Below are 57,671 nucleotides of genomic sequence, written 5' to 3' on the forward strand. Positions count from 1 at the left end.
CGAGAGGATGCGATGCTCACGCTTCTTTGGGAGCCGGTTTGGTGAGGTGCGCGGGCGGGAGGAACGGTCTGTGAGTGGCAGACCAGCGCGATAACGTGCCGCCCATTTCTGTGCGGTCGAGGGCGAGACTTGGAGCCGTTGGGCTGCGCGCCTGATTGGCCAGCCCTCGTCCACGATCAGGATGGCAAGACGGCGGCGCCCTTCGGGTGTAAGGGGTGCGTTAGCGTGAGACATGAAGACCTCCGGTGACTGGATGCGAGTGTGGTAACCCACATCCTGCCGGAGGTCTTCATCTCATCTCGACCGTTCGCAACGTCCCAAGGAACTACATCTAGCCCGCTAGAATGCGAGGCATGACCACTGAGAACCACACCCCGGCCGCTGTCCCCGCTCACCGCTATACGGCGGAGCTTGCGGGCCAGCTAGAGGCCGACTGGCAGCAGCGCTGGGAGACGCGCGGCACCTTCAATGCGGACAATCCCGTGGGTGATCTTGCTGGGCCGAAGGCCGAGCTGGAGCGGTTCTTCGTGCTCGACATGTTCCCCTACCCCTCGGGCAAGGGCCTGCACGTCGGCCACCCGCTCGGCTACATCGCCACCGACGTCGTCGCGCGCTACCAGCGCATGAAGGGCAAGAACGTCGCCTACACCATGGGCTACGACGCCTTCGGCCTGCCCGCCGAGCAGTACGCCGTCCAGACGGGCCAGCATCCACGCGTCACGACTGACGAAAACATCGCGAATATGCGCCGCCAACTCTCGCGCATTGGGCTCTCGCACGACCTGCGACGCTCCATCGCGACGACGGACGACGATTACGTGAAGTGGACGCAGTGGATCTTCCTGCAGATCTACTCCTCCTGGTATGACCCCGAGGCCACCCGACGCGATGGCGGCAAAGGCTCGGCGCGCCCGATTGCCGACCTCGTCGACGAGTTCACCACCGGCGTGCGCCCCACGCCCGACGGCCGCCCCTTTGCAGAGTATTCGGCCGCCGAGCGCGCCGAGCTAATCGACAGCCACCGGCTGGCCTACATCGACTACGCGCCGGTGAACTGGTGCCCCGGACTTGGCACCGTGCTCGCCAATGAAGAGGTCACGAGCGAGGGTCGTTCAGAGCGTGGCAACTTCCCGGTCTTTGCCTCCCGCCTGCGCCAGTGGATGATGCGCATCACCGACTACGCCGACCGCCTTGTCGATGACCTCGAGACGATCGACTGGCCCGACAAGATCCGCGCGATGCAGCGCAACTGGATTGGCCGCTCCGAGGGCGCGACCGTTACCTTCACCGTGCCCGGCGGCGATGGTCGCAGCGAAACCCCGCTGCAGGTCTACACGACGCGGCCCGATACGCTCTTTGGCGCGACGTTCATGGTGATCGCGCCCGAGCATCCGCTGCTTGGCAGCGGCGATGATTTGCTCGTTCCGGCCTCGTGGCCGAGCGGCACCCGCGAGGCGTGGACCGGGGGAGCGCAAACCCCGGCCGAGGCCGTCGCCCGCTACCGCGAGCAGGCCGCGCGCCGCTCGGAGGCCGAACGTCAGGACGAAGAGCGCGTCAAGACCGGGGTCTTTACCGGTATTTACGGCATCAACCCCGTCAACGGCGAGCAGGTCCCGATCTTCGTCGCGGACTACGTCCTCATGGGATACGGCACCGGAGCGATCATGGCGGTGCCCGCCCACGATGAGCGCGACCACGCCTTTGCCACCCGCTTCGAGCTGCCGATCATCCCGACGATCGACTCGCCCGATGGCGTCGAAGACGCCGCATACACCGGCGACGGCGTCATCATTAACTCCGCGAACGAGGACATCAGCCTCAACGGCATGACCAAGGAGGATGCGAAGGCCGCGATGACGGCCTGGCTCGCCGAGCAGGGCCTGGGCGAGGCCACGACGACCTACCGCCTGCGTGACTGGCTCTTTAGCCGGCAGCGCTACTGGGGCGAGCCGTTCCCCGTCGTCTACGACGAGGACGGCCAGGTGCATGCGCTGCCCGAGGAGATGCTGCCCGTCACGCTGCCCGAGATGGACGATTTCTCCCCGCGCACCTTCGATCCGGACGACGCCGCGAGCTCCCCGGAGCCGCCGCTGGGGCGGGCCACGCAATGGCTCGAGGTCGAGCTCGACCTCGGCGATGGGCTGAAGACCTACCGTCGCGATACCAACACCATGCCCAACTGGGCGGGCTCGTGCTGGTATGAGATGCGCTACCTGGACCCGAACAACGACGATGTGCTCATCGACCCGGCCAATGAGGCCTACTGGATGGGCCCGAAAACGCCGGGCGGCTCCGGCGGCGCGGACCTGTACGTCGGCGGCGTCGAACACGCCGTGCTGCACCTGCTCTACGCCCGGTTCTGGCACAAGGTGCTCTACGACCTGGGCCACGTCACGAGCTTCGAGCCCTTCCACCGCCTGTTCAACCAGGGCTATATCCAGGCCTATGCCTACGCCGATTCGCGCGGCCAGTACGTGCCGGCCGATGAGGTCGAGGGCGATGAGAGCGCGGGCTTTACCTGGCAGGGCGAGGCCGTCACGCGCGAATACGGCAAGATGGGCAAGTCGCTGAAGAACATCGTCACGCCCGATGAGATGTGCGAGACCTACGGCGCTGACACCTTCCGGCTCTACGAAATGTCGATGGGGCCGCTGGACCTGTCCCGTCCCTGGGAGACGCGCGCCGTCGTCGGTTCGCAGCGATTCTTGCAACGGCTGTGGCGAAACGTCGTCGACGAAAACACCGGCGAGGTCACGGTCAACGAGGAGCCGATGGGCGAGGAGACCGCGCGCCTGGTGGCGCGCACCATCGCCGACGTCACCGAGGAACTTGACAATCTGCGGATGAACACCGCGATCGCCAAGATGATCGTGCTGAACAATCACCTCACCGGGCTTGCGGCAGTGCCGCGCGCCGCGATCGAGCCGCTCATCCTCATGGTCTCCCCGCTCGCGCCGCACATCGCCGAGGAACTGTGGTCGCGCCTCGGGCACGCCGACTCGCTGGCCTTTGAGCCCTTCCCGCTCGCGGATGCGGACAAGCTCGTCGATGAGACGACGACGTGCGTCGTGCAGGTCGCGGGCAAGGTACGGGACCGGCTCGAGGTTCCCGTCGATATCGCCGACGATGACCTCGCTCAGCTCGCGATCGCCTCGGCCGGTGCGCAGCGCTACCTGGCTGGCCGCGAGCCGATGAAGGTCATCGTGCGCGCGCCCAAGCTCGTCAACATCGTGCCGCCGCGCGACTAGCGGCGGCGGGTGCCGAAGATCGAGCGAGTGATCTCACGCGTGAGCGTCCGGCCCGCGGTGCGCAGCATGTCCTCCATGACGCGCGAGCGCTTCGCGGCCGCACGCTCCTGCTCACGCCGCGCGGCCTCCGCGTCCTTTTCGGCCTGACGACGCATCCGCTCGTATTCCTTCTCGCGCGCCTTATCGGCGGCGGCTCGCGCCTTTTCGGCCTCCTTGGCGGCGGCCTCGGCGGCCTTGGCCTCCTCGCGTGCCCGCGCCTCGGCAGCCACGCGCGCTTCGAGGAGCTCGAAGGCGGATTCCGGGTCGACGGCGTCCTTGTAGCGAGCGAGTTTCGCCGACGCGGCTACGTGCGCTTCAGCAACGCCCGGGCTCGCCTCGCCCATGTTCGCAGCGGGCGCGAACAGGCGCGTCGGCGCGACGGGGGTGGGCCGGCCCTTGCGGTCCAGCACGGTGACGACGGCTTCGCCCGTGCCGAGCGAGGTCAGCACCTCGGCCAGGTCATAGGGGGAAGTCGGGAACGTGGAGACGGTTTCCTTCAGCTTCTTCGCGTCCTGCGGCGTGAAGGCTCGCAGCGCGTGCTGCACCCGGGCACCCAGCTGTGCCAGCACGTCGGCGGGCACGTCCTTGGGGGTCTGCGTGACGAAGAAAATGCCGACGCCCTTGGAACGCACGAGCCGCACTGTCTTGATGACCTCATCGAGGAAGGCCTTCGAGGCGCCGTTAAACAGCAGGTGCGCCTCGTCGAAGAAGAAGACGAGCTTCGGTTTTTCCCCGTCGCCAACCTCAGGCAGCGTCTGGAACAGGGAGGCCAGCAGCCACATGACGAAGGTCGAAAACAGCACGGGCTGATCGTGCACGCTCGGCAGCTCGAGCACGGAGATGACGCCGCCCTCGCCCGTCATGGCGAGCAGGTCGGCGGTATCAAAGGCCGGTTCGCCGAAGAACTCGTCACCGCCCTGCGCCTCGAGCGCGGCAAGTTTACGCAAGATGACGCCGGCCGTCGCGGACGAAATACCGCCGATAGCCTTCAGCGACTCCTTGCCCTCATCGCTTGCGAGATAGGCGACGACGGCGCGCAGGTCCTTGACGTCAATGAGTGCCAGCTGCTGGGAATCGGCCCAGTGGAAGATGAGCTGCAACGCGGATTCTTGCGTGTCGTTCAGCTCTAGGACGCGCGCGAGCAGTAGCGGACCAAAGTCGGTGATCGACGTGCGCACCGGGATCCCGACGCCCGCGCTGCCAAGGCGGTAGAGCTCGACGGGAAATGCGCGTCCGGCCCACTGCTGGCCGAGCGCCTGGGTGCGGGCGCTCAGCTTATCGGAGCCCTGGCCGGCTTCAAGCAGGCCCGTCAGATCGCCCTTGATATCCATGACAAAGCTCGGCACGCCCGCCGTTGATAGCCCCTCGACCATGAGCTGCAGCGTGCGCGTCTTGCCGGTGCCCGTCGCGCCCGCGACGAGGCCGTGGCGGTTCATCATGGCAAGCGGTAGCGAGATTCGGGCGCTTGGCACCGGCTGCCCGTCCTCCAGCAGGACGCCGAGCTGAAGCACTTCGCCGTCGAAGTGGTAGCCCTCGGTGATGGTCTGGACCTGGGGCGAATCACTCGGCGCCGCGGGCTCCGGGGCCGCGGGCTCTGGAGCGGCAGCGGCGGCGGCGAGGGCGGCTTCAGCGGCTGCGGCTCGCGCGGCGGCGGCTTTGGCTTCGGCTTCGGCGGCTTCGGCGGCGGCCGCGGCCGCCGCCGCCTTCAGGGCAGCGAGATCAGGCGTATCCGTCATAGGCCTATCCTATTCGTGGCAAGCTAGCGATATGACCTTTGCGCTGCTCACGGATTCCTCGTGTGCGCTGCCCGCCGCGAGCAGCGAGGCGGCCCGCGTTCCGATCATCGAGGTACCCCTCAGCGTCGAACACGCAGCGGGCCGCCCCACGACGTCCCAACCCAGCGCGGCCGCACTGCTCGACGCGCTAGATCGCGCCAGCCTATCCGGTACGCGTCCCGTCATCGCGCCAGTACTGTCCTCCAAGCTGTCAGGCACGGCCCAGGCGCTGCGCCAAATCGTCGTGGAGCACGGGGCCGACTGCCAGGTCATCGATACCCTCACGACGGGCGGCACGCTCGGCCTTGCCGTCCTTGCGGCCTCCCGCGCGACATCGCCGGCTGCCGCGGCCGCCATCGTCCGCGAGGTCGTTGCCAAATCCATGACGCAGCTGCTCGTTGGCGATCTGAAGCCGCTCGTCGCTGGCGGCCGACTCGCCTTGCCGAGCGCGATGATCGGCACCGCCCTCGGCATCGTTCCCATCATCGACGTGCGCGAGGGACAGCTCCGCCTTGCCGAGGCCGTGCGCGGCAAGAAGCGTGCCCGCAACCGCATGATCGCCCGCGCGCTCACTCACCTCGGGGCGCGGCCCGCGCGAGCGGTGCCCGCCGACGGCGTCGACTGCTTTTGCCACGTCCCAGGGGACGATCCGTTTCCTGATGAGGTCGCCGCTGCTCTCGCCGTCGCGGACGTTCCCGTCCGCGACCTGCGCGTTGCCCCGCTGCCGGAGGCCCTGACCGTCCACACCGGGCAAACCTACTGGGGTCTGTGCCTGACCCCCGCGCTGGCCGCGGATATCCACTAGCGCATCTTCGGGCCTCTTGTAGACGTTTCCCTCCGCCGGCGCCCGCCGCGAGAAGGCAGGCCGCCCTAGGTTGGCGGCATGTCAGATCTGCGCGCTGGGAGCGAACCCATAGAGCGCCGTCGAGTCCGGGTGTTGGCGGGCCCGCGCGTCGTCCTCGCGCTTGTGGCCCTCACCCTCATCAGTGCCGTCGCGGCGCTCGGCTTTCATCTGGCCACCGGTACAACGGCAACGGTCATTGCCACCCCGCCCGCAACGGCCTCGCCATCGGGCCCCGTCGTTGTCCCCGAAGAGCCCGCAGCGGGCGCAGATATCGTCATTTACCTCACGGGCGAGGTCGAGAAGCCGGGCGTGTACACGCTGCCGGCCACAGCCCGGCTCACCGACGCGATCGCGGCGGCCGGGGGACTGCGCGCGGGGGCCGATCCGGCGGCTCAGAACCTCGCGCGCCATCTGGAAGATGGCGAGCACATCCACGTTCCCAAACCGGGGGAGGCCCCGCCCGCCGCGGCAGGGGCCGCAACGCCAGCCGAGGGACTGATCAACGTCAACACCGCGACGAGCGAACAGCTCCAACAGATCTCCGGCATCGGGCCCGCCCTCGCCGAACGCATCATCAACCACCGCGAGACCAACGGGCCGTTCACTTCCGTCGACGCGCTTGATGACGTATCCGGGATTGGACCCGCGCTGTTATCGCGGCTGCGCGAAAAGGTCGAGGCGAAGTGAAATCTCGCCGCCCGGCTCTCGATCTACGCCTTGCTCCACTGGCCCTTGGCACATGGGCCGGGGCATGGCTCGTCCTTTCCGCGCCGCGCACGATCGCCCTCGCGGCCTTCCTTATGGCGAGCCTGCTTGCGGCGCTCAGCCACGCCCGCCGGCGCGGCCGCCACCGCGACAGCGAACGCAGCGTCCTTGCAGTCTTTATCGCCGTCGGGCTAGGGCTCGGCATCCTCACGAGCGGCGTGCATGTCGCGACCCGCGGGACCATCATCGCCGAGGCGGCCAAGCGCGGCACCGACAACCTCGTCGTCTCTATCGAGGCGATCGCCCGCACCGATCCGGTCGCGATCACCGGCCCGGAGTGGGCAGGGGACCGCCGCCGATTCATCGCCGACGCTACCCGCGTGTGCCTGAAAGGGCAGTGCCATGCCAGCCGTGAGGTCGTCACGATCCTCGGGCCAACAAGCGGTATCAGCGCGGGCAGTAGAATCACCGCGAGCGGGCGGCTGCGGGCGGCGCGCCCCGGTGAAGAGTCGGCCGCGCTCCTGTCCGCCAGCAAACTGGCCGAGAGTTCACCGCCACGCGGACTTGGGGCCCTCACCGCTCGGATCCGAACCGACTTCCGGGCCGTGGCCGACGAACTCTCGCCCCAGGGGGCGGGCCTCGTGCCGGGCATCTCGATCGGCGATCGCTCCCGCCTGCCAGCAAGTCTCGATGACGCTATGAAGGCCGCCTCCCTCACCCATTTGACGGCGGTCTCCGGTGCCCACGTCGCCGTCATCCTTGCGACCGTTCTCCTGCTGACCGCTGCGCTGCCACGGTGGGCGGGCATTGCCGCGGGTGCGGCCACCCTCATTGGGATGTTCTTGCTCGTTGGCCCGATGCCCTCGATCAAACGCGCCACCGTCATGGGCCTAGTCGTGCTGCTTGCGCGGCTGCGCGGCAGAGCACCGACGGGCCTGCCAGCCCTCAGCGTGGCGGTGATCGCCGTCGTTTCGATCTGGCCGCATTCTGCTCGCAGCTACGGCTTCGCCCTGTCCGTCACCGCGACCGCTGGCCTGATGCTCCTGACACCCATCATGACCCGCGTGTTAGCGCGGTTCTTCTCCCAACAACTGGCCCGTGCGCTCGCTGTGCCGCTAGCTGCACAACTGGCATGTACGCCGATCATTGCCCTTATGATTTCCGAGGTCCAAACCTATGGAATCTTCGCGAATCTCATCGCCACACCCGCGTTCATCCCAGCCCTGCTGACCGCGATGCCGGCGGCCCTGCTCGCTCCGGTTTTTCCCCGGGCCGCAAGCGTTCTGGCCCACGTATCGTCGGGTCTTACGTGGTGGCTAGCGCGAGTGGCTCAGTTCTTTGCCGAATTGCCCGTGGCTCGCTACGGCCTGCCGGAGGGGATTGGTGGCGTCGCGATCGCAATCGGTGGATGCCTCGTGGTTCTTGGTACGGTCATTGCCGCTGACCGGTGGCTATCCACCCGGCCACGAAAACGTCAGGCTTCCCGTCGCCGCATGCGGGCGGCACTGGCAATCGCTATGGCTGCCGTCATCTGCGGCGTTGTCACCTACCGCTGGGCGAGCGGTGGAGTCCGTGAGTGGGATATGTGGCAGTGCGATGTCGGACAAGGCTCGGCATTCCTCATCCGCGCGGGACCGACCTCGGCACTCCTCGTTGATGCCGGCAGTCCCGGCGCCGGTGTTGAACGCTGCTTATCTCAGGCCGGCATTTCAAATCTCCCCATCGTTTTCCTCTCTCACCCGCACTCCGATCACGTCGGTGGTTTGCACGATGTACTCGTCGGTGTGGACGTCGGGCAGATCATCATCGGTCCCAGCCGTCACCCGAGCGCAAACACAGAGCAGACGTCTCAACTCGCCGCATCGGCCGACATCGACATCACCGATGCCGTGCGGGAGGGAAGGTACCTCACCGGTTCAAGTGGGCAGGCCACGTGGCAAATCTGGGGCCCTACCCGCGCAGTCGCCGATAGTTGGGACCACGATGCTGGTGCTAATGATCTCTCGCTTGTGGTGTATGCCGAATCCGGGGGCATCCGCGCCCTCATCTTGGGCGACCTTGAACTGGAGGGGCAGGCCGAGCTTTATCGTCGGCTATCAGCGGTGTGTTCGGTCCCGCGCTGTCCCGAGATCGATGTGCTGGTGATGGCTCACCACGGCTCGGGGCGTCAGCTGCCAGAACTCGCACATCAGTTGGCGGCTCCTGTCGTGGTCATCTCGGTAGGAGCCGATAACGACTATGGCCACCCCACAGCGTCGGCGATCGAGCTGTATGAGGCGAGCGGCGGAACAATCTTCCGCACCGATCGCGACGGCGCATTGACCTTTCACGCCACGCCGGACGGTGTCGCTGTGACGCGCCGCGGCGGATCGTGAGAAAGTGAAGGCGTGCCTCCCCGTCAACGAAAAGCCCCCGCCGGACTCAGCTGGGACGTCGTGGAACTTGCGCCCATCGTCCTCATTAAAGGTCCCGAAGCGGTCCTCGCCGATCGCGCACGAACCCGATTGATGCGCCAAGCCCGCGACATCGACCCGGATACCGAAATCACCCATGTTGATGCGGCAGCCTATGCACCTGCGCAGCTCGGCGTGTTGACCTCACCGTCTCTCTTCGGCGAGCGGCGACTCATCATGGTGGACAACGCCAACCAAATGAACGATGCGTTTCTCACGGAAATGCTGGACTACCTCGAGCACGTCGAAGAGGACTGTTGGGTCATTGTTCACCACGGCGGGGGACAACGCGGTAAGAAGCTCCTCGATGCGCTAGCTACTGCGGGGCCCGTAGTTGCGTGTGAGGAAATCAAAACCGATGGCGATAAGGCCGCGTTTATTGCGCAGGACTTTCGGCGCGCTCGGCGACGTATCGATAGGGAGGCTGTGACCGCGCTCGTTGAGGCGGTCGGCTCGGATGTGGCTGAACTCGCAGCAGCCTCCGCGCAGCTCATTGCTGATACTTCCGGGACTGTCACGACAGATGTCGTCAAGCGCTACTACGGAAACCGGGTGGAAGCCTCTGGGTTCGCCGTTGCCGATGCGGCGCTCGCGGGCGATATTCCCAAAGCCCTGGCACTGTCACGACATGCGATCGATACCGGCACATCACCGGTGCCACTCGTTGCCGCGTTGGCGATGAAACTTCGCTCGTTGGCGAAGGTGGGCGGCATGCAGGCGCGGGGGCTGAACGCGCGCGATGTAGGGCTCGCGCCCTGGCAGATCGACCGCGCTCGCCGCGAGCTGCGCGGATGGCGTCCGGAAGGCTTGGGAGCCGCAATCATTGCGGTCGCGCAAGCCGATGAGGACGTCAAAGGCGGAGGCAAGGATCCGGTCTATGCGGTCGAGAAAGCCATTTTGGCCATTGGCGCGGCACGCGGCTAGATAAACGAAAACCGCCGATGACCTGAGCGGTCTCGGCGGTTTCGAATCAGCGTATGCTGGAGCGTCCTTACAGGGAGTTAACGGCGCGGGCGAGCTTGCCCTTGCGGTTGGCTGCCTGGTTCTTGTGGATGACGCCCTTGGAGTGAGCCTTGTCGAGCTTGCGGCTCGCGACAGTCAGCGCCTTCTCGGCGGCGTCCTTATCGCCCGCAGCAACTGCCTCACGGACACGACGGACGTAGGTCTTGAGCTCGCTCTTCACAGCCTTGTTGCGCTGACGAGCCTTCTCGTTCGTCTTGTTGCGCTTGATCTGAGACTTGATGTTAGCCACTTGTGGTGAACTCTTTCGTTGTTCGCTTGCGCGATCGGATTCGGTCAGTGAGGGATAGTGTCGGCGCCGGGACTGGGCCGTGGGGATGGCACGTGGTTGGCTCCGACAGGTGCGCCACACGACCATGCGGTACACCGAGGATCAACACTATCACCGAAACCCCCTGACGCCGCTAGTGAATCCGCGCGCTAATGCCCACCACCGGGTGTGAATCGCCGCACCCTGGCGCGTCGGTATAGTAAATCCGTTAATGAAACAAAGTGGGGACAGCAGTGGAAGAGTGGCGACTCAACCATCCCGAGTTCGGTGAGCTTGTCGTCCGTATCGCGCGGCCCGTCGAGCTTCACCCCTACGACCCGGAGTTCCCGCGTAAGCACGCCGACCCTCCTGACTGGGAAGAACACGACAGCCCCAAGAATCGACTCACTGCGTTACTCACCAAGCTGAAGGATCGCCGCACGGCAGGCAAAGAACGGTCGATGCTCTTCACCGTCAATGGCGAGGTTCGTGCGCGCCTAAAGAACATGGAACGAGCGAAAGTGCCCGTCAAGCTCGAGGCCGACGAAGAGGATGACGAGCCTGACATCCCGACGCGGACCGTGCCGATCGGCAATGAGCCCTTCATCGACATCGATGTCAACCTATTTGGGGAACCTCGCTCGATCTACTTTCGCGATCGCGGCAGCCACGAAGTCGCGCTGTTTGATGTCCCGAACAACTCGCCGGCAGAGCGTCGGTTCAAGGCAATGGAAGCCTCCCCCTGGAAACGCTTGGTTTTCCCGATCATGGCGGGCATGGGCAAGGTGGGGTGGGCGCTCATCGTCATTCTCGCCGCACCACTGATCGAACGGATAGTGACGTGGCTCCTCAGTTTCCTGCCCGAGATCAATATCCCGTGGCCACAGATCAATATCCCTTGGCCAGAAATCAATATCCCGTGGCCACAGATCAATATTCCTTGGCCCGAGATCTCGCTGCCATCACTTCCTGCATTGCCTGCCTGGTTGGAGTGGTTGATTGACCATCCCAAGCTGTGGATGCCGATCGTGATCGGCATCATTGCAGGAATTCTCGGCATGCGACGCGCTAAGAGATCCGCCAAGACACGCAAGTCCTGGCAAGAGCGGCAGGCTAGCCCTGATGAAGAGAAATCAACGCGTCAGTCACCGCATCAAAGACCGGCTTGTCGAGACGACCACCTTCGCGCCGAATAACATCGGGCGAGACCCACAACAGCCGGTCGAGACGCACCTCTGACGGGCGGCCGCGACGATCCCAGACGCCGCTGCCCACATCCATCCAGTAGCGGCCGTAGCGCGCTTCCTTATCTGCGTCCCGGTCGTGGTCCTTGCTTGTGAGCTGCGCGATGATCAGCTGATTGCTCTCTCGAGCGAGGACGAGGACCGGACGGTCCTTACCCTGGGTGGCGTCTTCTTCGTAGGGCACCCACGTCCAGACGACTTCGCCGGGATCGGCATCACCGTCGAGTTCAGGTGAGTACTCGAAGCGAGGCAAGCCGCGCGTCGTGTCGTACTCGCCGATGGTTGCGCTGGCACGTGGCGCCGGCTGGACCCGGCGCGGTGAGGCGCTCGTGCGGGATGACTTTAAGGCATCGGTCGCGAGTTGGGAGACAAGTCGCAAACCGCGTCGAAACAGGGAATTCACGTCTCCACTGTACAAAGGAGACGCGTTGTTAGCTCAAGAGCAAGGCAAATGCGCACACGATGAAGCCGAATAGGGCGAGGGGGAGCGCCGCTGCGGTCCCGATAAACGACCCAATGATGATTCGAAGGTCGTGCTTGAGGTACGGCGCATTGACAACCCCACCCGCGGCGCGAATAAGGCCGCGTTGGGCGGCTTCGATGCGCGGAAAGTACTTCGCTGTGCGAATTGTCGTTTCGCGATAGGCCTCACCGAGGGCTTGTGCCTCGTCGTGCAGCGCCGAGTTCACCGCACCCGATGATTGATACGGCGCGACTTCCTGATCATGGCTGACGACGTCATCATCGATGACGACGGCGACGCCGGTTGCCTGACGCTCGAGATCGTCCAAGTTGCGTCGCAGGATTTCCCGGTAGATGCCGAACGCCGCGATAAAGATCCATAGCACGATGGCAAGCGCGAGCGGCAAGAACCGGATCGGTGACGAGGAGGAGGCAATGACAGCCAGCGACATGAGGGCCAGCAGACCGGTTGCCCCTGCTGCAGCCATGAGGAGCAGCCCTCCCGGCTTGTGTGCAATGCGCAGCAGGGTTGGCAGCAGCTTCGTGACAGTCTGCGACGATGTCATGTCTTTACTCTGACACCGCCGGCGGCCCAAAGCACGCCTAAACGTGGCGCGTTCGTCCTTGGCGCAACTGGGTTAGATCCTTGCGGTCATGCGACAATGGCGCGGACGACGTTTTGGGAAATGAGGAATCTGTTCGTGCCCCTGAGCAATAACCCGGCCCTTGATGCCATTCGCCCCGCGGCCACCGACCCGTCGCTGCTGCGTAACTTCTGCATCATTGCGCATATCGACCACGGTAAGTCGACGCTTGCTGACCGCATGCTCCAACTCACGGGGGTAGTCGAGGAGCGACTCATGCGCGCCCAGTACCTCGATCGCATGGATATCGAACGCGAGCGCGGGATCACGATCAAATCTCAGGCCGTCAGGATGCCCTGGGTCGTGAGCGAGCAGCCCTACGCGCTCAACATGATTGACACGCCCGGCCACGTCGACTTCTCCTATGAGGTCTCACGCTCGCTTGCGGCCTGTGAGGGTGCGGTCCTGCTCGTGGATGCGGCCCAGGGGATTGAGGCGCAGACTCTCGCCAACCTCTATATGGCGCTCGAAAACGATCTGACGATCATCCCGGTCTTGAACAAGATCGATCTGCCCGCGGCCCAGCCCGAGAAGTATGCGGAGGAACTTGCCGGACTCATTGGTGGCGAGCCCGAGGACTGTCTGCGGGTCTCCGGTAAGACCGGCGCCGGCGTGACCGAATTGCTCGACCGAATCGTCGCCGAAATCCCCGCTCCGCAGGGTGATTCCGACGGACCCACCCGCGCCATGATCTTTGATTCGGTGTACGACACCTACCGCGGCGTCGTCACCTATGTGCGCGTCATCGACGGTCATATCGAGCCGCGCGACCGCATCGAGATGCTCTCGACGAAGGCCCGTCACGAGCTGCTGGAAATTGGGGTGATTTCTCCGGAGCCCACGCCGTCGAAGGGTCTTGGCGTCGGCGAGGTCGGCTACCTCATTACCGGTGTGAAGGATGTTCGCCAGTCGCGTGTCGGTGACACCGTCACGACGACCGCTCGCGAAGCAACCGAGCCACTCGCGGGCTACCGCGATCCACAGCCGATGGTCTTTTCAGGCCTGTATCCGATTGACGGTTCGGATTATCCGGCGCTGCGAGAGGCACTCGACAAACTCAAGCTGAATGACGCTGCCCTCGTCTACGAGCCGGAAACCTCCGCGGCCCTTGGTTTCGGTTACCGCTGCGGATTCCTTGGCCTGCTTCACCTCGAAATCGTGCGGGAGCGATTGGAGCGCGAGTTCAATCTCGACCTCATCTCAACTGCGCCCAACGTCGTCTACACCGTCGAGATGGAAGACCGCACCACGGTGACCGTGACGAACCCGTCGGAGTTTCCCGACGGGAAGGTCCACGCCGTGCACGAGCCCATGGTCAAGGCGACGATTTTGCTGCCAAGTGATTTCGTCGGGGCCGTCATGGAACTGTGCCAAAACCGCCGCGGCAACCTGCTTGGAATGGACTACCTCTCTCCGGAGCGTGTCGAGCTGCGCTACGAGCTCCCGCTCGCCGAGATCGTGTTCGACTTTTTCGATCAGCTCAAATCGCGTACGAAGGGCTATGCCTCCCTCGACTACGACATGACGGGCGACCAGGTCGCGAATCTCGTCAAGGTCGACATCCTGCTACATGGCGACACGGTCGACGCCTTTTCCGCCATTGTCCACCGCGACAAGGCCTACGAGTACGGCGTGGAGATGGCCGGCAAACTCAAGAACCTCATCCCGCGCCAGCAATTCGAGGTTCCCATTCAAGCCGCGATCGGCTCGCGCATCATTGCTCGCGAGACCATCCGCGCGCTCCGCAAGGACATGCTCGCCAAGTGCTACGGCGGCGATATCTCCCGCAAGCGCAAGCTGCTGGAAAAGCAGAAGGAAGGCAAGAAGCGGATGAAGGCCATCGGTCGCGTCGAGGTGCCGCAGGAGGCCTTTGTTGCGGCGCTATCCTCGGATGCGCCGACGGGCAAGAAATGACCGTCCTCGGACGAGTCGAGGCGGTGTGCTTAGCGCACCCTGTCTTGACGGTGGTGCCGGGACCGGTGGGTCTGAGCGCGATTGACAAGCGGCCGACCGCAAAGGCCGTGGTGGTCGACGACCTTGGCCTGCAGGGCGATATCCAATGCGCCCGCAAACACCACGGTGGCCGTGATAAAGCCATCTACGTTATGGACTCGGCCGAGTTCGCATACTGGGAACGTGAACTCGCAACAGACCTGCTCTATGGCCACTTTGGCGAGAACCTGCGCATCGCGTCACCCACGGGCTGGGGCATCGACGATGCAGAGATCGGTGAAAAGTGGCGCATCGGGGGTATCGAGGTTGAGGTGACGGGGCCGCGTAACCCGTGCGCGACGTTTTCGTTTCACATGGGTATTGAGCGCTGGAATCGCACCTTTCGTCAGCGGGGACGACCCGGGGTCTATCTCAAGGTCCACAAGCCCGGCACGATCACCGCGGGCGATAGCGTCGAACTCCTCGATCGACCCGGCCATGGAGTCTCAGTGACACAGTGGTTTTCACACCACGATCCCGCTGATGCGCGCGCGATCCTCGCGCTGCACGACGCCGGCGAGATGACCGTGGCGCCCTACACGTTGAAGTACCTCATCGCGGCCGTCATGCGGGAGGGATAGCAGGATGACGAACAGGTATCACGCCCGAACGACATCATTCGTCCGTCGCGGTGAGCGCATGACCCGATCCCAGGCCGCGGCGTGGGAGAGGTTCGCTGACGATCGTGTGATCGAGGTGGAACGAGCCGACGGTTTTACGACCGTCGCTCCAGATCAGACCTTGGATCTGGCAGCGATCTTTGGTGGCCCCGCACAGCGCACGATCATCGAAATCGGCACCGGAACGGGCGATCAGATCGTTCACGCGGCCGCGCTCAACCCCGACACCCACTTCGTCGGCTTTGAGGTTTGGCGGCCCGGAATCGCCCAGGCGCTTGTGAAGGCCAACCAGGCCGGCGTGAGCAATCTTCGCTTCATCCAGGCGGACGCCGAGCAGGGACTGACTCACCTTTTTGCCGCCAATAGCATCGATGAGGTCTGGACGTTCTTCCCGGACCCTTGGCAGAAGTCGCGCCACCACAAGCGTCGACTCGTCAAGGAGACTTTCGCGACCGACGTCGCCCAGGTGCTAGTCGATGGTGGTGCCTGGCGACTAGCGACCGATTGGCGCGCCTACGCTTCGCACATGATTCACGTCCTGTCGGCACACCCCGACTTCGAGCTCTATAACCAGGGTCGTTTTGCGGGACGAACGCTTACCAAGTTCGAAGCCCGCGCTGAAGCCGAAGGACGCTTCCCCTACGACCTGGTTGCCTACCGGAAGGCCCGATAGTGCCGGCTTTTCCCGACGGCGAGCCAGCACCCGAATCGGGCGCGCTGCCCGAATCAGCCCGCCACGGCGCCGCCGAGCGTCCATGGTCCGCCTACGTCCACGTGCCGTTTTGCTCGGTGCGCTGCGGCTACTGCGACTTCAACACCTATACGGCCAGAGAGCTTGGCCCCGGCGCGGACCGAGACCAATACGCCAATACGCTCGCCACCGAGATTGAGCTTGCGGGCGCCGTGCTCGCCGAGTTTCCAGAGCGAGAACTCGACACCGTGTTCTTTGGCGGCGGCACCCCGACCTTGCTGCCTGCCGCAGATCTCGCAGCCATGCTTGATGCGCTGAAACAGCGTTTCGGGCTGGTACCAGGCGCGGAAGTGACGACTGAAGCGAACCCGGATACCTTGAGCGACAGCTATGCTGCTGAGCTCGCAGCTGCCGGGTTCACTCGGGTCTCGATCGGCATGCAATCCGCCGACGAGCGCGTCCTTTCGGTGCTCGACAGAACCCACAATCCGGACAATGTCGCGACGGCCATTGCTGCCGCCAAAAACGCTGGCCTATCGTGCTCCCTCGATCTGATCTACGGCACCCCCGGCGAGTCACATGACTCGTGGCGGACGTCGCTGCAGGCGGCTATTGCTCTCGAGCCGGACCACATCTCGGCCTACGCCCTCGGGATCGAGGAGGGAACAAAGATGGGCGCCGACGTTCGGCGCGGTCTGCTGCCTGACGTCGACCCCGACGTACAGGCCGACCGGTACGAGATCGCCGACGAGCTCCTCACCTCTGCCGGATACCCGTGGTACGAAGTCTCAAACTTCGCACGCCCCGGCCACGAATGCCGACACAACATCCATTACTGGCGTAACTCCGATTGGTGGGGCTTCGGGCCGGGAGCGCACTCGCATATCGGCGGGGTGCGGTGGTGGAACGTGAAGCATCCTCGCGCTTACGCTCAGTTGCTCGCGACCGGCGTCTCGCCCGCACACGCCCGCGAGGTACTGTCCGATCGGGCGCGCCACGAGGAGCACGTCATGCTCGGTATCCGGTTGCGTGAGGGAATTGCCATCCCGATGGACGCACGAGCTGAGATCGATACCTTGGTGGGCGACGGACTTATTGATGCCACCGCGGCCGCCGACGGGCGCGCTGTTCTCACACTGCGGGGCCGGCTGCTAGCCGACCGGGTCACCTATGCGCTGCTCGGGATCTAGGGCAGGTGTGCCGATAGGAGGAATTGCAACGGCAGGTTCTCGCCTCCGTGCTTGAGGCGGAAACCATCCTCGCATTCCTCCATCGCATCGGGCCAGATCCGCCACGCCGCGGTCCACGATTCCTCGAATGCATCAAGCCTCAAACCGGCGTCCAATACCGCGGTGATGACCTCACCGATTGAGTGACTCCACTGGTGATTGCGCGCCGCAGTAAGCGGCGCCGAACCTTCCGCGCTCTCGACATAGCTCTGCTCACTCAGCCACGTGATCGGCGCGCGCTGTTCGAAGTACGGCAGCTCGATCACAAATCCCCGCGAAATATCGTCCCCGATCGTCATCGCCATCGGGTGGTCATCGCGCAAGAAGAGCCGCCCGCCGGGCTTCAGCAGGCTCGCCACGACGCGCGCCCACGACGCGATATCGGGAAGCCAGCACAGCACCCCGATCGTCGTATAGACGAGGTCGAACTCGCCGTCGAGCGCCTCGCGTGCGTCGTAGACATTGGCCTGGACGAACGAGACTCTGTCCTCGGAGCCCGCCTGGGTCGCGAAGGTGCGGGCACGACGAACGGACTCGCCCGAAAGGTCGAGCCCAACGACCTGTTCCGCACCAAGCCGAGCCAGGCTCACGGTATCCGTGCCGAGATGGCTTTGCAGATGGCAGACGCGAGCCCCGGATAGGTCTCCAAGGTAGGGGAGGTCCCGGCGGACCGTGGTGCTGATCGCCGCGGGGTCCGCGATGAGCTCGGACATCCCGTAGCCGGCTTCGGCGTGGAGCCGGGCGCGGTCGTCCCAATTGGCGGCGTTGTCTGCGAAATAATCCATAGCTGTTAGTCCTGTCCGTAGCGATCTGCGAGGACGAAGTCGATGAGCTCTTCCATCCGGCCGATAAGACTTGGCTCGAGATCGGCATAGGTGCGAACGCGCGCAAGGATGGCCCGCCAGCCGCGCGCGATGTCCGCCTGGTTGGCGTGGGGGAGCCCTAGTGCCTGCAGAGTACCGACCTTGATATCGATATGTCGCGGAATCTCCGGCCACGACGTCAGACCCACGCGTTCGGGTTTGATGGCTTGCCAGACATCCACGTAGGGGTGGCCAAGCACGAGGACATGGTCGCGTCCGGGCAGCTTGGCCAGTGCATCATTCACCAGGCGGGTCTCTTTAGATCCCGCCACGAAGTGGTCGACGAGCACGCCCACCCGCCGGCCGGGGCCAGGTGAGAAGTCTCGGAGCATCGCCGCGAGGTTATCCACACCTTCGAGGAGGTCCACGGCCACCCCGTCATAGGCGAGATCCTCGCCCCATACCTTCTGAATGAGATCGGCGTCGTGGCGTCCCTCCACCCAGATCCGGGAAGGCAGCGCGACTTGAGCGGCACGCGGGCCGGTAGCGCGTGAGCCGGAAGCCGTTCGGGTGGGGGCTGCGGGAGCCGCCGGAGCGCTCGGCGGTGTAACGATGACAGGGCTGCCATCGATGAGGAAGCCGGGACCTAGCGGAAAGGACCGGATCCGGCCGTGCCGATCCTCCAAGTCCACGAGGTGCACCCCGCCGGATTTTTCCACTCTGATCGCCGCGCCCACCCAGCCGGTTTCGGCGTCCTCAAGGACATCGCCCAAGCTCAGTTGGTGCTGCCGCGAGGCAGGGCGCCGACTGGCGTGCGGGTCCGAGTCGAAAATATTGGTCCCATAGCGATCCATCACGCCCCCAAGGCTAGAACAGTTCGCGGGTGACGAACGTGACCACACCCCACGGTAGGCAAACCGGACATCAGCGGTAGACTTGGCACTCGATACTCTCGAGTGACAGCGCGGAAGGAGGACAGCCGTGGCAAGTGATCGCAGACTCCAGGTGCTACAAGCAATCGTGCAAGACTACGTCAGCACGAAGGAGCCGGTGGGCTCTCGGGCTCTCGTGGAGCGTCATCAGCTAGGGGTTTCCCCAGCGACAATTCGAAATGACATGGCAGCGTTGGAAGATGCCGGCCTCATTACCCAACCGCACACCTCTGCCGGCAGAATCCCGACGGACCTCGGCTACCGTGCCTTCGTCGACCAGATCTCCGGTCTCAAACCGCTGTCCGCCGCCGAACGTCGCGCGATTGAAACCCTGCTGCGCGACGCCGTCGACCTCGAAGACATCATTGACCGCTCCGTGCGGCTCCTGGCGACCCTGACCCATCAGGTCGCGGTCGTCCAATACCCCTCGCTGCACCGCACCGCGCTGCGCCACCTCGAACTCGTCCAGTTGTCGCCGCGACTGTTGTTGCTCGTCATCATCACCGACTCCGGCCGTGTCGAACAGCGCACGATTGGCTGCACACTGGAGTTGAGTGACGAAGAACTCCATGCGCTGAAGACCGCCCTCAATGCGGCGGTCGTGGGCAAGCGCCTGCCCGAGCTCGATCAGCCGGTTAGCGAGCTGTCGGCCCTCGTGCCGCAAGAGATTGAGCCCCTGTTGGCAACCATCCACGAAGAGCTCAAGCAGATTCTGCAAAGTGAATCAGTTGACCGTGTCGCGATGGCCGGCACCGCGAACCTGGCCCGCACGCCCTCGGACTTCAGGCGCTCCATCGGGCCGGTGCTTGAGGCACTCGAGGAACAGGTGGTCCTCCTCAAACTGCTGACGGAGATGACCGAAGACGAGGCCGTGACCGTACGCATCGGCTCCGAGACCCACCACGATCAGCTGGCAGAGACCTCGCTCATTTCATCGACCTACTCCGCCCCCGCGGAGACTCTCGCGGCCCTTGGTATCTTGGGCCCAACACGGATGGATTACCCCGCCACGATGACGATCGTGCGCGCCGTAGCCCGCTACATATCCCGCATCCTTTCTGGAGAAGACGACTCGTGAGAAATTACTACGACATCCTCGGCGTTTCGCAGCAGGCGAGCACCGAAGAGATTAAGCGCGCCTACCGCAAGCTTGCGCGTAAGCTCCATCCCGACGTCGCAGGACCCGGCTCGGAGGATGAGTTTAAGGAAGTCCAGCGCGCCTACGATGTGCTCTCCAACGCGGAAAAGCGCCAAATGTATGACCTCGGCGGCGAAAGCGCGTTCAGCGGTGGGATGCCCGGCGGCGGGTTCGGCGGCTTCTCCGACTTTTTCGACACCTTCTTCTCGGCGGCAACCGGCGGCGGCAGCGCCCACGGCCCGGTGCCGCGAGGCCGCCGCGGCCAAGATGCCCTCGTTCGGCTCGACATCACGCTCGCCGATGCCGTGTTCGGCACCTCCAAGGACATCCAGGTCGATACCGCCGTCGTGTGTTCGACCTGCCAGGGCACGTGCTGCGCGCCGGGAACCTCCCCGGTAACCTGCTCAACCTGTGGTGGTCGCGGCAGTGTTCAGCGCGTTGCACGCTCCTTCCTCGGCCAGGTCATGACGACGGCGCCCTGCCCGGAATGCCGCGGCCATGGCACCATCATCGAAACCCCGTGCACCGAGTGTTCCGGCGACGGCCGCGTTCGCACCCGCACGACGATCACCGTCGACATCCCGGCCGGAGTCGATTCCGGCACGCGCATCCGTATGACGGGTCGCGGCGAGGTCGGCCCCGGGGGTGGCCCAGCGGGCGACCTGTACATCGAAACCCATGTCCGCGCCCACCCGGTCTTTGCGCGGCAGGGTGATGACCTGCACTGCACGCTGACCATCCCGATGACGGCCGCTGCGCTCGGAACCGTCATCACGCTTGAGACCCTCGACGGGGAACGCGACATTACGATCGCGCCCGGCACGCCTTCCGGCCACGTGGAGGTCCTGCGCGGCCTCGGTGTCACCCACCTCCGGTCCGCAGGTCGCGGCGACCTGCTGTGCCACCTCGATGTAGCCGTCCCGACGAACCTCACCGATCGCCAACAAGAACTCTTGGCCGAGCTCGCCGAGCTGCGGGGCGAAGAGCGCGTCGAGCCCAAGATTGCTCCCGCCTCCTCGGTCTTTAGCAGGCTCCGGGAAAAGATCGGGTTGTGACCGCACCCGTCTTTCTCGACGCCGACCTCATCGCTGCGAGCGTCGGGTCATCGCTCACACTGCGCGGCGCCGAAGCGCGCCACGCCGTCGCCGTCCGACGCCTACGTCCCGGCGAGATCGTTCACGTCGTCAACGGGCAGGGGCTTCGTGTCTGCGGGACGGTGACAAGCGCCGATAAGTCGGCCTCCGAACTCACGATCGATATCGCCGAGGTGCATGAGGAGCCTGCTCCCGAGCCGCGCCTCATCCTCGTCCAAGCCCTCGCAAAGTCGGGGCGTGACGAGGCCGCCGTCGAAATGGCCTGCGAGGTCGGCGTTGATGCCATCATCCCGTGGCAGGCCAACCGCTCGATTGTCCAGTGGCACGGCAAGAAAGCGATCGAACGGCAACAGCGCTGGCAGGCGATAGCCACCGGTGCCGCCAAGCAATCCCGGCGATCGTGGGTGCCGCGCGTGCACTCCATGGTCACGAGCTCAGCGCTCGCCGATCTCATCGCCGCCGGCGGCACGTGGATCGTCGGCCACGAAAGCGCCACGCAGCCGATCGCGCAGATCGCGCTGCCGCCAACCGGGCAGGTCGCCGTCATCATCGGGCCCGAGGGCGGGATCGACGATGCAGAGCTTGCAGCCTTGAGCGCCGCTGGCGCCGAGGCGGCGCTCATTGGTCCGCACGTGATGCGCTCGTCAACGGCCGGACCCATCGCGATCGCACACCTTGCGAGCCGCGCGGGTCGGTGGGCGCACCGCGTAGGATGAAGGCACACATGAGCGCCAACGACTTTCGAACTGACTCCATCGTCATTCCCCACGATCTGGACCCCGTCGCCCTGTTTGGTATGCGCGACGAAGTCCTTTCGAGCATCGAGAAGGGGTTCCCCCGCCTCACCCTCGGGGTGCGGGACCGCACCCTCACGCTCGCCGGCCCCGGCGGCGAGGTCACGACCGCGCTGCACCTGCTGGAAGAACTCATCCAGGTCGCGCGTACCGGCACCCCGCTGACCGCCGACGCCGTTGACCGCGCCATCACCATGGTGCGCACCCACGCCGCCCGGCCGAGCGAAGTCCTCACCGATGACATCGTCTCCACCCGCGGTAAGACGATCCGTCCCAAGACGCTCGGGCAGAAAACCTACGTCGACGCGATCGACTCCAACACGATCGTCTTCGGCATCGGCCCCGCCGGCACAGGCAAGACCTACCTCGCGATGGCCAAGGCCGTCGTCGCCCTGCAAACGCGCCAGGTCAACCGCATCGTCCTCACGCGGCCCGCGGTCGAGGCCGGCGAATCGCTCGGCTACCTGCCCGGCTCGCTCACGGACAAGATCGATCCGTACCTACGCCCCCTATACGACGCCCTGCATGACATGGTGGACCCCGAATCCATCCCGAGCCTCATGGCCGCCGGCACGATCGAGGTCGCGCCCCTGGCCTACATGCGCGGGCGCACGCTGAACGATGCCTTCATCATTCTCGACGAGGCTCAAAACACCTCGCCCCAGCAGATGAAGATGTTCTTAACGCGCCTGGGCTTTAACTCCACCGTCGTCGTCACCGGCGATACCTCGCAGGTTGACCTGCCACGCGGCACCGCTAGCGGCCTGCGCGTCGTGCAAGAAATCCTGACCGGCATCGACGACGTCGCCTTTTGTTATCTCACGTCCGCCGACGTCGTCCGCCACCGGCTCGTCACCGACATCATCGACGCCTACGAGCGGTGGGACGCGACACGGCCGGCAGCATCAAACCAGGGGAGGAAGCGCTCATGAGCGTTGACGTAGCAAACGAGACGGGCGCGGCAATCGAACTGACGGAATTCGCGGCAGTCACGCGTTTCGTCCTCGACGAGATGCACGTGCATCCGCAGGCGGAGGTCTTCATCCGCTTCGTCGAGGAAGACGAAATGGCCGAGCTGCACGAAAAGTGGCTCGATCTGCCCGGCCCGACGGACGTCATGAGCTTCCCGATGGACGAGCTGCGTCCCGGCAAGGACGCCGAGCACCTGTCCGAGGGTTGCCTCGGCGATATTGTCATCTGCCCTTCGGTTGCGGCGAAACAGGCGCGCGATGCCGGCCATTCCAGCGCCGAGGAAATGCTCCTGCTGACGATCCACGGCCTGCTGCACCTGCTCGGCTTCGATCACGCTGAGCCGGCCGACGAAAAGGTCATGTTCGACCTGCAGCGTAAACTGCTGCTGACCTTCCTCGCGGGCCGATGAACGGCGTTCCCGACCTCGCCCTGATCTTCCTCGCGCTCTTCGCCCTCATCATCGGCGCGGTCCTGACCGCCGGCGAAACCGCGCTCACGCGCGTCACCCGCGCCCACGCAGCCGAACTCGCAAGCGATGGCAAGCCGCGCGCCGCCGCCGTGCAACGCCTGATCGATGAGCGCCACAGCGCGATCCTTGGCACCGGCTTTGTGCGCGTCATGGCGGAGATGACGGCCGCCGTCGCCATCACGCTGGTGCTCGCTACGACGGTGACCACCTGGTGGCTTGCCTTCGGTGCCGCCGTCGGAATCTCCGCGCTGTTGCTTCTCGTCATCACGGGTGCCTCCCCGCGCCGCCTCGGCCGGCGCCACCCGGCGGATACGACGCACGCGCTCGCCCCGATCCTGCTCGCGCTCGCCACCCTCGGCCGCCCGATTTGGGTGCTGAGCTCCCGGTTCGCACCGGGCCGCACGACGCGCGAGCAAACGGCCGATACCGCCGAAGAAATGCGCGACATGGTCGACCTCGTCTCGGAGTCCGAGCACCTGGAAGACGACGAGCGCGAAATGCTCCACTCGGTCTTCGAGCTCGGGCGGACCATTACCCGCGAAGTCATGGTGCCCCGCACGGAAATGGTGACGATCGACGCCGATGCCACGCTCGAGTCGGCCATGCGGCTATTTGTCCGCTCTGGCTACTCCCGCATCCCCGTCATTGGCGACGACATCGAAGACATCCGCGGCATCCTCTACCTCAAGGACGCGCTGCGCCGCCGCGAAAACCCGCGCAACGACGAATCCCAGGGCGCCATCCCCGTCGAACACATCGCACGCAACGCCGAATTCGTACCCGAGACGCTGCTGGTCGATGAGCTGCTCGAACAGATGCAAACCCGCAGCTTCCACATGGCTATCGTCATCGACGAATACGGCCTCATTGCGGGCCTGGTCACCCTGGAGGACCTTCTGGAGGAACTCGTGGGCGACATGACCGACGAGCACGATCACGCCGAACCCGAGGTCGAGGAGCTCGCCGATGGCACCTGGCGCGTGCCGGCCCGGCTGCCCGTGGACGAGCTCGGCGAGATCTTTGATCTACCCGTCGACGATGACGACGTCGATACGGTCGGCGGCCTGCTGACCAAGGCGCTCGGCCGCGTGCCGATCGAGGGCGCAATCGCCCGGGTCCAAGGCCTGGAGCTTGTCGCGGAACGTGCCGGCGGCCGCCGCCGGCAGATCGAGACGGTGCTCGCACGTAGGATGAGTGAAGACGAAGAGAAGGACGAATGAACTTTCCAAGCGACGACGAACTCATGGCGGGCGAAGACGTCACCCCCGCCCACCTCATCGCCGAATACCCCGAGGACTTCCGAGCGGGATTCGCCTGCATGGTGGGCCGGCCCAACGTCGGCAAATCGACCCTGACAAACGCGATGGTCGGGCAGAAAATCGCCATCACCTCGCTGCGCCCGCAAACCACGCGCCACACCATCCGCGGCATCGTCCATCGCGACGACGCCCAGCTCGTGCTCGTCGATACCCCGGGCTTCCACCGCCCGCGCACGCTGCTCGGCAAGCGCCTGAACGACGTCGTCCGCGAAACCCTCACCCAGGTCGACGTGATCGTCGTCTGCCTGCCCGCGACCGATGAGATCGGGCCGGGTGACCGCTTCATCGTCTCCGAGGCGGCCGCCACGAAGACTCCGCTCGTCGCCGCCATCACGAAGACGGACCTCGCCGGCAAGGAACGCACCGCGCGGGCGCTGATCGAAGCCTCCCAGCTTGCCGATTTTGCCGACCTCGTCCCGGTCTCGGCCGTCGCCGGCCATCAGGTCGATACGCTCACCGACGTGCTCGTGTCCTACCTGCCGAAGAGCCCGCCGCTCTATCCCTCGGGCGATATCACCGACGAGCCCGAAAACGTCCTGATCGCCGAGTTCGTGCGCGAAGCGGCCCTTGAGGGCGTGCGCGAGGAACTGCCGCACTCGCTGGCGGTCCTCGTCGAGGAAACGCGGCGCCTACCAGCAAAAAACGGTGGCGATCTGCTGCACGTCTACGTCACCATGTATGTCGAGCGCGAGTCCCAAAAGGCGATCGTCATCGGCCGTGGCGGCTCGCGCCTGCGCGAAGTAGGTTCCCGGGCACGCAGCCAGATCGAGGCCCTGCTGGGGGAGAAGATCTACCTCGACGTGCACGTGAAAGTCGCAAAGGATTGGCAGCGTGACCCAAAGCTCCTCGGACGACTCGGCTTCTAGGCGGCTACCAGCCAACTGGGGGAGCGTCACGCTGTGGCTGGTAGCCGTCTTCGGTTTGACGCTGCTCGGCAACTTCTCCGGCCCGGGCTGGTCGCCGACGCCGCTATCCGCCTCAATCACCGTCCAAACCGCTGACACGACGATCGGTTCGTCCGCGCTCACGCCGCCGCCCGGAACGTACGAGGTCGAACGCGAGATCGTCGACGTGAGACTCGCGCCCGACGTCAGCGTCAAAGCCTCGATCTATCGCCCCAAGGGCGCGCCGGGAACGCGCCCAGGTCTCGTGTTCTTGCACGGTGCCGGCTCCGCCACGCACCTGCATTTCGAGCCGCATGCGCGCGCCCTGGCGTCAGCCGGAATCGTCGCGATGGTGCCGGATAAGCGGATGGACACCTACACCACCGCCGAGCGCGACTATTTCGCCATGGCGACGGACTACCACACCTCCACCGATTACCTGCGGGCCCTGCCCGAGGTCGACGACGCACAGGTGGGCGTCTACGGCGAGTCCGAAGGCGCCTATATCGCCTCCATCATCGCGGGCCGAAACCCGGAAACCGCGTTCCTCATTCTCGTCTCGGCCCCCGTCGTTCCGCCCCGGGAGCAGGCCGTCTACGCCACCGATAACTACCTGCGTAACACCCAGGTTCCGCAAGCGCTCTTAAACGTCATCCCGCGCGGGCTTGGCGCACAGTTTCCCGGCGGCATCCTCAACTACGCCGATTTCGACGTCCGGCCCTATCAGCGCCACATTACCGCCCCTGTCTTCATGGCCTACGGCACGGGCGACACCTCGATGCCGGTCATCCAAGGCGCCGAACAGGTGATCAGCGATATTGCGCGCGCCGGAAACTCGAAATACACGGTGCGCTATTACGACGGCGCGGACCACGGAATCAAAGTCAATACCCAGCTTGTGCCCGAGTTCCTGCGGGATCTAGCGCGCTGGATCGACGGCCTCCCAGAGACCGCCGCGGCGAGTCCTCGCATCGCCGGCGCCCAGCCGGTGCAACGATTCTTGGCCGAACCACCCCCGCAGCCGCGATGGTATGCCAGCGGCGACATGATGCTCTACGGCGTCCTGCTCGGTCCCGCGCTCGCGCTGGCCGGGCCACTGTTCGGCGGGGCTGCCTACCTGCTACCTCGACGCCGCAGCGGGGAGGAGGCAATCTCCCGTGCCGGTACCGCGACGCTGCTGCGCCTCTCGTGCGCCGCAGCGCTTGCCGCCGCGGGCGCGTGGGTGCTGTATGCCGCCTACATCGCCAACGTCGCTAACCTCGCGCTGAACTACCGAACGAACGCCCTCGCCGTGGACGGCGGCTGGGTGATCACCCGGCTCGCGGCGATCTTCGCCGTCCTCGTCCTGGTCCTCGCCGGGCGTGCCCTGGGCCAAACCCACCGGGCGCCTGTCGCCCTGCCGCTATGGCTGTCGATCACCCTGCTGGGCCTGCTCGGTGGCGCCCTAGCGATGCTCATCTCCGGCGCCTACTGGGGAATCTTCGCAGGCCTCATGCCGATTTAAGGTCACCAGGTGGGACGATTGACGCCAACGTGAGCCTGCGGGCTAAGATCCCCGTATGTGGCTAGCGATCCTGCTCCTTCGTAGCCGCGCTGAAAGCCTGTCATAGGGTCGGCCTTCCAGCGCGGCGACAAGTGCTGCTTCCGACCCACCCCACGGCACGGAGAGCTTAGGACAGATGAAAACCGCCGGACGCACCACCTATCAGGCCCCCTCCGCGATGCCCGTCGCGAAGTATCGGCCCTTCCTCGATGTCAATCCCGTCGACCTGCCGGATCGCACGTGGCCCACGCGCCGAATCACTCGCGCCCCACGCTGGCTGTCCACCGACCTGCGCGACGGTAACCAGGCCCTCATCGAACCGATGGACCCCGCCCGCAAACGAGCCATGTTCGACCTCCTAATCGCGATGGGCTACAAGGAGATCGAGATCGGCTTTCCGGCGGCATCCCAAACGGACTTCGATTTCGTTCGCCAGCTGATCGAGGATGAGGCGATCCCGGGTGACGTCGTCGTCTCGGCGCTCACGCAGTCGCGCGAGGACCTCATCCACCGCACCATCGACGCGCTCGTCGGGGCGCCACGCGCGAACGTCCACCTGTACAACGCCACGGCCCCCGTCTTCCGCGACGTCGTCTTCCGCGCCGACCGTGACGCTACCAAGGAACTGGCCGTCTCGGGCACGCGCGAGGTCCTCGCGTACGCGGAGAAGATCTTCGACGACGACACGGTCTTCGGCTACCAGTACTCCCCGGAGATCTTCGTCGATACGGAACTCGATTTCGCGCTCGAGGTGTGCGAAGCCGTCATGGACGTCTGGCAGCCGAGCGCCGAGCGCGAGATCATCCTCAACCTGCCCGCGACGGTCGAGCGCTGCACCCCGAATGTCTACGCCGATCAGATCGAGTACATGAGCCGGAACCTGTCGCGGCGGCAGTACATCGCTCTGTCGGTCCACCCGCACAATGATCGCGGCACGGCAGTCGCGTCGGCCGAACTTGCCGTCATGGCGGGCGCCGATCGAGTCGAGGGCTGCCTGTTCGGGCAGGGGGAGCGGACCGGAAACGTCGATCTGCTCACTCTGGGCATGAACCTCATGACGCAAGGCGTTGACCCGGAGATCGATTTTTCTGACGTCGATCACGTCCGCCGCGTCGTAGAACAGTGCACTCGGATGGACGTCCATCCGCGCCACCCCTACGGCGGCGACCTTGTCTACACCGCATTTTCCGGTTCGCATCAGGACGCGATTGCCAAGGGCATGGTCCGCAGAGAAGCCGATATTGCCGCCGCCGGCGGCGATGAGAACGCCGTGGCCTGGAACGTGCCGTACTTGCCGGTCGATCCGCACGACCTTGGCCGCAACTACGAGGCGATCGTCCGCGTTAACTCGCAGTCCGGCAAGGGCGGGGTCGCATACCTCATGAGCTCGACGCGCCACCTCGAACTGCCGCGCCGCCTGCAGATCGAGCTCAGCCAGATCGTTCAGCGCCACTCCGAAGTCGGTGGCGGCGAGATCACCGCGGAATCGCTGTGGCAGATCTTCGCCGACGAGTACCTGCCCGCCAGCACGGCCGAGGGCCTGAAGCCATGGGGTCGGTTCTCCCTGCGCGGCACGACGGTGACGACCGCGGACGACGGCGAGCACGCCACGCTGACGGTCAACCTCACCGATCACGGCGAGGATCGGGTCCTGGCCGCGACCGGTAACGGTCCGATCGACGCCTTTGTGAAGGCGCTCGGCCAGCTCGAGATCGACATTCACGTGCTGGACTTCGCTGAGCATGCCCTCTCGACGGGCGGCGACGCGACGGCGGCCGCCTACATCGAGGCCGAAGTCAATGGTCAGGTGCTGTGGGGAGTGGGGATCGATCCGTCGATCACGACTGCCTCCTTTAAGGCCATTATCTCGGCTGTCAACCGGGCAGTGCGAGACGCGTCCTGAGACAATGGCGAGGTGAAGACCTATCGTGACGAAGCCATCGTGCTGCGCACCCACAAGCTGGGTGAAGCCGATCGCATCCTCACGCTCCTGACCCGGCATCACGGCCAGAGCCGGGCCGTAGCCAAAGGCGTCCGCCGGACCTCTTCTCGCTTCGGCGGGCGCCTTGAGCCGTTCAACCACATCGATGTGCAGCTCTACCGTGGGCGCAACCTCGATACGGTGACGCAGGTTGAGTCGATCCATCCATATTCTGATGCGCTTGCCCGGGACTTCGACAAGTACACCCGGGCGGCCGTCATGGCTGAAACTGCCCTGAAACTCACCGATGACGACGTGGACGCGGGCCCCCAGCAGTTCCTCCTCCTGCTTGGTGCGCTTCACGCATTAGCGACCGGCAGGATCAGCGGGCAGCTGGTGATGGATTCCTACCTCCTGCGCGCTTTTGCCGTTGCTGGCTGGGCGCCGTCGTTCTTTGATTGCGCGGTCTGTGGCGCCTCGGGACCGCATCGCTCCTTTCACGTCGGCGCCGGTGGCGCTGTGTGCGATACCTGTCGACCGCCCGGTTCTGCCTCTCCGGATCCCAAAGCGATGGAGCTTCTAGGCTCGCTGCTGTCCGGCGATTGGCAGGAAGCAGAAGATAGCTCAGCGCGGGTTCGGGGCGAAGCCTCGGGTCTCGTGGCAGCGTTCGTCCAGTGGAATATGGAGCGACGGCTGCGTTCACTGTCCCTGATTCGCCACTTTCCGGAAGGTTCCTAAATGGCTCCTGTTGCTCCTCCGCCGCACCCCAGTGGCGCTCAGCCACCGAGGGTTCCTACCGAACTCGTCCCGAAGCATGTGGCGATTGTGATGGATGGAAACGGCCGGTGGGCAAATGCCCGAGGCCTGACACGTACCGAAGGGCACAAGGCAGGTGAAGCCGCACTACTCGATGTTGTGGCGGGAGCTATCGAGATCGGCATTACCCACATCTCCGCCTATGCGTTCTCAACTGAGAACTGGAAGCGCTCACCGGCCGAGGTTCGGTTCCTCATGGGTTTTAACCGCGACGTCCTGCGCCGCCGGCGCGATACGATGAATTCCTGGGGGGTCCGGGTTCGTTGGGCGGGGCGGCGGCCTCGGTTATGGAAATCGGTTATCGATGAGCTGATTACGGCCGAGGAACTGACCGAGAACAACGACGTATGTACCCTCACGATGTGCGTGAACTACGGTGGCAAATCAGAGATTACCGATGCCGTCCGAGCCATTGCGGCTGATGTGGCTGCTGGTCGAATCCAGCCAAAGGGAATTTCCGAGAAGACCATCGAAAAGTACCTCTACGTGCCGGAGCTTCCCCCGGTTGACATGTTCATGCGAACCGGGGGAGAGCAGCGGACGTCGAACTTTTTGACCTGGCAATCGCAGTATGCCGAGATGGTCTTTCTGGACGAACCATGGCCGGAGGTGGACCGCCGGTCACTGTGGCGAGCAGTAGAGATCTATGCCCGCCGGGATCGCCGCTACGGTGCAGCAATTGACGCCATTTCCACCTAGAACGGTGGCGGATCTTCGTCATCTGGAGGGCTATATCGTCGGCGGAATGGGCGCCGCGGAGATTCCACAGAACGGGCTGAACCGATCTGCCACACGCGGGTTCCATCGGAATACACCGTGACAAGTCTGGCGAGTTTGCGGGTCTTCAAGCTGTGACAACGGTGGCAGAGCAGCATGAGATTGCGCACCGAGGTGGGTCCGCCGTCTTGCCACTCGATGACGTGGTCCATTTCGAATCGACCCGTCGGACGGCCGCAGCGCGGGCCCTGGCAAAAGCGGTCCCGCCGCTTGACTGCGGTTTCAATTGCGGCCGGCGGGCGGTACCGCTCGCGGCCGATATCAAGTGGTTGACCGGTGAGGGTGTCGGTCACGATACGCTGCCACGTTCCGCCGGCGGAGAGCAGGATTGCCAACGCGGGCGGGATAGCGCCGTAGCCTTCGAGCCACGCGCTTTCGATGCGACCGCAGGGCGAGGCGGACGCCTCAGCGTCCTCGCGCTCGATGGGAGCCGGTGCGGGATACTGCGGGACGCTCGCCCCTGGTCCATACACCACGTCGTTGATCGTCACAGGCCCAAGGATGACGTGCTCAAGATCGTCCAGGACCTTAATCTCGCCTTCGTCCATGCTCACGTCGTCGCCCAGGACGCCATCGGCTGAATTCGGGTGCGGATCCCAATCGGGATTGGCACGTGCGAGCACCTCGAAGGGGATCGTGACAGAGATCTTCATCGGCGGGATGACAAAGGGCTCACCGCAGGTGGTCTCGGTCGCGAATCCTTCCGACATGACCTTGACCATGATCTCTGCGAGGAGATCAGCGCGCAGCTGGGGATACGTCCGGCAGTCTCCGTTGCGGATCGCGCTGTGCGCGAGCTCGTTCAGGACGGAGTCCAATGCGAGTGCCTGTTCGGCAGGCATATTGATCCAGAACTTCGCCATCCCGTTAGCTGTTTTCACCGGCCGGGAGACGCAGCGCTTCTCCGAAGCCCGAACGTGAGCCTTGTCCTCTTCGTCGGGCGCAATCTCGATCAGGAGGTCGGATACTTCCTTCGCAGCGGCGTTGGGAGAAAGCGTCGCCAAGCGGGGCGCGAGGGCGGCGTCGACCGCAAGGCAGACCTGGGCAGCAGAGTTACTGAGTTTCGAGGTGACGGCTCGGATAACTGACAGGGAGACCAAACCCTGATCGAACTGGTCGGAGCATAGCGGCAGAGTCTGCAAGATGGAGCCCACGTCGCGCAACTGGCGGACCTTGTATGTCGACATGCCCGTTTCCGCTGCGATGACCTCGGGCGTGGCATCGACGACGCCAAAGCGATCCTTGTGAACGAAGGTGGGCTTTTCGAAGACTTGAAAGATGTGCCGCACGATCTGGGCATCGGCCCGATTCGAAACCTTGATGCACTCGTTGAGACACTGCAGGTTCGTGGGAGTGCTCGTGTGGACATAGGGAAAACTCGTCGCCAATTCGATGGCGGGGGACAGGGCAGAAAACGCTACTCGGTAAGCGCTCGCACAAGCGGCTCCGAGTTGCTCATCGAGCACCGCGACCGCTTGCGGGGCGGAATGTCCCGACTGCGGCTCTGATTCGGTGTTGTCTGCCATAACGTCATCACATCATCGACCACTGACACGCTTGTTCGAATGCGGCGGATTCTCGGGTGCCGTTCGCTCTCAGCGAACTAAAGTCGCGTGATTGCGGGCAAAAGCAGCGCTACAGCTCGACTGAGTTCTTACGGGAGCGCAGGAGCCGGGAGACGATCATGGCCAGGGCAAAGATTACGAGCAGCGCCGCTAGCGTCCACCACGATCCGGCCACGGCATTGATGGCGGCGACCCACACCGCGAGGAGGCCGAGGCCGTAGAGCAGTGCCCACATGAGGCAGCCGGGCAGCATAGCGAGCGTGTAACGGCGCCATCGCATGCGCACGAGTCCGGCCGCAGCGTTGACGGCGGTTTGGAAGCCCACGGTGAGAAACGAGACGGGGATAATGACTAGTCCCCAGCGCTCCAGTGCGCGCTTGCCACGTTCTGGTCCGGGCCCCGTAAACCATGCGGCGATCTTGGCGATGAGAGGACGTTCGCTGTGGGAGCGCATGGCGCCTGCGGCAACCGCGCGCGCCAACCAATAGGTGCCTTGGGCGCGACAAAAGACGACGACGAAGAGGAATGCGACGACGAGCCAGATTGGCCCATCCTTTATCAGCTCAGGCACGGAGACGATCGACCTTATTCAGCTGCGCAGTTCGCGCACAGGCCAAACAGCTCAAGGGTGTGATCGACCTCGACGAAACCATGCTCCCGAGCGATCTTCTTCGCCCAGTCCTCAACCTCCAGCCCGGCAAGCTCCTCCGTCGTGCCGCAATTGCGGCAGACGAGATGGTGGTGGTGCCCGGTCCGCTTACACATGCGGTAAACGTTCTCGTCTTCGATCCGCAGCACGTCGACGATGCCCGAATCCGCGAGTGACTGCAGGGTGCGATAGACCGTTGCGAGGCCGACCGCGTCGCCGCGCTCTTTGAGGTCGTCATGCAACTGTTGTGCTGAGCGGAAGTCGTCGAGGCTCTCCATGAGCGACGTCACGGCAATCCGCTGCCGGGTCATGCGTTGCATGTCTCCTGTCCTCCGAATTCCGAGTCCGCGTCATCTTCGTGCTTGTGGTGCGGTTCCACCCGATGAAACAGGGGCCGCACCATCGAGACTACCCCGTAAATCGCGATCGCGAGTACGACGATTGTGGAACCTGCGCTGTAGGGCTTGACGTAGGTGATCGTCAAGCCAGCAACGGCGACGGCGGCACCGATAGCCATCGCGACATGCATGGTGCCCGCGAACGAACGGCACACCAGCTGGGCGATGGCGACCGGAACAATCATGATGGCTGAGACCAATAAAACGCCGACGACCCGCATCGCCACGGAGACGGTCAGGGCCGCGACGATGGCAATCAGGATATTAAGGAAGCGCACGGGCAGGCCGGTCGCGCGCGCGAAGTCCTCGTCGTAGGACAGCGAAAAGAGTGCCGGGCGAAGGCCCAGTCCCACGGCGATGATGAGAGCGGCGAGGATGACGGTCCAGGTGAGGTCGGCGCTCGTGACCGTCGCGATGGAGCCAAAGAGGTAGGCCGTGAGGTTCGCGGAGGTGCCGCCCGCCATGGAGATGAGCAGGACGCCGCCGGCGATACCGCCATAAAACAGGAGTGCGAGGGCGACGTCGCCGGAGGTGCGGCCGCGCGATCGGACGACCTCGATCATGACCGAGCCGACGATGGAGGCGGCGACCGCGCCGGGGATCGCCCACTGGTCCTGATTGGCGGCGCCAGCCCAGGCGGCAGCGAGCCAGCCGAGGGCGACGCCGGTCAGCGCGACGTGCCCGATGCCGTCGCCTAGCAGCGCGAGGCGACGTTGCACGAGGTAGGTGCCGATGATGGGGGCGGAAATCCCGACGAGGAGCGCGGCAAGGAGGCCACGCACCATGAGGGGCGAGGAGAGCATGTCAGACAGGATGGCGATCATGGTCTAGCCCCAGGAAAGATCGGGAGCGAGCGCCGGGGGAGCGTCATCGCCGTGCGGGTGGTGCTGGTGGACGTGGTCGGGATGGGCGTGATGGCCATGCGGCTCGGGCGGAGCGCCGTCATGCGCGATGGATCCCTGGGCGAGCACGATCGAGCGGTCAAGGAAGCCCTCAAAGGGCCCGAGCTCATGCAGAACGACGATGATCGTCGTGCCCTCATCGTGGAGCTCGTGTAGCGCGTTGAGCAGCAGCTCTTGAGAGTGGCGGTCGATTCCGGCCAGGGGCTCGTCGAGCACGATCAACTCGGGGCGGCGAACGAGGGCGCGGGCAATGAGGGTGCGCTGGATCTGGCCGCCGGAAAACACGCGGATCGGATCGTTAGCGCGTTCGGCGAGATTGACCTTTTCCAGGGCCTCCATAGCGGTGGCTTTCGCGCCGCGGCGCGGGCGCAATCGCCAGTTGCCGATCAGTCCCGACATGACGACTTCCAGCGCCGTCGTTGGGGTTTCACCAATGGCGGCAGCGCGCTGCGGGACGTAGCCGATACGGTCGAAGGGAATCTTGGCGGGCTGCGAAATGGGCTCGCCAAAGAGGTAGATCTCGCCGCGTGTCACGGGCGCGAGGCCGAGGGCGGCTTTCATGAGGGTCGACTTTCCGGACCCGTTAGCGCCAAGGACCGCCACGACCTCCCCACGCGTCACCGTGGCGGTGACGTCGTGCAGGATCGTGGCGGGACCGTAGGCGACGCTCAGGTCGTCGAAAAAAAGTACTGGGGCAGGATCACGCATTAGTTACACTCTAGGGCAGAGCGCAGCGCCTCCAGATTTTCCTTCATGACGGCGACGTAGTCCTTGGAGTCATCGGCTTGGTTCTCAAGGGGGTCAAGGACGGCGGTTTTCGCGCCGGTTTCCTTCGCGAACGTCTCGGCTGCCTTCGGATTGATGAGGCTCTCGGTAAAGACCGTGGTGACGTGCTTCTCAGCCATGAGCTTCTTGATGGCCGCGAGGGTTGCGGGGGACGGCTCCGATTCCGGGTCGATCCCGGAGAGGCCGACCTGCTGAATGTGCGCGTCCGAAACGAGGTAGCCATAGGCCTCGTGCGCGACGACGATCGTGTCCTTCTCGCACGTCTTTAGGCCCTGGGAGATGGAGTCTTTCAGCTCGCGCAGGCTCTCGGCGACGGTTTTCGCGTTTGCTTCGTAGTCGGCGGCGTTGTCCGGGTCAATCGCGCTCAACGTCGCGGCAATTTTCGGTGCGACGTCGGCCATGCGAGCAGGGTCGAGCCAGAAGTGCGGGTCGAGGTTGCCATGGGCGTGGTCGTGGTCGTCACCGTGGTCATGGTCACCGTGGTCGTGGTCGGCCGCGACAAGGTTGGCATCCTTGGCGGCGTCATAGGCGTAGTCCGGCTTGACCTCGGTAATCGCCTTGTCGACCGAGGGCTGGAAACCGGAAAGGTAAATGACAGCGTCGGCCTTGCCGATGGTAGAGACCTGCGCGGGAGCGAGTTCGAGGTCGTGGGGCTCTGCCCCCTTCGGGGTCAGCGAGGAGACGTCAATGTGATCCTTGCCGATCTGCTCCGTCAGGTACTGCAGCGGGTAGAAGGATGCGAGGACCTGCGGCTTGCCATCGGCTTTCGGGGTATCGCTCGAGCCACCGGACGAGCAGGCCGCCAGCGCTAGGGCAGCAAGGGAGAACATGGCAACTAACTTTCGCATGATAATGATTCTCATCGTGGATGGGGTGAGAGTCAAGTCCGGCTCCCATGTCCTTGCTCACCTGCGCGGGGTGGTTGCCGGTTTCGGGGAGAATGTCGGTACCCTAAAGCTGAAGTGCACCAGCCAGGTGTGCAGCCCCTAACTCAGGAGAACAACGTGGCTAAGGCTCCATCCCGTCTCGATTCCGTCATCAACCTCGCCAAGCGACGCGGTTTTGTCTACCCGTGCGGTGAGATCTATGGCGGTACCCGCTCTGCGTGGGATTACGGACCGCTCGGCGTCGAGCTGAAGGAAAATCTCAAGCGCCAATGGTGGAACGCCATCGTTCGCTCCCGCGAAGACGTCGTCGGGATTGATTCCTCGATCATTTTGCCGACGGCGGTGTGGCAGGCCTCCGGGCACGTCGAGGCCTTCACCGATCCGCTCGTAGAATCGCTCTACACCCACAAGCGCTACCGCGCAGACCACCTGCTCGAAGAGTACGAAGAGAAGCACGGCCACGCCCCGGAAAATGGGCTCGCCGACATTAACGACCCGGTGACGGGCCAGCCCGGCAAGTGGACCGAGCCGCGCGCGTTCTCGGGCCTCATGAAGACCTACCTGGGCGCCGTCGACGATGAGACCGGACTGCACTATCTGCGTCCCGAAACCGCCCAGGGGATCTTCATCAACTTCGCCAACGTTGCCGCGTCGGCGCGGATGAAGGTGCCGTTCGGTATCGCCAACATCGGTAAGTCGTTCAGGAACGAGATCACCCCCGGTAACTTCATCTTCCGCACGCGTGAGTTCGAGCAGATGGAGATGGAATTCTTCGTCAAGCCCGGCACCGACGAAGAGTGGCACGAATACTGGATTGAGCAGCGCATCAACTGGTACACCGACCTCGGCATCAAGCGCGAGAATCTGCGGCTATATGAGCACCCCAAGGAGAAGCTCTCCCACTACTCCAAGCGCACCGTCGATATCGAATACACCTTCGGTTTTGCCGGGAGCAAATGGGGCGAGCTGGAGGGCATCGCCAACCGGACCGACTACGACCTGAAGACGCATCAGGAGGCATCGGGCCAGAACCTCAGCTACTTCGAGCAGGCCACCGGCGAGCGCTTCATTCCCTACGTCATCGAGCCCGCGGCGGGCCTGACCCGCTCGCTCATGGCCTTCCTCGTGGAGGCCTACGAGGAGGACGAGGCTCCCAACACCAAGGGCGGCGTCGACAAGCGCACCGTGCTGCGCCTGGATCATCGCCTGGCGCCGGTCAAGGTGGCCGTGCTGCCGCTGTCTCGCAAGCCGGAGCTCGCGCCGCTGTCGAAGCAGATCGCAGCGGATCTTCGCAGCGCGTGGAACATCGAGTTCGACGATGCGGGGGCCGTGGGCCGACGCTACCGCCGCCAGGACGAGATCGGTACGCCATATTGCGTGACGATCGACTTCGACTCGCTCGAGGATAATGCCGTGACCGTACGCGATCGCGACTCGATGGCACAGGAGCGCGTCGGCGTCGATCACCTGAAGGGTTACCTCGCGGCCAAGCTCGTCGGCTGCTAATGCATCAACACCATGCAGGCGGGGGCGAGCTGCCCGCAACGGCACGCCGACGCGCGCAGCTCGTCCTCGCCGCGATCGTGCTTCCGCTCCTCATCGCGACCCTCGTCGCGACGTGGATGCTGTGGCCGACCGATCGCTCGGCGATTGGCTCGCGCCCACTCATCGATGCGAACGCGGAGCCGATCTCTGCCGTCGTGACCGATATTTCGGGCGCTCGTGACGAGGCGATTCCCGCCGCCGGAATTCGCCTCACGAGCGGCGATAACGAGGGCGCCACCACGGCAATGCAGGTCCCGCCCGAAATCCTCGAACACGGGCTGGGCGAGGGGGACAAGGTCTCCGTCGTCTTCCTCGCGGACGCGATGGAATCGGGCTCGCCGTACGTCTTTTTGGATTATCAACGCCAGCTGCCGATGGGGCTGCTGTTTGCGGGCTACCTCCTCGTCGTCGCGCTCGTCGCGCGCATCAAGGGGCTCGCCGCCGTCGTGGGATTGCTGGCCTCCCTCGGCGTCATCGTCTTCTTCGCGATTCCCGCCATCATGGCGGGTGCGAACCCCGTCGCTGTCGCGCTGACGGCGGGCTCGCTCATGATGTTTTGCGCGGTCTACCTCGCGCACGGCGTCTCGATTCGCACGACAACGGCGCTCCTTGGCACCTTCGGCGGGCTGGCCATCACGCTGGCCGTCGGGCTGTGGGCGCTGCGCGCCGCGCACGTGACGGGTGCGCAGGGCGACACCGGCCAGCTCATCTCGACGATGTTTCCCGACCTGCGGCTGGGCGATCTCATCCTGTGTGGGCTCGTCATCGCGTGCCTGGGTGCGCTCAACGACGTGACGATCACGCAGGCATCGGCGGTGTGGGAGCTGCACGCCGCGAATCCGAAACTCACCAAGCGCGAACTGTGGCGCGGCGGAATGCGGATCGGGGAGGACCACATCGCCTCGACGGTCTACACGCTGGCATTCGCCTACGTCGGAACCGCGCTGCCGCTTCTCATCCTGGCCGCGCTCATCGACCGGACCTTTCTCGCGACGCTCGGGGCGGGTGAGATCGCCGAGGAGATCGTGCGGACGCTCGTGTCCTCGATCGGTCTGATCCTTGCGATCCCGATGACGACCGCGATCGCCGTCGCCCTCGTCCATCGGGCGCCGACGCGCGGCAAGGTGCAGCAGGAGGCCGCCCAATGAGCTACCCCGCGCTGAAGCTCGGGCCGGTCACGGCGCTCACCCCGGTGGTGCTGGCGCCGATGGCGGGCGTGACGACCCCGCCATTTCGTCGGCTATGCCGCGAAGCGGGGCTTGCCGGTTACCCCGGTGAGCTCCCGAGCGGGGACCTCATCGCGCCAGCCGGCCTGTACGTCACCGAGATGGTGACCTCTCGCGCGCTGGTTGAGCGCCACCCGGCGACGATGCTGATGGTCGAGCCGGATCCGCTCGAGGCGGTGCGCAGCGTACAACTCTACGGCGTCGATCCCGCGACGATCGCCGAAGCCATTCGCATCCTCATCGCCGAGGACCTTGCCGACCACATCGACCTCAACTTTGGCTGCCCAGTACCCAAGGTGACGCGCCGCGGGGGCGGGGCGGCGCTGCCGTGGAAGATCGGCCTGTTCGAAGAGATCGTGCGCCGGGCCGTCGCGATGAGCGAACGCGAATCCCGCCCCGGCCGCAGCGTGCCGATCACCGTCAAGATGCGCATGGGCATCGACGACAATCACCTCACGTTCCTACAGGCCGCCAACGCCGCGCGCGACGCCGGGATCGCTGCGGTCGGACTGCATGCCCGCACCGCAGCCCAGCACTATTCGGGCACGGCGCGCTGGCCCGAGATCGCGCGCCTCAAGGACACAATGGGGGACTACCCGGTGCTTGGTAACGGCGACATCTGGTCCGCCGATGACGCGCTCGCCATGATGGAGACGACGGGGTGTGACGGCGTGGTCATCGGTCGCGGCTGCCAGGGGCGACCCTGGCTCTTTACCGACATCGTCGCCGCATTCAACGGCTCCGAGCTGCGGGTGCGCCCCGGAATGAAGGCCGTCACCGACGTCGTGTACCGCCACGCCGAGCTCATGACCGAGCATTTCGGCGACGAGTTTAAGGCCGCCCGCGAGATGCGTAAGCACATGGGCTGGTACTTCAAGGGCTATCCCGTCGGCGGCACGCTGCGCCATGAGCTCGCGATGATCGACTCGCTCGCGGATTTGCGCGCGAAGCTTGACCAGCTCGATGCGAGCGAGCCATACCCCGGGGCGGCCGTCGAGGGCCCGCGGGGGCGGGCCGGGCATCAGCGCCGGCCCCACCTACCCGACGGGTGGCTCGACAGCCAGGAGTTATCCGAGGCGCACCAAAGGGCGCTACACGAGGCCGAACTCGGGATCTCGGGCGGCTAGGCGCGCGAAGCCCATACCGTCACATCGGCCGGGACCTCGCCGGATTCGGTGAGATCGTCCGTCGCGAGCTCGATCTGCCAGCCCGCTGGCAGCGGCGCCGCCTTGCCGATCGCCGTAAAGACGAGGTACTCGGCCCCCGTCTGAGTGCGGGCAACGCCGGCGACGACGTGCTCGGGAACGTCGGGGAGGAAGACGAAATCCGCTTCGCCGAGCTGCCAGGCCTTTCGCAGGTGGAGCAGCGCCCGATACAGATACAGCGTCGAGGTCGGATCCGACAGCTGCGTATCGACGGCGTAGATGTCCCAGTCCTCCGGCTGCGGCAGCCATGTCTCGCCGCTGGGCGAGAAGCCGTAGCCGGGCTCGTGTGCGCGCCACGGTAGCGGTACGCGGCAGCCGTCGCGGCCCGCCTCTAAGCCGTTGGTGCGGAAGAATGCGGGGTCTTCGCGCACCTTATCGGGCAGCGACGTGTGCTCGGGCAGGCCGAGCTCTTCGCCCTGGTATAGGTAGGCCGAGCCTGGAAGGGCGAGCATGAGCGCCGTGGCCGCGCGGGCGCGACGCAGGCCGAGTTCGCGATCGGGCTGCGGGTCGGTGGCGAAGATTCCGTTGGGGCCCTTGCCGGTTTCACGCAGCCCGAGTCGGGAGGCGTGGCGCACGACGTCGTGGTTGGACAGCACCCAGGTCGTTGGGGCGCCAACGGCGGCGAAGGTCGCCATGACCTGCTCGGCGACGGCGCGCAGTTCGCGGGCGTCCCACGGGGCCACGAGGTAGTCGAAGTTGAACGCCTGGTGCATCTCGCCGTCGCGCACGTAGCGGGCGAGGCGTTCGGGCGGATCGACCCACGCCTCGGCAACGAGCATCCGATCCCCGTCGTATTCGGCCAGGACCTTATTCCACCGCCGATAAATCTCGTGGACGCCATCTTGATCGAACATGGGCGGACGCTCGCCGTCATCGCCCTGCACCATCTGGACGTGGCCGGCGTAATCCGGCAGCGCGGGATCCTTCACGAGCCCGTGCGCCACGTCGATCCGGAAACCGTCGACGCCTCGCTCGAGCCAAAATCGCAGGATCCTATCGAAGAGGTCCGCGACCTCGGGGTTGTCCCAGTTAAGGTCCGGCTGCGAGGAATCAAACAGGTGGAGGTAGTACTGCTCATCGTCGGCGTAGGAGCTGCCGGGCGCATCTGCGCGATCCTTGACTCGCGTCCAGGCTGAACCGCCGAAGATCGAGAGCCAGTTGTTGGGCTCGTCGCGAAAGTAGTAGCGCTCACGCTCGGGGGAGCCGGGGCCGGCGGCAAGCGCCGCCTGGAACCATTCGTGGTCCTCCGAGGTGTGGTTCGGCACGAGGTCGATGATGACTTTCAAGCCGCGCTCGTGTGCGGCCTGGATCATCTCGTCGGCATCGGCCAAGGTGCCAAAGCGCGGATCGACGTCGAAATAGTCGGCGACATCGTAGCCCGCGTCGTGCTGCGGACTGCGATAAAAAGGTGAGAGCCAGATGGCATCAATCCCTAGGTCGCGCAGGTAATCCAGGTTCTTCGTCACGCCGGCCAAGGTCCCGATCGGGCCCTTCGACGAGGCAAAGGAGCGCGGATAGATCTGATAAATGACAGCCGAATGCCACCAGGGGTAGGTAGCTGCAGGCTCAGACATGTGTCTCCTAACTAGGGGGTGAGGACACCGGTCGATGCACGCACGACCAGTTCGGGTGCGAACACCAGTGACGCCGCCGATGTCGTGCGGCCATCGATCATCTGGATCAGAGTTCCGGCAGCCGCCCGCGCGATGCGGCCAACGGGCTGGCGGATCGTGGTCAGCGGGGGATCGGTGTAGGCGATGAGCGGTGTGTCGTCGTAGCCGACGATAGAAATATCGTCCGGAACTCGCAAACCGAGTTGACGTATCTGGCGCACGGCACCCATCGCCATCATGTCGGAGGCGCAGATGATCGCGGTGCAGCCGGCGCGCAGCAGCTCGGCGGCGGCGGCCTGGCCGCCTTCCATCGTGTAGAGCGAGGACGAAATGTGCGGCTCGGTGTTCAGTCCCGCACGCTGGTGGGCGGCGGTGAAACCCGCGACCTTCTTTTGCGTGGGAATGAACCGTTGTGGGCCGACGGCGAGCCCGATGCTGGTGTGACCGAGCGTGACGAGATGATCGAATGCGCGCGCGGTCGCGTCCTCATCGTCGCAGGAAAACGACGGCGCGCTGACCTCGGGATTCGGGCCATTGATCGTGACAAATGGGGTATCGGCGAGGTTGGTGTAGCGCTCGGGGTCTGCAGCCGAATCGGCGTGCAAACCCGAGACGAAGATAATTCCCGCGACGTGCCGGTCAAGGAGCGTGCGCACGTACTCGTCCTCGGTGATTCCCCCGGGCGACTGGGTACACAGCAGCGGCATGTACCCCTCGGTGGACAGGACTTGTTCGATCTCTTGGGCGTAGAGCGGGAACACCGGATTCGATAGCTCGGGGACAATGAGGCCAATGAGGCCGCTCGACTGTGGGGCCGACTCGGTGGGACGCTCGTAGCCGAGGACGTCAAGCGCCGCAAGAACCGCGCGCCGCTTGTCTTTGGCGACGCCGGGTCGGTCGTTGACGACACGTGAAACTGTTGCCGTGGAAACCTTGGCGTGCCGAGCGACATCGCTCAGCCGAATGCGTGATGACATGCCACGTGCCTTTCCCCCGTTATTGAAACGTGACTGTAAGCATAGCTGAAAACGGATGTAAACGCTTGCAAGAGTTGCAGGACGAGCGTACGCTCAAGGTGACAACACGTTGATACTCTGAATGGGAGACATCAAATGCGACGGAGCATTGCGGGCGTTTCAGCCCTCGCGCTTACCCTCACTCTGGCCGCCTGCGGTGGCGGATCCGGAACCACCGAAACCGCAACGCCAACCGGCGATGCGACGACGACCGAAGCTGGCGGCGACAAGGGCGGCGAAGGCCAGACCCTGACCGTGTGGGTCGACGAGACTCGCATCAAGCCGGTGGAAGCTGCGGCAGCCAAGTTCAAGGAAGACACGGGCGTCGAGGTTCAGATCGTCCAGAAGAACTTCGATGACATTCGCGCCGAGTTCAACAGCCAGGTCCCCTCGGGCAAGGGCCCGGACATCACCGTTGGCGCTCACGACTGGCTCGGCGAAATGGTCAAGAACGGCGTCGTGTCCCCGATCGAGATCGGCGACAAGTCTGGTGAATTCCAGGACGTGGCCATTGAGGCCTTCACCTCCGATGGCCAGGTCTACGCCGTGCCTTACGCCGTGGAGAATATCGGCCTGATCCGCAACACCGAGCTTGCCTCGGAAGCCCCCGCGACCTTCGACGACATGGTCAAGATGGGCAAGGACGCCGGCACGCAGTACCCCTTCCTCATCCAGGTGGATGAAAAGGGCGATCCCTACACGATGGCTCCCTTCCAGCACTCCTTCGGGGCCTACGTCTTCAAGCAGAATGACGACGGCTCCTACACCAGCGAGCTCGGCCTTGCCGGCGAGCCCGGCCACAACTTCGCCAACTGGCTGAAGGACAACGGCAAGAACGGCACCGGCCTGCTCTCGACCTCCATCACCTACGACATTGCGACCGAGCAGTTCGCTCAGGGCAAGGCGCCGTTCATCATCGGTGGCCCCTGGATGCTGGAGAAGTTCGCGGATCTGAAGCTCGCGATTGACCCGATCCCGACGACTGGCTCCGAGGTTGCCGCACCGTTCGTGGGTGTCCAGGGCTTCTACATCAGCGCCAAGACCCCCAACGCGATCCTCGCGAACAACTTCCTGCTGAACTACATCGGCTCCAAGGACATCCAGGTTGAGATGTACAAGGCCGGCGGACGCGTTCCCGCGCTGCAGGTTGCTGCCGACGAAGTGAAGTCCGATGCGATCGTGGCGGGCTACGCCAAGGTCGCGGAAAACGGCATCCCGATGCCCTCGGTTCCCGAAATGGGCGCCGTGTGGAACTTCTGGGGCGTGACTGAAGCCCAGATCATCAACGGCGACGTTGAACCCGTCGCCGGCTGGGACAAGATGGTCGGCGACATCGAAGCCGCCATCAAGAAGTAACGTCATCTGCGGGGCGCGGCACTTAGGCCGCGCCCCGCGGTCGTATGCGTAAGGGGTATCGATGTCGGATCACCAGTCGGCTGCCGATACGAAGGTAGCGAAAAACCGCGCGAAGGCTGCGCGCGAATCTCACGCGACGAGCATCCAGCCTGGCTTCATCGCCAAGCTCGTCGTCATGGCGATTATCAACGCCCTTGGCGTCTACATCCTGCTTTCCGCTTGGCAGGGTGGACACACGATGATCACGGGCATCATGCTAGCGATCCTCATCGTCGTCAACATCATTTATTTCTCCAAGCGCATGCTCCCCATGAAGTATCTGGCGCCGGGCTTGGTCTTCTTGCTCGTCTACCAGATCTTCGTGGTGCTCTACACCGGATATGTGGCCTTCACGAACTACGGTGATGGCCATAACTCGGACAAGTCCGATGCCATCAGCGCGATCCTGGCCCAGAACCAGCGCCGGGTTGAAAGCAGTGCCGCGATGCCGCTGACTGTCATCGACAAGGACGGCGAGCTCGGTTTCGCAGTCGTGCAAGATGGCGCCGTCAAGGTCGGAACCTCGGAGGAACCGCTGGCTGACGCGCCTGACGCGAAGGTCGATGGCACCAAGGTCACCGAGGTTCCCGGCTGGCAGGTGTTAAACTTCGGTGACATCGCCAAGCGGCAAACCGAAATCACCCAACTTCGGGTACCCGTCTCCGATGACCCGAACCAGGGTTCCGTCGGAACTTCGGACGGTATGACGGGCTATGCCTATACGCCCCAGATGACCTACGACGAAGCGAGCGATACCCTCACCGACCTCGCATCGGGCAAGGTCTACAAGCCCAATAACACGGGCAACTTCCAAGCCGAGGACGGCACAACAATCTCAACCGGTTGGCGCGTGCCCGTTGGCTTTGACAACTTCAAGGAAGCCTTCGGAGACTCGCGCTATGCGGGCCCCTTCGTCAAGGTGCTCCTGTGGACCTTCGCCTTCGCGTTGCTGTCGGTTGCAACGACCTTCTTCCTCGGCCTGTTCTTCGCCATCGTGATGAACGATGAGCGCATGAAGGGTCGCAAGATCTATCGCACCCTCATGCTGCTGCCATACGCATTCCCCGCGTTCTTGACGGCACTGCTGTTTAAGGGCATGTTGAACCGCGACTTTGGCTTCATTAACCAGGTCCTGCTCGGGGGAGTCGGGGTCGAGTGGCTCAACGATCCATGGCTCGCAAAATTCGCGATTATCTTCGTGAACCTGTGGATGGGCTTCCCCTACATGTTCCTCATCTGTACCGGTGCGCTTCAGGCAATTCCGGACGACGTGATTGAGGCAGCGAAAATCGATGGGGCCTCGCCCTTTAGGATCTTCCGTTCGGTCACGATGCCGCTGCTGCTCGTGGCGGTGGCGCCGCTGCTGATCTCCTCATTCGCATTCAACTTCAACAACTTCAACCTCATCTACATGCTGACGGGCGGTGGGCCACGCTTTACCGACACGTCGGCCCCGATTGGCGCAACCGACATCCTCATCACCATGGTCTATTCCGTGGCCGGTCTGGATGGCGGCGCAGCGAAGAACTACGGCCTGGCCTCGGCCCTGTCGATCGTCATCTTCCTGATCGTCGCAACGATCTCGCTCATCAGCTTTAAGAAGACCAAGACCCTGGAGGAGATCAACTAACATGGCTACCTCAGATGTCACCACGGTCCAGACGCAGACCGGTGAAAAGGTCACGGTCGAAAACAAGATCTCGCGTAAGCGGTGGTTTCGAGAGATCGGCTGGCGCCACATCGTTGGCGTCCTGGCCGTGATCTATTCGGCCTTCCCCATCATCTATATTCTGTCCGCCTCGCTGAACCCGACGGGCACGATGACCGGGTCGAACAAGCTCTTCAACGAGATCACGTTCGAGAACTTCGCCAAGCTCAACGACACCTACTTCTGGCAGTGGGTGCTCAACTCGCTGCTCATTGGTGGCGTGACGGCTATCGGAACGGTGCTTATGGGAGCTGCGGCAGCCTACGCGTTCTCGCGCTTCCGCTTCACCGGCCGCCGGATGGGCCTCATGAGTCTGCTCGTCATCCAGATGTTCCCGCAGTTGCTCGCCTTCGTGGCGATCTTCCTGCTGCTGCTGGCGCTGGGGGATGCGGTTCCGGTGCTGGGGCTGAACAGCCGGCTTGCACTGATCTGCGTCTACCTCGGTGGCGCGCTCGGTGTGAACACGTTCCTGATGTACGGCTTCTTCAACACGATCCCGGCGTCTTTGGATGAGGCGGCGAAGATCGATGGGGCCTCCCATGCGCAGATCTTCTGGACGATCATCTTGCGCCTGGTAGCGCCGATCCTCGCGGTCGTCGGCCTGCTGAGCTTCATCTCAACCTTCTCCGACTTCATTTTGGCGCGCATCTTGCTGCAGTCAGAAAAGAACTGGACGGTCGCGGTGGGGATGTACCAGTGGGTCTCGGACCGCCTCGATGCGAACTGGGGCCTGTTTGCCGCGGGAGCGCTGATCGCCGCGATTCCGATCCTGCTGCTGTTCTTGTTCCTGCAGAAGTACATCGTTTCCGGTCTGACGGCCGGAAGCGTGAAGGGCTAGCCCTCTTCCGACATCGCGAAGGGCGGAAGCTCAATCATCGCCGCCGCGTCCGACGGGACCACCAGCCTCCCGTCGGACAGGCGGCGAATATCGGTTGAGGCATGCTGGAGTTTGACTGACTCGGGCAGCAGTACCGGTTCGGCGGCCGTATTCAAGACGATGAGCATGCAACGATTGAGCAGCTCAAGGGTGCCTGATGCGCGATGGGCACCGTCGACCCACGCCACTGTTCCAGTGCCGAGCTGGTAGTCATCACGCAGGCGCAGGCTGCGGCGGTAATGCTCGAACATCGACGTCGGGTCATTGGCCTGGGCCAGTTGCGCTTCGCGGACCTGGGCGGCGCGCGCGGCCGGATCGTGGTCGAGCGACCAGTCACGCAGTCCCACTTCCTCGCCCTGCAGCAGGTAGCAGGCGCCGGGTAGCGCCATCACCATGAGGGCGGCCGCGCGGACGCGGGCGACGGGCATCCGGTCGGCTTGCCACGAGTCGCCGGCCGGGCCGGTGCGGTAAAGCGCGTAGGTGGTAGTCCAGGCGGGGGAGGCGCCCAACGCGTCGCGGGTATCGAAGGTCTTGGTGACGGCGTTGCGGATCTCGTCGGCGTTCCACGGCACATCGGTCAGCGAGTCATCGCGCAGGTGGCCGAGCCAATCCTCGGCGAGGTGGCCCGTGAGATCATCGCGTTCGCGCATGGCACCGGCGAGCAGGCCCTCGTGGCGGTGCTCGGCGATCAGGGCGTGAAACGGCCCCGTCGAGGTCACCTGCTTTGCCGCCAGCGCCGAACGTAGATCAATTCCGTCGACGTGCGCGTTGAGCCAGGTTTCCGCGTCAGCAAGAAGGCCGTCTTGGCCGCGCGAGGGCGCGAGCGAGGCAATGACCCGCAAACCGGCGGCCTGATGGGCCGAAACGATCTGGGCGGCGACCTCCGGTGAGATGGCATCCGGGCCCGACGGCACGACAACACCGTCGACGCCAAGGCGCACCGCGTCTGCGATGCACTCGGTTGCTAGCTCCGGCTGGGCGCCCGCAGTAAAGGAGTACTCGTAGAGTACGACGGATCGCCACCAGGCCTGTTCGCCGCGGCCTGCTCGGTGCACAAGTGTCATCGTCTGCAGGTCGGGGCGCAGCGTCGTGGTGTGCGGATCAAGGGTCATGCGCCCATTGTTCCCCATTGAGCCGGATTCGTGCAGGTTGACCGGTTATCCACAGTGCGTGAACCCGCTCGCATAACACTGAGTAGGCTTAGGGTGTGAGTGTTTTCCCCGAAGGTATCTCGGCTGATCGAGCCTATAACGCTGCCTCACAGGAACGCTACGAGGCCGAACCACCGAAGTCCTCGGCGCGCACGGCCTTCGAGCGGGACCGGGCGCGCGTCTTGCACAGCGCCGGGCTGCGGCGCCTGGGAGCCAAGACTCAAGTCTTTGGGCCCAGCCAGGACGATTTTGTGCGGACTCGGCTGACGCACTCCCTGGAGGTCGCTCAAATCGGGCGCGAACTCGGCAAAATCCTGGGGTGCAACCCGGACGTCGTGGAAACGGCGTGCCTCGTGCACGACATCGGCCATCCGCCCTTTGGCCATAACGGCGAACGCGCGCTGAACGAGGTCGCGGCCGAGATTGGAGGCTTTGAGGGCAATGCGCAAACGCTCCGGCTGCTGACGCGCCTGGAGGCCAAGACGATGAGTGCGACGCGTAGCGTCGGACTGAACCTGACGCGCGCATCGCTCGACGCGACGTGCAAGTACCCCTGGGCGGAAGGCGCCGCACCGCCGCGCCCCGATGGCACGCGCAGCTCCAAGTACGGCGTCTATCACGACGATGCCGACATCTTCGGCTGGATGCGTACGGGAGCGCCCTACGGCGAGCGCTGCATCGAGGCCCAGGTGATGGACCTCGCGGACGATGTCGCCTACAGCGTGCACGACGTCGAGGACGCGATCGCCTCCGGCCGGCTTGCCCCGCACGTGCTTGCTGATGATGCCCTCATCTCGCAGGTTATCGACGCCACCGTCGCCTGGTACGGCTCGGAGGTGCGGGCCGATGATCTCTATGACGCGCTTGGCCGGCTCCGTCGCGAACCGTACTGGGTCGCCGATTTTACCGGGTCCCGCGCGGATCTCGCGGCGTTGAAGAATATGACGAGCCAGCTCATCGGGCGCTTCTGCTCAGCCGTGGAGAACGCCACCCGCAACGCCCACGGCCCGGGCAGGCTCGTGCGATACGACGCGCGTCTCGTCATTCCCGCTGATACGTTGGCCGAGATCACCGTGATGAAGGGGATTGCGGTGCATTTCGTCATGGCGCCGCGCGAGGCCGAACCGCTGTATTTGTCGCAGCGAACGATTCTATTTGACCTGGCCGATACGCTGATGACAAGCGGTGGGGAAGGCCTGGAGCCAGCCTTTGCTGGCGACTGGGCGGCCGCGCGCACCGAGGCCGAGCGCCTGCGCGTTGTCGTCGATCAGCTGGCCTCCCTCACCGATACATCGGCACACCAGTGGCATGCGCGGCTGTGCGGAATGTTCTCAGAACTGAATTAGGACGAAACGTGGCTGGGTTGATCAAACGAGAGGACATCGATCAGGTACGCGAGCGCACCCGCATCGATGACCTCGTCTCTCAACACGTCACGCTACGTCCTGCAGGCGTCGGCTCGCTGAAGGGACTGTGCCCGTTCCACGACGAAAAGACGCCATCCTTCCACGTCCGCCCGACGGTGGGCAGATGGCACTGCTTTGGCTGCGGGGAGGGCGGAGATGTCATCAACTTCGTGCAGCGCATCAATGGCGTGAGCTTCGTCGAGGCCGTCGAGCATTTGGCCGACCGCCTCGGCATGACGCTCCGCTACGAGGAAGGCTCCGCGCCCGCAAAGGACCAGGCGGCGCCTGGTTTGCGGCGGCGGTTGCTTGCAGCCCACGAGGTCGCCGAAGAGTACTATCGCAGCCAACTGCTCTCACCCGAGGCCCGGATTGCCCGCGAGTTCCTCTCAAAGCGAGGTTTTGACCAGGCAGCCGCCGTACGCTTCGGCATTGGCTATGCGCCCAAAGGCTGGGATAACCTCTTGTCCCACCTGCGCGGCCGCGGCTTTACCGAAAAAGAGCTGGCCGCCTCCGGCCTCGTCTCCCAGGGAAATCGGGGCCATTACGACCGCTTCCGCGGCCGCGTCATGTGGCCGATCCGAGACGTCATCGGCTCGACGATTGGGTTCGGCGCGCGTCACCTATACGAGGACGATAAGGGGCCGAAGTACCTCAATACCCCCGAGACGATGATCTATAAGAAGTCTCAGGTGCTCTACGGTCTCGACCTCGCCAAACGCGAGATCGCCAAGGACCGCCAAATCGTAATCGTCGAGGGTTACACCGACGTCATGGCCTGCCACCTCGCGGGCGTCGGCACCGCCGTCGCGACGTGTGGCACCGCCTTTGGCTCGGACCACGTGCGAATCGTGCGCCGATTGCTCGGCGATGCCAAGGACGCAGCCTCGGGGCTGCGCCTAGCCTCCGGACAGGTGCGCGGTGGGGAAGTGATCTTCACCTTCGATGGTGATGCGGCCGGACGCAAGGCAGCACTGAAGGCATTCAACGAGGACCAGTCGTTTGGAGCGCAGACGTTCGTTGCGGTCGAGCCGCGCGGTCTCGACCCGTGCGATCTCTGGCTCGCCGACGGAGATGAGGCCGTTTCCCGGCTCATCGCCCAGCGCCAACCGCTGTTTGAGTTCGTCATTCACTCGGCCTTGGCCGAGCTCGATCTCGACACCGCCGAAGGTCGCGTCGCAGGACTGAAGAGCTGCGCCCCCGTCGTCGCGACGATCCGCGATCAGGCGTTGCGTGGTGAATACACGCGCCAACTGGCAGGCTGGCTCGGCATGGACGTCGCAACCGTCGCCCACGAGGTGCGGACGGCGCCCCGGCTCAGCCATCCCGAGCGCGTGAATCCCGCCGAGCGGCCCGTCGCGGGGCGCGCCGATGCGCCCGCGCAGCCCGATCGCTCCGATCCCGTCGTCAAGCTCGAGGCGCAAGCGCTGCAACTCGCGTTGCAAGAACCGGCAACCGCCTATGCCTGCGGCTTCGACTCTTTGCAGGGAGCGGCCTTCGTCGTGCCGATCTACCGCGCGCTGTTTGACGCCATCCAGGCTGTTGGTGGGACCGGCAGTGCAACGGAATCAGAATCGCCCTCCCACTGGCTTGAGGCTGTCGTCGAGGAAATTCCCGACCAGCTGCGCTCGGCCGCCGGAGCGCTGTCGGTCTCACCGATCCCGCTGGGGGATGAGCCGCTGCGGGCCTACACGATCGAGGTTCTCAACGCACTGCTGCGGATGGACCTCAATCGCAAGATCGCCCACCTGCGCGGCCAGCTTTCGCGGGCTCAGCCGCAAGACCCGGACTATCACGAAATCTTCACTCAACTCGTTGCATTGGAAACGGAGCGGCGGCGTCGTCAGGGATAACCCCAGCGGAACGGGTGAGGCGAAATCCCGAAATGTCCGACTGGAGTCGGAGAGAAATCGGCCCTGGAGCAGGATCATTTCGCCGCGGCGCAACCGTAAGGTTTAAACGTGAATTCCTCTGCGCGTTTTAAAGAGCGTATTCCGACGTTTTTCGGTTGGCTTTTTACGGCCTACGGGGTGCTCTACCTACTCGGGATGGGCTTTGTCCATATCGGGCGGCCGATGCGCCACTTCCTGAATCACGTCGACCTTTACCTCATGCCGGTACCGCGCGCATCGCTGTCCTGGCTCGTCGTATTGTTCTTACTCGCCGGAGCGATGTTCACGCGCAAGCGCGTCGTCCTCATTGTCACGGTGCCTGCCCTCGTCTTGATCCTGCTGACCAACATTTTGGGCCTGTCGTCCGGCGAGCGTGTGCCGCTGACCTGGGTGATCCCCGGGATCGCGATCCAGGTCATCTTGCTGGCGCTGCTGCTATATGCACGCAAAGAATTCGTTGTACGGATCCGGCGAGCCAACTTTGTTGGCTCCATCATGGTGCTCGTCGTGGGTCTAATTCTTGCCATCGGCGTCGGCTGGCTCATCGTCATGGCCTTCCCATCCGACGTCCCGAGCTCCCAACGCCTGATCTACACGATCCAGCACATCCTGTCGCTCGGGGCGATGGACTCCATTCGGGAACTTGGCCATGGCACCATCCACCTGCGCGCCACCTTGGGCGTGCTCGGGGCCCTGCCGATCATCGCGGCCGTCGTCACGCTACTGCGCTCTCAACGGATCAGCAACACTCTCACCGAGGAAGACGAAGATCTCATCCGGACGCTGCTTTCGCACTATGGCGCCAACGACTCTCTGGGCTATTTTGCGACGCGGCGCGATAAGTCCGTCGTGTTCTCGCCGGATGGCCGCGCAGCTATCACTTACCGCCAGGAAGCGGGCAACGCTCTGGCCTCCTCGGATCCCGTGGGCGATCCCGACTCATGGCCGGCCGCCATTGCGCAGTGGCGCGAGGTGTGCCGACGCTACGGCTGGAGCGCGTCCGTCCTGGGCGCTTCCAGCGCTGGCGCCGCGGCATACGCGAAGGCCGGTTTGAAGGTGCTGCGCGTTGGCGACGAGGCCGTCGTCCATCTCACGAACCGATCCGCGCTGCGTTCCCCGGAAGTACGGCGCCACGTTAACGCCAGCCGTAAGCGCGGCATGAGCGTGCGGATTCGTCGGCACAGCGCGATCAGTGAAGCCGAGATGGCGGAGATCGTCGCCGATGCTGACCGGTGGCGCACGGGCGGCGCCGAGCGCGGCTTTTCGATGGCGCTCTCCCGCCTCGGGCACCCGGCCGACGGCAACTGCCTGCTCGCCGAAGTCCTCGATGCGGACGGCACGCGCGTAGCAATGCACTCCTACGTGCCGTGGGGGCCGAACGGGATCTCGCTCGATCTCATGCGGCGAAGCCCCGATGCGCCCGCTGGCGTTAACGAGTTCCTCGTTGCCTCGATCGTGGAGAATGCGGACGGCTTGGGCCTTACCCGGATGTCGCTGAACTTCGCTGTCTTCCGCGAAATCTTCGAAGCCGGGGCAGCCCTCGGCGCGGGACCGATTCTGCGCCTGACGCGACGCATCTTGCTCTTCGCTTCGCGCTTTTGGCAACTCGAGTCCCTCTATCGCGCCAATGAGAAATACGCGCCCGAGTGGTTCCCGCGTTACGTCGCCTACGAAGAAACGCGCACCCTGGGTAGTGCGCTCGTCGCCATGGGGCTCGCGGAAGGCTACCTGCCTCGCATCCCGCTGAAGGGGCTGCCATCCAAGGTCACCGGCGCCTACCCCCAGGCCCACCTGGTAGAAACCCCGACCTTCGACACCGAGGTAATCGTTCGGCGGGTACCGGAGCAGGTGCGGGTGCGCACCGATAAGGCACGCGCACTCATCGACGAGGGAATCAACCCGTGGCCCGTAGGCGCGTCGAGCCCGCAGCACGCGGCGAAACTGCTGGAGGCTGCTACCGGAGCAAGTCTCACGATCTCGGGCCGCGTCATTCGGCAACGAAACTTCGGTTCGGTCGTCTTCCTCGTCGTACGCGACTGGAGTGGACAGTGCCAGGTGATCGTCGATGCTGGCGCGCCCGAGGCGCTCGACTTCATCCGAAGCAACGTCGACCTCGGCGACCTCATCGAGGTGTCAGGTAGTCGCGGTGAATCCCGCACCGGAGAGCCGTCGCTGCTCGCCACCGACGTACGGATGATCGCCAAGTGCCTGCGACCGCTGCCGGATAAGTACCACGGCCTGACTGATCCCGAGGCCCAGGTTCGTCAGCGCCACGTCGACCTCGCGATCAACGATGAGGCTCGCCGGACGCTGGCGGCCCGGTCCGCGATCCTGAACTCGCTGCGCGCAAGCCTGCTTGCCGAAGGCTACCTGGAAGTCGAAACGCCCATCTTGCAGCCGATCCACGGTGGCGCAAACGCGCGCCCATTCACGACGCACATCAATGCCTATGACCTCGACCTGTACCTGCGCATCGCGCCCGAGCTCTATCTCAAGCGGCTGTGTGTGGGCGGCGTTGAGCGAGTCTTCGAGCTCGGCCGCACCTTCCGTAACGAGGGCGTGGACTTCTCCCACAACCCGGAGTTCACGATCCTGGAGGCCTACCGCGCGCACGCCGATTACATCGACATGCTCCACACTATTCGTCGCCTCATTCAAAATGCGGCGATCGCCGTCCACGGCGAGTGTATCGTTCCCGGGCCCGACGGTCAGATGGTCGATATTTCGGGGGAGTGGCCCATCGTACCGATCTACGACGGCATCTCCGACGCACTAGCGGGCACGAGCGTTGCTCATCTCGCACCGATCACGACGGAAACGAGCGTCGAGGATCTGCAGCAGGTATGCGAAGGGCTCGACATCGCCTACCGGCCTGACTGGGATCACGGCGAACTCGTCCTTGAGCTCTACGAACACCTGATTGAGGAGCGCACGACGACGCCACAGTTCAACATCGATTTTCCGCTTTCGGTTTCGCCGTTGACCGGGACGCACCGCCACAACCCGAAGCTCGCTGAGCGGTGGGACCTCGTCGCGTGGGGCGTCGAACTCGGCACCGCCTATTCCGAACTCACCAACCCGATCGACCAGCGCGACCGGCTGACCGAGCAGTCGGTCAAGGCCGCCGGCGGCGATCCGGAGGCGATGGAGTTGGACGAGGACTTCCTATCCGCGCTCGAGTTCGGCATGGCGCCGTCAGGCGGACTCGGCATGGGCGTCGATCGAGTCGTCATGCTCATCACCGGCAAGTCGCTGCGAGAAACGCTGCCCTTCCCGCTCGTCAAGCCCGCGGGTGCATAACGTGCACAAGGGAGCTGCTCTCGCCCTCGTGGGCGCCGCGCTGGCCTATGCCACCTGGGTGATCTCGCCTTGGCTCGTGCCCGAACTCAGCGTCGTCGAAAGCTATGCCTCGGAGCTCGCGGCCGACGGGCTCGGGCATGCCGAGATCTTCCGGTGGGGCGATCGCATCGCAAGCGTCCTCCTGCTCATTGCGGCAGCCCTGCTACGCGGGCCGCGGATCGCCTGGCTACGGGCGCTGCTCGCCGTGTGGGCAAGCGCCACGCTCATCGATTCGTTCTTCCCCATGTCGTGTGCGCAATCGCTTGATACCGGTTGCGTCCTGCGTCATTCAACATTCCCGACGGTGCAAGACACGATCCACGTCCTATCATCCTCGACGGCAACGATTGCCTCGGTCCTCGCGGTCGCCGCCGGAACGTGGTTGCGGCCCGCGGCTCGTTCCACCCGGGTCATGGCGTGGATCTGCGTGGGCGCCACGATCCTTGTCATCATCGCCTCAGGTGCTGCCGAGATCTTCCACGTCAATGCGGGACTCGGGTTAGTGCAGCGCCTCCAGCTCGCTACGCTATCGGCATGGCTGATCACATTCGGAAGGCAGCTATGGACCAGCTGGTCTACGTCGCGGGCCTCGGCAGGCCCGCCGCTGACGTGCAGCCGCTAGCAACGGCCCTGGGAGCGCGGCTCGTTGCAGCTTTTGGCGTGGACGACCCGCTCTTTGAGGATCTCGCCGCAGGGGCTGACCTCGTCGCGGCGGCAGCGGGAACGAGCCGCCCGGTGTTGATCGGTCATTCAATGGGGGCTTTCGTCGCCGAGTGCGCCGCCTACCGCCATCCTGCGGCCTTCAGCGCACTAGTGCTGCTCGATCCATCCATCGCCCGGCCACAGCGGGACGGATTGCCACCCGCCCTGCAAGAGGCCCTGCGCCAACTCCTTGTCGGAAAGTCGCGTTTCGTTAATGCAGCTCGTGACAACCTCAATTATCGCCGATTCGCGACGCTGACAGCTGCCGCGCGGCAGCGCTACGAGCTGTCGATACCGGCGCTCATCGTGACGGCGACACTCTGCCTGGAAAGTTCCTGGAGCCACCAGCACTCAGCGATGGCGAGCCAGCTGGGCGCGAGCCACATCGTGCGCGCGCCCGCCTCCCATCTATTGGCGACGAAACACTCGGATGATGTCGCCGCCATCATCCGCGCCTGGCAACGTTAACCGACGCGATGCAGCCAGCGAACCGGAGCACCGGCACCGGCGTAGCGGAAGGGTTCTAGTTCGTCATCCCACGCCTGACCAAGGGCGAGGTTGAGTTCGGCGCGCAGCGCACCTGCATCGGTGTGGGATTCCATCGCCGCGCGGATGCGGTCTTCCGGCACAAGCATGTTTCCAACCGAGTCGATGTGGGCGTGGAAAATGCCAAGGTCCGGTGTGTGCGACCAGCGTGATCCATCGACGCCAAGGGAGGCTTCCTCCGTGACTTCGTAGCGCAGATGCTCCCAGCCCCGAATAGCGGAGGCGAGCTGGGCGCCAGCGCCAACGGGTCCCACCCAGGAGTACTCGGCACGGAGCATCCCCGACAGGGCAGGCTGATCGGTCCATTGCATTTGAACGGGCATGTTTAAGACCGCACCGAGTGCCCACTCCACATGGGGAGCGAGGACTTTCGGTGCGGAATGCACGAAAACCACGCCGCGCGTTGGTGCGCTAGCCATGTTGACCTCCAGTTACTCGACAGGGCGTCTTCCCCAACGACCGCCAAGATACAGAGGTTATCTTCAGTATGGCACGAAACCGCGCCAGGCGGCTACATCGCGCGGATCGCGCGCATGGCCTTCTTTCGGTTAGCTCGATCTAACCGATCGATGTAGAGCATGCCATCGAGGTGATCGCATTCGTGTTGGATGCACCGAGCCATAAGCTCTTCCCCCTCGACGACGACCTTCTTGCCGTCCAGATCGGTTCCTTCCGCGCGCGCATACCAAGCGCGTTCCGTGGGGAACCACAGGCCGGGCACCGAAAGGCACCCCTCATCTCCGTCTTGGAATTCGTCGCTGGACATTTCCACGATGACGGGGTTGAGGATATAGCCTATTTCGCCATCGATATTCCATGAAAACGCTCGCAAGCTCACACCGATCTGGTTCGCCGCTAGCCCGGCTCGGCCATCGTCATCGACGGTTTGCAGGAGGTCCTCTACGAGGGCCTTCACACCGTCATCGATGGTCGTGACCGGATCGCACACGGTGCGCAAGACAGGGTCTCCGACGATGCGAATATCGCGATATGCCATGGCTAGTTGACATCCTTCATATCGTTAGCTGCGAGCCACGTGGCGGCTTCTTGCAGCGCGTCGTCTACAGACTTTCCGGCCGCGAGAGCGTCAAAGACTGCCAGGGCTGCGATGTCGTTAACGGGTGGGAAGTCATCGAGCCGGGACAGTTCGATTGCCAGGCCCTCGTCGGTGGGGGACATGACTGTCTGAAACCCGAGTCGAGCCGCGGCCTCGCACAGGAGGCCAGCTTCCTTGCTATCGCGAACGCGATCAATGCGCAGTGCCGCGCGGGAGAGGATTCGCATGGCCATCCTTTCGATTCGGGCTGTGACAAATAATAGCCGCGATCCGAAGCGGATCGCGGCATATTTGCTCCCGCGACTGGATTCGAACCAGTAACCGTCCGATTAACAGTCGGATGCTCTGCCGTTGAGCTACGCGGGAAGGTGCGGATACAGACTAACAGGTCAACGCGGGGCGGCAAAAACGAAAACGGGCTTAGGGGCCCCGCCCGACAGTGATGTCTACCACCAGTTAACCGGGCAGGCCGGCGGCTTCCCGCGCGGAGCGCTCGAGCTCATCGATAACCTCCCGATTCGCGGTGACCACCTCGGGCGAGCCGGCGACGATTGTTTGGGAGAACAACTGGCCATCTCGGCCGCGTCTAATGAGGATTTGGACCATTCCATCGTCACCGAATTCGCGTGTCCTGTCATGGACGATCGAAGCCTCGATTCGTTCCCGCACGGCGGTGGTGAAGGTGAACACGTTGTCGTTGAGGGTTTCAAAGACGAGATCCCCCCGTTCGGTGACGACCGGCGAGATGGTGAGGAGTCGAGAATCCCCGTTCCAGTGCGCGGAGCGGAAATCAGTCCAGGGCATTTCCTCGGTGCCCTCAGCGCTGGCGATCAGTAGTGCGCCGGGAGTGATCGCAAGCGCTCGAGAGTCGGCAAGTTCGATCGCCGTGGAACGGGCAGCGCGTGGCAGATACGCGGCGAGGGTGGCAGGGATTTTAGCGCGCGAAGTGAACATGACGTAACCGTAACCCGCTATCTGGAGATCCGACATATTCGACTCCCGCAGGGTTATGGTGAGGGTGTCCTACAGACCATAAAGAAGTGAGTCGCCATGTCATACCTATCGTTGCTCCAACGCCTGCCAGCGGAAGTACCAGACTGGGAACAGACGCTAGGAACCGGGCCGTTGTTG

Annotated in this window: 53 protein-coding genes and 1 tRNA gene (1 of these 54 running past the window's edge); 33 read left to right on the forward strand and 21 right to left on the reverse strand. The window is 64.3% G+C overall.

From position 1 onward, the window contains the following. On the reverse strand, positions 1-234 hold a 234-nt coding region (locus tag BLU67_RS01235), incomplete at its 3' end, for a helix-turn-helix domain-containing protein (RefSeq protein ID WP_176780649.1). A gap of 119 nt (positions 235-353) precedes the next feature. Here BLU67_RS01235 and leuS point away from each other — a divergent pair. Then, positions 354-3,248 (forward strand): leucine--tRNA ligase, encoded by a 2,895-nt coding sequence (gene leuS, locus BLU67_RS01240; protein WP_092561215.1) that lies wholly within the window; start codon positions 354-356, stop codon positions 3,246-3,248. Here the strand turns inward: leuS and BLU67_RS01245 are convergent. Further along, the gene (locus BLU67_RS01245; RefSeq protein ID WP_092561217.1) at positions 3,245-5,023 is read right to left on the reverse strand and encodes a helicase HerA-like domain-containing protein; all 1,779 of its coding nucleotides are present in this window, start codon (positions 5,021-5,023) and stop codon (positions 3,245-3,247) included. The two genes, leuS and BLU67_RS01245, sit on opposite strands and share 4 nt — an antisense overlap. Positions 5,024-5,054: 31 nt before the next feature. On the opposite strand from BLU67_RS01245, the gene BLU67_RS01250 reads away from it, so the two are divergent. The 4 genes from BLU67_RS01250 (at position 5,055) to holA (ending at position 9,988) form a co-directional block, all read left to right on the forward strand. Continuing rightward, entirely contained in the window at positions 5,055-5,867 is an 813-nt protein-coding gene (locus tag BLU67_RS01250) for a DegV family protein (RefSeq protein ID WP_092561219.1), read from the forward strand. A gap of 78 nt (positions 5,868-5,945) precedes the next feature. After that, a complete protein-coding gene (locus tag BLU67_RS01255; RefSeq protein ID WP_092561221.1) occupies positions 5,946-6,593 on the forward strand; it encodes a ComEA family DNA-binding protein in 648 nt (215 codons plus the stop codon). Beyond that, the gene (locus BLU67_RS01260) at positions 6,590-8,986 is read left to right on the forward strand and encodes a ComEC/Rec2 family competence protein (protein WP_092561223.1); all 2,397 of its coding nucleotides are present in this window, start codon (positions 6,590-6,592) and stop codon (positions 8,984-8,986) included. The genes BLU67_RS01255 and BLU67_RS01260 overlap by 4 nt, the downstream gene beginning before the upstream one ends. Positions 8,987-8,998: 12 nt before the next feature. Continuing rightward, the gene (holA, locus tag BLU67_RS01265) at positions 8,999-9,988 is read left to right on the forward strand and encodes a DNA polymerase III subunit delta (protein WP_092561225.1); all 990 of its coding nucleotides are present in this window, start codon (positions 8,999-9,001) and stop codon (positions 9,986-9,988) included. A gap of 67 nt (positions 9,989-10,055) precedes the next feature. Here the strand turns inward: holA and rpsT are convergent, their stop codons facing one another. Next, complete coding sequence (gene rpsT / locus BLU67_RS01270) at positions 10,056-10,316, reverse strand: 30S ribosomal protein S20 (protein WP_092561227.1); 261 nt, start codon at positions 10,314-10,316, stop codon at positions 10,056-10,058. Between the two features lie 272 nt (positions 10,317-10,588). Between rpsT and BLU67_RS01275 the strand changes: the two genes are divergently transcribed. Continuing rightward, complete coding sequence (locus BLU67_RS01275) at positions 10,589-11,530, forward strand: hypothetical protein (protein WP_092561229.1); 942 nt, start codon at positions 10,589-10,591, stop codon at positions 11,528-11,530. Here BLU67_RS01275 and BLU67_RS01280 read toward each other — a convergent pair. Then, entirely contained in the window at positions 11,448-11,981 is a 534-nt protein-coding gene (locus BLU67_RS01280; protein WP_092561231.1) for a type II toxin-antitoxin system PemK/MazF family toxin, read from the reverse strand. The genes BLU67_RS01275 and BLU67_RS01280 overlap by 83 nt on opposite strands. A 28-nt stretch (positions 11,982-12,009) precedes the next feature. Further along, a complete protein-coding gene (locus BLU67_RS01285) occupies positions 12,010-12,606 on the reverse strand; it encodes a hypothetical protein (RefSeq protein WP_092561233.1) in 597 nt (198 codons plus the stop codon). A gap of 135 nt (positions 12,607-12,741) precedes the next feature. Between BLU67_RS01285 and lepA the strand changes: the two genes are divergently transcribed. Genes lepA through hemW form a run of 4 tightly spaced genes read left to right on the forward strand, consistent with a single transcriptional unit; the run spans position 12,742 to position 17,177 of the window. Next, on the forward strand, positions 12,742-14,598 hold the full coding sequence (gene lepA, locus BLU67_RS01290) for a translation elongation factor 4 (RefSeq protein WP_410002412.1): 1,857 nt from the start codon (positions 12,742-12,744) through the stop codon (positions 14,596-14,598). Then, positions 14,595-15,257 (forward strand): MOSC domain-containing protein, encoded by a 663-nt coding sequence (locus tag BLU67_RS01295; protein WP_092561237.1) that lies wholly within the window; start codon positions 14,595-14,597, stop codon positions 15,255-15,257. The genes lepA and BLU67_RS01295 overlap by 4 nt, the downstream gene beginning before the upstream one ends. A 58-nt stretch (positions 15,258-15,315) precedes the next feature. Then, positions 15,316-15,969 (forward strand): tRNA (guanosine(46)-N7)-methyltransferase TrmB, encoded by a 654-nt coding sequence (trmB, locus tag BLU67_RS01300; RefSeq protein ID WP_261976991.1) that lies wholly within the window; start codon positions 15,316-15,318, stop codon positions 15,967-15,969. Further along, positions 15,966-17,177 (forward strand): radical SAM family heme chaperone HemW, encoded by a 1,212-nt coding sequence (gene hemW / locus BLU67_RS01305; protein ID WP_092561241.1) that lies wholly within the window; start codon positions 15,966-15,968, stop codon positions 17,175-17,177. The genes trmB and hemW overlap by 4 nt, the downstream gene beginning before the upstream one ends. On the opposite strand, the gene BLU67_RS01310 is transcribed toward hemW, so the two are convergent. Next, positions 17,174-18,001 (reverse strand): class I SAM-dependent methyltransferase, encoded by an 828-nt coding sequence (locus tag BLU67_RS01310; RefSeq protein WP_092561243.1) that lies wholly within the window; start codon positions 17,999-18,001, stop codon positions 17,174-17,176. The genes hemW and BLU67_RS01310 overlap by 4 nt on opposite strands. A gap of 5 nt (positions 18,002-18,006) precedes the next feature. Continuing rightward, on the reverse strand, positions 18,007-18,873 hold the full coding sequence (locus BLU67_RS01315) for a DUF3097 family protein (protein WP_092561245.1): 867 nt from the start codon (positions 18,871-18,873) through the stop codon (positions 18,007-18,009). 127 nt (positions 18,874-19,000) lie between these two features. On the opposite strand from BLU67_RS01315, the gene hrcA reads away from it, so the two are divergent. The 11 genes from hrcA to BLU67_RS01370 all read left to right on the forward strand — a co-directional run bounded on the left by hrcA (position 19,001) and on the right by BLU67_RS01370 (position 30,600). Next, positions 19,001-20,029, forward strand: coding sequence for a heat-inducible transcriptional repressor HrcA (hrcA, locus tag BLU67_RS01320; protein WP_092561247.1), 1,029 nt, complete (start codon positions 19,001-19,003; stop codon positions 20,027-20,029). Continuing rightward, positions 20,026-21,144 carry a molecular chaperone DnaJ gene (gene dnaJ, locus BLU67_RS01325; protein ID WP_092561249.1) on the forward strand — a complete coding sequence of 373 codons (1,119 nt, stop codon included), beginning with the start codon at positions 20,026-20,028 and terminating at the stop codon, positions 21,142-21,144. The genes hrcA and dnaJ overlap by 4 nt, the downstream gene beginning before the upstream one ends. Then, entirely contained in the window at positions 21,141-21,899 is a 759-nt protein-coding gene (locus BLU67_RS01330) for a 16S rRNA (uracil(1498)-N(3))-methyltransferase (RefSeq protein WP_092561251.1), read from the forward strand. Before dnaJ ends, BLU67_RS01330 begins: the two co-directional genes overlap by 4 nt. Positions 21,900-21,907: 8 nt before the next feature. Next, positions 21,908-22,909: a PhoH family protein gene (locus BLU67_RS01335; RefSeq protein WP_315971771.1), complete on the forward strand. Its 1,002-nt coding sequence runs from the start codon at positions 21,908-21,910 to the stop codon at positions 22,907-22,909. Then, on the forward strand, positions 22,906-23,358 hold the full coding sequence (ybeY, locus tag BLU67_RS01340) for an rRNA maturation RNase YbeY (protein WP_092561255.1): 453 nt from the start codon (positions 22,906-22,908) through the stop codon (positions 23,356-23,358). Before BLU67_RS01335 ends, ybeY begins: the two co-directional genes overlap by 4 nt. After that, positions 23,355-24,638 carry a hemolysin family protein gene (locus BLU67_RS01345; protein ID WP_092561257.1) on the forward strand — a complete coding sequence of 428 codons (1,284 nt, stop codon included), beginning with the start codon at positions 23,355-23,357 and terminating at the stop codon, positions 24,636-24,638. The genes ybeY and BLU67_RS01345 overlap by 4 nt, the downstream gene beginning before the upstream one ends. Next, positions 24,635-25,603, forward strand: a complete 969-nt coding sequence (era, locus tag BLU67_RS01350; protein ID WP_092561259.1) for a GTPase Era — start codon at positions 24,635-24,637, stop codon at positions 25,601-25,603. Before BLU67_RS01345 ends, era begins: the two co-directional genes overlap by 4 nt. Further along, positions 25,569-27,125 carry an alpha/beta hydrolase family protein gene (locus BLU67_RS01355; RefSeq protein ID WP_092561261.1) on the forward strand — a complete coding sequence of 519 codons (1,557 nt, stop codon included), beginning with the start codon at positions 25,569-25,571 and terminating at the stop codon, positions 27,123-27,125. The genes era and BLU67_RS01355 overlap by 35 nt, the downstream gene beginning before the upstream one ends. Before the next feature lie 175 nt (positions 27,126-27,300). Beyond that, positions 27,301-29,067: a 2-isopropylmalate synthase gene (gene leuA / locus BLU67_RS01360; RefSeq protein ID WP_410002413.1), complete on the forward strand. Its 1,767-nt coding sequence runs from the start codon at positions 27,301-27,303 to the stop codon at positions 29,065-29,067. Between the two features lie 12 nt (positions 29,068-29,079). After that, positions 29,080-29,823 (forward strand): DNA repair protein RecO, encoded by a 744-nt coding sequence (gene recO, locus BLU67_RS01365; protein ID WP_092561263.1) that lies wholly within the window; start codon positions 29,080-29,082, stop codon positions 29,821-29,823. Next, a complete protein-coding gene (locus BLU67_RS01370; RefSeq protein WP_092561265.1) occupies positions 29,824-30,600 on the forward strand; it encodes an isoprenyl transferase in 777 nt (258 codons plus the stop codon). It abuts the gene before it with no gap. Here BLU67_RS01370 and BLU67_RS01375 read toward each other — a convergent pair. The 6 genes from BLU67_RS01375 to BLU67_RS01400 all read right to left on the reverse strand — a co-directional run bounded on the left by BLU67_RS01375 (position 30,597) and on the right by BLU67_RS01400 (position 35,826). After that, positions 30,597-32,204 (reverse strand): HNH endonuclease, encoded by a 1,608-nt coding sequence (locus BLU67_RS01375; RefSeq protein ID WP_092561267.1) that lies wholly within the window; start codon positions 32,202-32,204, stop codon positions 30,597-30,599. The genes BLU67_RS01370 and BLU67_RS01375 overlap by 4 nt on opposite strands. A 109-nt stretch (positions 32,205-32,313) precedes the next feature. Then, complete coding sequence (locus BLU67_RS01380; RefSeq protein WP_250506269.1) at positions 32,314-32,814, reverse strand: SNARE-associated domain-containing protein; 501 nt, start codon at positions 32,812-32,814, stop codon at positions 32,314-32,316. Between the two features lie 14 nt (positions 32,815-32,828). Continuing rightward, positions 32,829-33,212 (reverse strand): Fur family transcriptional regulator, encoded by a 384-nt coding sequence (locus tag BLU67_RS01385; protein ID WP_092561271.1) that lies wholly within the window; start codon positions 33,210-33,212, stop codon positions 32,829-32,831. Further along, a complete protein-coding gene (locus BLU67_RS01390) occupies positions 33,200-34,114 on the reverse strand; it encodes a metal ABC transporter permease (protein WP_092561273.1) in 915 nt (304 codons plus the stop codon). Before BLU67_RS01390 ends, BLU67_RS01385 begins: the two co-directional genes overlap by 13 nt. 3 nt (positions 34,115-34,117) lie before the next feature. Continuing rightward, positions 34,118-34,900 (reverse strand): metal ABC transporter ATP-binding protein, encoded by a 783-nt coding sequence (locus BLU67_RS01395; RefSeq protein WP_092561275.1) that lies wholly within the window; start codon positions 34,898-34,900, stop codon positions 34,118-34,120. Then, positions 34,900-35,826 carry a metal ABC transporter substrate-binding protein gene (locus BLU67_RS01400; RefSeq protein ID WP_222842318.1) on the reverse strand — a complete coding sequence of 309 codons (927 nt, stop codon included), beginning with the start codon at positions 35,824-35,826 and terminating at the stop codon, positions 34,900-34,902. Before BLU67_RS01400 ends, BLU67_RS01395 begins: the two co-directional genes overlap by 1 nt. A 156-nt stretch (positions 35,827-35,982) precedes the next feature. On the opposite strand from BLU67_RS01400, the gene BLU67_RS01405 reads away from it, so the two are divergent. The 3 genes from BLU67_RS01405 to dusB are packed head-to-tail and all read left to right on the forward strand — an operon-like array spanning position 35,983 to position 39,763. Beyond that, entirely contained in the window at positions 35,983-37,371 is a 1,389-nt protein-coding gene (locus BLU67_RS01405) for a glycine--tRNA ligase (RefSeq protein ID WP_092561279.1), read from the forward strand. Further along, complete coding sequence (locus BLU67_RS01410) at positions 37,371-38,558, forward strand: YibE/F family protein (RefSeq protein WP_092561281.1); 1,188 nt, start codon at positions 37,371-37,373, stop codon at positions 38,556-38,558. The genes BLU67_RS01405 and BLU67_RS01410 overlap by 1 nt, the downstream gene beginning before the upstream one ends. Then, entirely contained in the window at positions 38,555-39,763 is a 1,209-nt protein-coding gene (gene dusB / locus BLU67_RS01415; RefSeq protein ID WP_092561283.1) for a tRNA dihydrouridine synthase DusB, read from the forward strand. The genes BLU67_RS01410 and dusB overlap by 4 nt, the downstream gene beginning before the upstream one ends. On the opposite strand, the gene BLU67_RS01420 is transcribed toward dusB, so the two are convergent. Next, complete coding sequence (locus BLU67_RS01420) at positions 39,760-41,415, reverse strand: glycoside hydrolase family 13 protein (protein WP_092561285.1); 1,656 nt, start codon at positions 41,413-41,415, stop codon at positions 39,760-39,762. The genes dusB and BLU67_RS01420 overlap by 4 nt on opposite strands. An 11-nt stretch (positions 41,416-41,426) precedes the next feature. Then, positions 41,427-42,431, reverse strand: a complete 1,005-nt coding sequence (locus tag BLU67_RS01425) for a LacI family DNA-binding transcriptional regulator (protein WP_092561287.1) — start codon at positions 42,429-42,431, stop codon at positions 41,427-41,429. 135 nt (positions 42,432-42,566) lie between these two features. Between BLU67_RS01425 and BLU67_RS01430 the strand changes: the two genes are divergently transcribed. The 3 genes from BLU67_RS01430 (at position 42,567) to BLU67_RS01440 (ending at position 46,411) form a co-directional block, all read left to right on the forward strand. Further along, positions 42,567-43,826 (forward strand): sugar ABC transporter substrate-binding protein, encoded by a 1,260-nt coding sequence (locus BLU67_RS01430; protein ID WP_092561289.1) that lies wholly within the window; start codon positions 42,567-42,569, stop codon positions 43,824-43,826. A 61-nt stretch (positions 43,827-43,887) separates the two neighbouring features. Beyond that, complete coding sequence (locus tag BLU67_RS01435; protein ID WP_092561291.1) at positions 43,888-45,495, forward strand: ABC transporter permease subunit; 1,608 nt, start codon at positions 43,888-43,890, stop codon at positions 45,493-45,495. A 1-nt stretch (position 45,496) separates the two neighbouring features. Next, on the forward strand, positions 45,497-46,411 hold the full coding sequence (locus BLU67_RS01440; RefSeq protein WP_092561293.1) for a sugar ABC transporter permease: 915 nt from the start codon (positions 45,497-45,499) through the stop codon (positions 46,409-46,411). Here BLU67_RS01440 and BLU67_RS01445 read toward each other — a convergent pair. Beyond that, positions 46,408-47,562: an alpha-amylase family protein gene (locus BLU67_RS01445; protein ID WP_092561295.1), complete on the reverse strand. Its 1,155-nt coding sequence runs from the start codon at positions 47,560-47,562 to the stop codon at positions 46,408-46,410. The two genes, BLU67_RS01440 and BLU67_RS01445, sit on opposite strands and share 4 nt — an antisense overlap. A 95-nt stretch (positions 47,563-47,657) precedes the next feature. Between BLU67_RS01445 and BLU67_RS01450 the strand changes: the two genes are divergently transcribed. The 5 genes from BLU67_RS01450 to BLU67_RS01470 all read left to right on the forward strand — a co-directional run bounded on the left by BLU67_RS01450 (position 47,658) and on the right by BLU67_RS01470 (position 55,405). After that, entirely contained in the window at positions 47,658-48,947 is a 1,290-nt protein-coding gene (locus BLU67_RS01450; RefSeq protein ID WP_092561297.1) for a deoxyguanosinetriphosphate triphosphohydrolase, read from the forward strand. Between the two features lie 8 nt (positions 48,948-48,955). Continuing rightward, positions 48,956-50,857 (forward strand): DNA primase, encoded by a 1,902-nt coding sequence (gene dnaG, locus BLU67_RS01455; RefSeq protein WP_092561299.1) that lies wholly within the window; start codon positions 48,956-48,958, stop codon positions 50,855-50,857. A gap of 108 nt (positions 50,858-50,965) precedes the next feature. Next, positions 50,966-54,196, forward strand: a complete 3,231-nt coding sequence (gene lysX, locus BLU67_RS01460; protein WP_092561301.1) for a bifunctional lysylphosphatidylglycerol synthetase/lysine--tRNA ligase LysX — start codon at positions 50,966-50,968, stop codon at positions 54,194-54,196. A 1-nt stretch (position 54,197) separates the two neighbouring features. Next, positions 54,198-54,857 (forward strand): DUF998 domain-containing protein, encoded by a 660-nt coding sequence (locus BLU67_RS01465; protein WP_176780650.1) that lies wholly within the window; start codon positions 54,198-54,200, stop codon positions 54,855-54,857. Then, positions 54,770-55,405: an alpha/beta fold hydrolase gene (locus BLU67_RS01470; protein ID WP_143027302.1), complete on the forward strand. Its 636-nt coding sequence runs from the start codon at positions 54,770-54,772 to the stop codon at positions 55,403-55,405. Before BLU67_RS01465 ends, BLU67_RS01470 begins: the two co-directional genes overlap by 88 nt. Here BLU67_RS01470 and BLU67_RS01475 read toward each other — a convergent pair. From BLU67_RS01475 to BLU67_RS01495, 5 genes are all read right to left on the reverse strand, one after another. After that, positions 55,402-55,902, reverse strand: coding sequence for a DUF3145 domain-containing protein (locus tag BLU67_RS01475; RefSeq protein ID WP_092561308.1), 501 nt, complete (start codon positions 55,900-55,902; stop codon positions 55,402-55,404). The genes BLU67_RS01470 and BLU67_RS01475 overlap by 4 nt on opposite strands. A gap of 92 nt (positions 55,903-55,994) precedes the next feature. Next, complete coding sequence (gene def, locus BLU67_RS01480) at positions 55,995-56,480, reverse strand: peptide deformylase (protein WP_092561310.1); 486 nt, start codon at positions 56,478-56,480, stop codon at positions 55,995-55,997. A gap of 2 nt (positions 56,481-56,482) precedes the next feature. Further along, a complete protein-coding gene (locus tag BLU67_RS01485) occupies positions 56,483-56,767 on the reverse strand; it encodes a hypothetical protein (RefSeq protein ID WP_092561312.1) in 285 nt (94 codons plus the stop codon). Positions 56,768-56,834: 67 nt separating this feature from the next. Next, positions 56,835-56,906 (reverse strand) — tRNA-Asn (locus tag BLU67_RS01490). Between the two features lie 90 nt (positions 56,907-56,996). Further along, positions 56,997-57,494, reverse strand: a complete 498-nt coding sequence (locus BLU67_RS01495) for a hypothetical protein (RefSeq protein ID WP_143027303.1) — start codon at positions 57,492-57,494, stop codon at positions 56,997-56,999. A gap of 171 nt (positions 57,495-57,665) precedes the next feature. On the opposite strand from BLU67_RS01495, the gene BLU67_RS01500 reads away from it, so the two are divergent. Continuing rightward, on the forward strand, positions 57,666-57,671 hold the beginning of the coding sequence (locus tag BLU67_RS01500; RefSeq protein WP_261976992.1) for a GntP family permease. Its footprint extends 1,350 nt past the window's final position; 6 of the gene's 1,356 nt are visible here — the first part of the coding sequence; its start codon is at positions 57,666-57,668; the stop codon falls past the right edge of the window.

It is taken from the genome of Bowdeniella nasicola, from assembly GCF_900107735.1.
In the GTDB taxonomy this organism is placed as follows: domain Bacteria; phylum Actinomycetota; class Actinomycetes; order Actinomycetales; family Actinomycetaceae; genus Bowdeniella; species Bowdeniella massiliensis.

Bases quoted from the DNA above. Each gene is read 5' to 3' on its own strand.
- leuS (WP_092561215.1), top strand. From the start codon at position 354: ATGACCACTGAGAACCACACCCCGGCCGCTGTCCCCGCTCACCGCTAT.
- BLU67_RS01245 (WP_092561217.1), bottom strand. From the start codon at position 5,023: ATGACGGATACGCCTGATCTCGCTGCCCTGAAGGCGGCGGCGGCCGCG.
- BLU67_RS01250 (WP_092561219.1), top strand. From the start codon at position 5,055: ATGACCTTTGCGCTGCTCACGGATTCCTCGTGTGCGCTGCCCGCCGCG.
- BLU67_RS01255 (WP_092561221.1), top strand. From the start codon at position 5,946: ATGTCAGATCTGCGCGCTGGGAGCGAACCCATAGAGCGCCGTCGAGTC.
- BLU67_RS01285 (WP_092561233.1), bottom strand. From the start codon at position 12,606: ATGACATCGTCGCAGACTGTCACGAAGCTGCTGCCAACCCTGCTGCGC.
- BLU67_RS01295 (WP_092561237.1), top strand. From the start codon at position 14,595: ATGACCGTCCTCGGACGAGTCGAGGCGGTGTGCTTAGCGCACCCTGTC.
- trmB (WP_261976991.1), top strand. From the start codon at position 15,316: ATGACCCGATCCCAGGCCGCGGCGTGGGAGAGGTTCGCTGACGATCGT.
- BLU67_RS01310 (WP_092561243.1), bottom strand. From the start codon at position 18,001: ATGGATTATTTCGCAGACAACGCCGCCAATTGGGACGACCGCGCCCGG.
- BLU67_RS01315 (WP_092561245.1), bottom strand. From the start codon at position 18,873: ATGGATCGCTATGGGACCAATATTTTCGACTCGGACCCGCACGCCAGT.
- BLU67_RS01335 (WP_315971771.1), top strand. From the start codon at position 21,908: ATGAGCGCCAACGACTTTCGAACTGACTCCATCGTCATTCCCCACGAT.
- ybeY (WP_092561255.1), top strand. From the start codon at position 22,906: ATGAGCGTTGACGTAGCAAACGAGACGGGCGCGGCAATCGAACTGACG.
- BLU67_RS01345 (WP_092561257.1), top strand. From the start codon at position 23,355: ATGAACGGCGTTCCCGACCTCGCCCTGATCTTCCTCGCGCTCTTCGCC.
- era (WP_092561259.1), top strand. From the start codon at position 24,635: ATGAACTTTCCAAGCGACGACGAACTCATGGCGGGCGAAGACGTCACC.
- leuA (WP_410002413.1), top strand. From the start codon at position 27,301: ATGAAAACCGCCGGACGCACCACCTATCAGGCCCCCTCCGCGATGCCC.
- BLU67_RS01370 (WP_092561265.1), top strand. From the start codon at position 29,824: ATGGCTCCTGTTGCTCCTCCGCCGCACCCCAGTGGCGCTCAGCCACCG.
- BLU67_RS01375 (WP_092561267.1), bottom strand. From the start codon at position 32,204: ATGGCAGACAACACCGAATCAGAGCCGCAGTCGGGACATTCCGCCCCG.
- BLU67_RS01385 (WP_092561271.1), bottom strand. From the start codon at position 33,212: ATGCAACGCATGACCCGGCAGCGGATTGCCGTGACGTCGCTCATGGAG.
- BLU67_RS01390 (WP_092561273.1), bottom strand. From the start codon at position 34,114: ATGATCGCCATCCTGTCTGACATGCTCTCCTCGCCCCTCATGGTGCGT.
- BLU67_RS01395 (WP_092561275.1), bottom strand. From the start codon at position 34,900: ATGCGTGATCCTGCCCCAGTACTTTTTTTCGACGACCTGAGCGTCGCC.
- BLU67_RS01400 (WP_222842318.1), bottom strand. From the start codon at position 35,826: ATGCGAAAGTTAGTTGCCATGTTCTCCCTTGCTGCCCTAGCGCTGGCG.
- BLU67_RS01410 (WP_092561281.1), top strand. From the start codon at position 37,371: ATGCATCAACACCATGCAGGCGGGGGCGAGCTGCCCGCAACGGCACGC.
- dusB (WP_092561283.1), top strand. From the start codon at position 38,555: ATGAGCTACCCCGCGCTGAAGCTCGGGCCGGTCACGGCGCTCACCCCG.
- BLU67_RS01420 (WP_092561285.1), bottom strand. From the start codon at position 41,415: ATGTCTGAGCCTGCAGCTACCTACCCCTGGTGGCATTCGGCTGTCATT.
- BLU67_RS01425 (WP_092561287.1), bottom strand. From the start codon at position 42,431: ATGTCATCACGCATTCGGCTGAGCGATGTCGCTCGGCACGCCAAGGTT.
- BLU67_RS01430 (WP_092561289.1), top strand. From the start codon at position 42,567: ATGCGACGGAGCATTGCGGGCGTTTCAGCCCTCGCGCTTACCCTCACT.
- BLU67_RS01435 (WP_092561291.1), top strand. From the start codon at position 43,888: ATGTCGGATCACCAGTCGGCTGCCGATACGAAGGTAGCGAAAAACCGC.
- BLU67_RS01440 (WP_092561293.1), top strand. From the start codon at position 45,497: ATGGCTACCTCAGATGTCACCACGGTCCAGACGCAGACCGGTGAAAAG.
- BLU67_RS01445 (WP_092561295.1), bottom strand. From the start codon at position 47,562: ATGACCCTTGATCCGCACACCACGACGCTGCGCCCCGACCTGCAGACG.
- BLU67_RS01470 (WP_143027302.1), top strand. From the start codon at position 54,770: ATGGCTGATCACATTCGGAAGGCAGCTATGGACCAGCTGGTCTACGTC.
- BLU67_RS01475 (WP_092561308.1), bottom strand. From the start codon at position 55,902: ATGGCTAGCGCACCAACGCGCGGCGTGGTTTTCGTGCATTCCGCACCG.
- def (WP_092561310.1), bottom strand. From the start codon at position 56,480: ATGGCATATCGCGATATTCGCATCGTCGGAGACCCTGTCTTGCGCACC.
- BLU67_RS01485 (WP_092561312.1), bottom strand. From the start codon at position 56,767: ATGCGAATCCTCTCCCGCGCGGCACTGCGCATTGATCGCGTTCGCGAT.
- BLU67_RS01495 (WP_143027303.1), bottom strand. From the start codon at position 57,494: ATGTTCACTTCGCGCGCTAAAATCCCTGCCACCCTCGCCGCGTATCTG.